Origin of the sequence: Cellulomonas sp., from assembly GCF_017744555.1 — a bacterium.
GTDB lineage: Bacteria > Actinomycetota > Actinomycetes > Actinomycetales > Cellulomonadaceae > Cellulomonas.
This window is the reverse complement of sequence record NZ_JAGIBD010000018.1, coordinates 1-55,543: the sequence shown is the minus strand read 5'-3', so window position 1 is coordinate 55,543 and position 55,543 is coordinate 1. Positions and strand designations below refer to the sequence as shown.

58 protein-coding genes are annotated in these 55,543 nt (G+C 74.1%); 43 read left to right on the top strand and 15 right to left on the bottom strand.

All coding sequences use genetic code 11. From position 1 onward, the window contains the following. The first annotated feature begins 31 nt into the window (after positions 1 to 31). From J7523_RS12830 to J7523_RS12815, 4 genes are all read left to right on the top strand, one after another. Positions 32 to 904 (top strand): aminoglycoside phosphotransferase family protein, encoded by an 873-nt coding sequence (locus J7523_RS12830; protein WP_291887075.1) that lies wholly within the window; start codon positions 32 to 34, stop codon positions 902 to 904. Between the two features lie 175 nt (positions 905 to 1,079). Then, positions 1,080 to 2,873 (top strand): ribonucleoside triphosphate reductase, encoded by a 1,794-nt coding sequence (locus tag J7523_RS12825; RefSeq protein ID WP_291887073.1) that lies wholly within the window; start codon positions 1,080 to 1,082, stop codon positions 2,871 to 2,873. Positions 2,874 to 2,908: 35 nt separating this feature from the next. Next, positions 2,909 to 3,607, top strand: coding sequence for an anaerobic ribonucleoside-triphosphate reductase activating protein (locus J7523_RS12820; RefSeq protein ID WP_291887130.1), 699 nt, complete (start codon positions 2,909 to 2,911; stop codon positions 3,605 to 3,607). A gap of 82 nt (positions 3,608 to 3,689) precedes the next feature. Continuing rightward, a complete protein-coding gene (locus J7523_RS12815) occupies positions 3,690 to 4,025 on the top strand; it encodes an anti-sigma factor antagonist (protein WP_291887071.1) in 336 nt (111 codons plus the stop codon). Between the two features lie 77 nt (positions 4,026 to 4,102). On the opposite strand, the gene J7523_RS12810 is transcribed toward J7523_RS12815, so the two are convergent. The 4 genes from J7523_RS12810 to J7523_RS12795 are packed head-to-tail and all read right to left on the bottom strand — an operon-like array spanning position 4,103 to position 7,596. Next, positions 4,103 to 5,233 carry a hypothetical protein gene (locus J7523_RS12810; RefSeq protein WP_291887068.1) on the bottom strand — a complete coding sequence of 377 codons (1,131 nt, stop codon included), beginning with the start codon at positions 5,231 to 5,233 and terminating at the stop codon, positions 4,103 to 4,105. Beyond that, on the bottom strand, positions 5,230 to 5,772 hold the full coding sequence (locus tag J7523_RS12805) for a sigma-70 family RNA polymerase sigma factor (protein ID WP_291887065.1): 543 nt from the start codon (positions 5,770 to 5,772) through the stop codon (positions 5,230 to 5,232). Before J7523_RS12805 ends, J7523_RS12810 begins: the two co-directional genes overlap by 4 nt. A 58-nt stretch (positions 5,773 to 5,830) precedes the next feature. Next, the gene (locus J7523_RS12800) at positions 5,831 to 7,069 is read right to left on the bottom strand and encodes a hypothetical protein (RefSeq protein ID WP_291887063.1); all 1,239 of its coding nucleotides are present in this window, start codon (positions 7,067 to 7,069) and stop codon (positions 5,831 to 5,833) included. Then, positions 7,066 to 7,596, bottom strand: a complete 531-nt coding sequence (locus J7523_RS12795; protein ID WP_291887060.1) for a sigma-70 family RNA polymerase sigma factor — start codon at positions 7,594 to 7,596, stop codon at positions 7,066 to 7,068. The genes J7523_RS12800 and J7523_RS12795 overlap by 4 nt, the downstream gene beginning before the upstream one ends. Positions 7,597 to 7,792: 196 nt before the next feature. On the opposite strand from J7523_RS12795, the gene J7523_RS12790 reads away from it, so the two are divergent. From J7523_RS12790 to J7523_RS12775, 4 genes are all read left to right on the top strand, one after another. After that, a complete protein-coding gene (locus J7523_RS12790; RefSeq protein WP_291887058.1) occupies positions 7,793 to 10,162 on the top strand; it encodes a sodium-translocating pyrophosphatase in 2,370 nt (789 codons plus the stop codon). A 146-nt stretch (positions 10,163 to 10,308) separates the two neighbouring features. Further along, positions 10,309 to 10,971 carry a ThuA domain-containing protein gene (locus J7523_RS12785; RefSeq protein ID WP_291887055.1) on the top strand — a complete coding sequence of 221 codons (663 nt, stop codon included), beginning with the start codon at positions 10,309 to 10,311 and terminating at the stop codon, positions 10,969 to 10,971. A gap of 39 nt (positions 10,972 to 11,010) precedes the next feature. Beyond that, complete coding sequence (locus J7523_RS12780; RefSeq protein WP_291887051.1) at positions 11,011 to 11,724, top strand: endonuclease/exonuclease/phosphatase family protein; 714 nt, start codon at positions 11,011 to 11,013, stop codon at positions 11,722 to 11,724. After that, a complete protein-coding gene (locus J7523_RS12775) occupies positions 11,721 to 13,271 on the top strand; it encodes a class I SAM-dependent methyltransferase (protein ID WP_291887048.1) in 1,551 nt (516 codons plus the stop codon). Before J7523_RS12780 ends, J7523_RS12775 begins: the two co-directional genes overlap by 4 nt. Positions 13,272 to 13,286: 15 nt before the next feature. Here the strand turns inward: J7523_RS12775 and J7523_RS12770 are convergent, their stop codons facing one another. Further along, positions 13,287 to 14,399: a DUF4190 domain-containing protein gene (locus J7523_RS12770; RefSeq protein ID WP_291887045.1), complete on the bottom strand. Its 1,113-nt coding sequence runs from the start codon at positions 14,397 to 14,399 to the stop codon at positions 13,287 to 13,289. Between the two features lie 200 nt (positions 14,400 to 14,599). Here J7523_RS12770 and J7523_RS12765 point away from each other — a divergent pair, with 200 nt between their 5' ends. The 10 genes from J7523_RS12765 (at position 14,600) to araA (ending at position 26,657) form a co-directional block, all read left to right on the top strand. After that, a complete protein-coding gene (locus J7523_RS12765) occupies positions 14,600 to 15,814 on the top strand; it encodes an efflux RND transporter periplasmic adaptor subunit (RefSeq protein ID WP_291887042.1) in 1,215 nt (404 codons plus the stop codon). After that, positions 15,807 to 16,499 (top strand): ABC transporter ATP-binding protein, encoded by a 693-nt coding sequence (locus tag J7523_RS12760; RefSeq protein ID WP_291887040.1) that lies wholly within the window; start codon positions 15,807 to 15,809, stop codon positions 16,497 to 16,499. The genes J7523_RS12765 and J7523_RS12760 overlap by 8 nt, the downstream gene beginning before the upstream one ends. Next, a complete protein-coding gene (locus J7523_RS12755; protein ID WP_291887037.1) occupies positions 16,496 to 17,728 on the top strand; it encodes an ABC transporter permease in 1,233 nt (410 codons plus the stop codon). Before J7523_RS12760 ends, J7523_RS12755 begins: the two co-directional genes overlap by 4 nt. Positions 17,729 to 17,763: 35 nt before the next feature. Continuing rightward, positions 17,764 to 18,732, top strand: coding sequence for a hypothetical protein (locus tag J7523_RS12750; protein WP_291887035.1), 969 nt, complete (start codon positions 17,764 to 17,766; stop codon positions 18,730 to 18,732). Beyond that, positions 18,725 to 20,668 (top strand): biotin/lipoyl-binding protein, encoded by a 1,944-nt coding sequence (locus tag J7523_RS12745; RefSeq protein ID WP_291887032.1) that lies wholly within the window; start codon positions 18,725 to 18,727, stop codon positions 20,666 to 20,668. Before J7523_RS12750 ends, J7523_RS12745 begins: the two co-directional genes overlap by 8 nt. Positions 20,669 to 20,713: 45 nt before the next feature. After that, entirely contained in the window at positions 20,714 to 21,547 is an 834-nt protein-coding gene (gene proC / locus J7523_RS12740; protein WP_291887029.1) for a pyrroline-5-carboxylate reductase, read from the top strand. Between the two features lie 16 nt (positions 21,548 to 21,563). Next, a complete protein-coding gene (locus J7523_RS12735) occupies positions 21,564 to 22,607 on the top strand; it encodes a LacI family DNA-binding transcriptional regulator (RefSeq protein ID WP_291887026.1) in 1,044 nt (347 codons plus the stop codon). A 192-nt stretch (positions 22,608 to 22,799) separates the two neighbouring features. Then, complete coding sequence (locus tag J7523_RS12730; RefSeq protein WP_291887022.1) at positions 22,800 to 24,395, top strand: FGGY-family carbohydrate kinase; 1,596 nt, start codon at positions 22,800 to 22,802, stop codon at positions 24,393 to 24,395. A 46-nt stretch (positions 24,396 to 24,441) separates the two neighbouring features. After that, complete coding sequence (locus J7523_RS12725) at positions 24,442 to 25,152, top strand: L-ribulose-5-phosphate 4-epimerase (RefSeq protein ID WP_291887020.1); 711 nt, start codon at positions 24,442 to 24,444, stop codon at positions 25,150 to 25,152. Beyond that, on the top strand, positions 25,149 to 26,657 hold the full coding sequence (araA, locus tag J7523_RS12720) for an L-arabinose isomerase (protein ID WP_291887018.1): 1,509 nt from the start codon (positions 25,149 to 25,151) through the stop codon (positions 26,655 to 26,657). Before J7523_RS12725 ends, araA begins: the two co-directional genes overlap by 4 nt. Positions 26,658 to 26,726: 69 nt before the next feature. On the opposite strand, the gene J7523_RS12715 is transcribed toward araA, so the two are convergent. Next, on the bottom strand, positions 26,727 to 26,972 hold the full coding sequence (locus J7523_RS12715) for a hypothetical protein (RefSeq protein WP_291887015.1): 246 nt from the start codon (positions 26,970 to 26,972) through the stop codon (positions 26,727 to 26,729). A 7-nt stretch (positions 26,973 to 26,979) separates the two neighbouring features. Between J7523_RS12715 and J7523_RS12710 the strand changes: the two genes are divergently transcribed. From J7523_RS12710 to yjfF, 5 genes are all read left to right on the top strand, one after another. Next, a complete protein-coding gene (locus tag J7523_RS12710) occupies positions 26,980 to 27,777 on the top strand; it encodes a putative protein N(5)-glutamine methyltransferase (RefSeq protein WP_291887012.1) in 798 nt (265 codons plus the stop codon). A gap of 229 nt (positions 27,778 to 28,006) precedes the next feature. Beyond that, positions 28,007 to 29,017: an ABC transporter substrate-binding protein gene (locus J7523_RS12705; protein ID WP_291887009.1), complete on the top strand. Its 1,011-nt coding sequence runs from the start codon at positions 28,007 to 28,009 to the stop codon at positions 29,015 to 29,017. An 83-nt stretch (positions 29,018 to 29,100) separates the two neighbouring features. Next, positions 29,101 to 30,681 (top strand): sugar ABC transporter ATP-binding protein, encoded by a 1,581-nt coding sequence (locus J7523_RS12700; protein ID WP_291887006.1) that lies wholly within the window; start codon positions 29,101 to 29,103, stop codon positions 30,679 to 30,681. Continuing rightward, positions 30,678 to 31,712: an ABC transporter permease gene (locus J7523_RS12695; protein ID WP_291887003.1), complete on the top strand. Its 1,035-nt coding sequence runs from the start codon at positions 30,678 to 30,680 to the stop codon at positions 31,710 to 31,712. Before J7523_RS12700 ends, J7523_RS12695 begins: the two co-directional genes overlap by 4 nt. Then, entirely contained in the window at positions 31,712 to 32,731 is a 1,020-nt protein-coding gene (yjfF, locus tag J7523_RS12690) for a galactofuranose ABC transporter, permease protein YjfF (protein ID WP_291887000.1), read from the top strand. The genes J7523_RS12695 and yjfF overlap by 1 nt, the downstream gene beginning before the upstream one ends. Positions 32,732 to 32,795: 64 nt before the next feature. Here the strand turns inward: yjfF and J7523_RS12685 are convergent, their stop codons facing one another. Together J7523_RS12685 and J7523_RS12680 are read right to left on the bottom strand one after the other, a co-directional pair. After that, on the bottom strand, positions 32,796 to 33,500 hold the full coding sequence (locus tag J7523_RS12685; protein ID WP_291886998.1) for a TrkA family potassium uptake protein: 705 nt from the start codon (positions 33,498 to 33,500) through the stop codon (positions 32,796 to 32,798). Further along, a complete protein-coding gene (locus tag J7523_RS12680) occupies positions 33,493 to 34,869 on the bottom strand; it encodes a potassium transporter TrkG (protein WP_291886995.1) in 1,377 nt (458 codons plus the stop codon). The genes J7523_RS12685 and J7523_RS12680 overlap by 8 nt, the downstream gene beginning before the upstream one ends. A gap of 126 nt (positions 34,870 to 34,995) precedes the next feature. Here J7523_RS12680 and J7523_RS12675 point away from each other — a divergent pair, with 126 nt between their 5' ends. From J7523_RS12675 to J7523_RS12660, 4 genes are all read left to right on the top strand, one after another. Next, positions 34,996 to 36,201, top strand: a complete 1,206-nt coding sequence (locus tag J7523_RS12675) for an acetoin utilization protein AcuC (protein ID WP_291886992.1) — start codon at positions 34,996 to 34,998, stop codon at positions 36,199 to 36,201. A 34-nt stretch (positions 36,202 to 36,235) separates the two neighbouring features. After that, complete coding sequence (locus J7523_RS12670) at positions 36,236 to 36,781, top strand: NUDIX hydrolase (RefSeq protein WP_291886990.1); 546 nt, start codon at positions 36,236 to 36,238, stop codon at positions 36,779 to 36,781. 157 nt (positions 36,782 to 36,938) lie between these two features. After that, entirely contained in the window at positions 36,939 to 37,163 is a 225-nt protein-coding gene (locus tag J7523_RS12665; protein ID WP_291886988.1) for a helix-turn-helix domain-containing protein, read from the top strand. 186 nt (positions 37,164 to 37,349) lie between these two features. Continuing rightward, positions 37,350 to 37,448, top strand: coding sequence for an AURKAIP1/COX24 domain-containing protein (locus tag J7523_RS12660; protein ID WP_003792170.1), 99 nt, complete (start codon positions 37,350 to 37,352; stop codon positions 37,446 to 37,448). A gap of 63 nt (positions 37,449 to 37,511) precedes the next feature. Here J7523_RS12660 and J7523_RS12655 read toward each other — a convergent pair whose 3' ends face one another. Together J7523_RS12655 and J7523_RS12650 are read right to left on the bottom strand one after the other, a co-directional pair. Continuing rightward, positions 37,512 to 38,057, bottom strand: a complete 546-nt coding sequence (locus J7523_RS12655; RefSeq protein ID WP_291886986.1) for a GNAT family N-acetyltransferase — start codon at positions 38,055 to 38,057, stop codon at positions 37,512 to 37,514. A gap of 47 nt (positions 38,058 to 38,104) precedes the next feature. Beyond that, positions 38,105 to 38,932 (bottom strand): HAD-IB family hydrolase, encoded by an 828-nt coding sequence (locus tag J7523_RS12650; protein WP_291887128.1) that lies wholly within the window; start codon positions 38,930 to 38,932, stop codon positions 38,105 to 38,107. Between the two features lie 105 nt (positions 38,933 to 39,037). Between J7523_RS12650 and J7523_RS12645 the strand changes: the two genes are divergently transcribed. Then, positions 39,038 to 39,328, top strand: a complete 291-nt coding sequence (locus J7523_RS12645) for a glutaredoxin family protein (RefSeq protein ID WP_291886984.1) — start codon at positions 39,038 to 39,040, stop codon at positions 39,326 to 39,328. A 165-nt stretch (positions 39,329 to 39,493) separates the two neighbouring features. Next, positions 39,494 to 40,120 (top strand): redox-sensing transcriptional repressor Rex, encoded by a 627-nt coding sequence (locus J7523_RS12640; protein WP_291886981.1) that lies wholly within the window; start codon positions 39,494 to 39,496, stop codon positions 40,118 to 40,120. A 161-nt stretch (positions 40,121 to 40,281) separates the two neighbouring features. Here the strand turns inward: J7523_RS12640 and J7523_RS12635 are convergent, their stop codons facing one another. Beyond that, a complete protein-coding gene (locus J7523_RS12635; RefSeq protein WP_291886979.1) occupies positions 40,282 to 40,842 on the bottom strand; it encodes a YceI family protein in 561 nt (186 codons plus the stop codon). Between the two features lie 93 nt (positions 40,843 to 40,935). On the opposite strand from J7523_RS12635, the gene J7523_RS12630 reads away from it, so the two are divergent. From J7523_RS12630 to ccsB, 6 genes are all read left to right on the top strand, one after another. Further along, positions 40,936 to 41,454 (top strand): MarR family transcriptional regulator, encoded by a 519-nt coding sequence (locus tag J7523_RS12630; protein WP_291886977.1) that lies wholly within the window; start codon positions 40,936 to 40,938, stop codon positions 41,452 to 41,454. Positions 41,455 to 41,503: 49 nt separating this feature from the next. Next, positions 41,504 to 42,172 (top strand): histidine phosphatase family protein, encoded by a 669-nt coding sequence (locus J7523_RS12625; RefSeq protein ID WP_291886975.1) that lies wholly within the window; start codon positions 41,504 to 41,506, stop codon positions 42,170 to 42,172. A 46-nt stretch (positions 42,173 to 42,218) separates the two neighbouring features. Further along, complete coding sequence (locus tag J7523_RS12620) at positions 42,219 to 42,767, top strand: TlpA disulfide reductase family protein (protein ID WP_291887125.1); 549 nt, start codon at positions 42,219 to 42,221, stop codon at positions 42,765 to 42,767. 68 nt (positions 42,768 to 42,835) lie between these two features. Then, positions 42,836 to 43,603, top strand: a complete 768-nt coding sequence (locus J7523_RS12615) for a cytochrome c biogenesis protein CcdA (RefSeq protein ID WP_291887122.1) — start codon at positions 42,836 to 42,838, stop codon at positions 43,601 to 43,603. Position 43,604: 1 nt separating this feature from the next. Continuing rightward, positions 43,605 to 45,326 (top strand): cytochrome c biogenesis protein ResB, encoded by a 1,722-nt coding sequence (locus J7523_RS12610; RefSeq protein ID WP_291886972.1) that lies wholly within the window; start codon positions 43,605 to 43,607, stop codon positions 45,324 to 45,326. Continuing rightward, entirely contained in the window at positions 45,323 to 46,339 is a 1,017-nt protein-coding gene (ccsB, locus tag J7523_RS12605; RefSeq protein WP_291886971.1) for a c-type cytochrome biogenesis protein CcsB, read from the top strand. The genes J7523_RS12610 and ccsB overlap by 4 nt, the downstream gene beginning before the upstream one ends. A 43-nt stretch (positions 46,340 to 46,382) precedes the next feature. On the opposite strand, the gene J7523_RS12600 is transcribed toward ccsB, so the two are convergent. Continuing rightward, on the bottom strand, positions 46,383 to 46,727 hold the full coding sequence (locus J7523_RS12600; protein WP_291886969.1) for a PLDc N-terminal domain-containing protein: 345 nt from the start codon (positions 46,725 to 46,727) through the stop codon (positions 46,383 to 46,385). Positions 46,728 to 46,780: 53 nt separating this feature from the next. On the opposite strand from J7523_RS12600, the gene J7523_RS12595 reads away from it, so the two are divergent. Beyond that, positions 46,781 to 47,080, top strand: a complete 300-nt coding sequence (locus J7523_RS12595) for a DUF4229 domain-containing protein (protein WP_291886966.1) — start codon at positions 46,781 to 46,783, stop codon at positions 47,078 to 47,080. A 52-nt stretch (positions 47,081 to 47,132) separates the two neighbouring features. Here the strand turns inward: J7523_RS12595 and J7523_RS12590 are convergent, their stop codons facing one another. Together J7523_RS12590 and menE are read right to left on the bottom strand one after the other, a co-directional pair. Continuing rightward, a complete protein-coding gene (locus tag J7523_RS12590) occupies positions 47,133 to 48,002 on the bottom strand; it encodes a 1,4-dihydroxy-2-naphthoate polyprenyltransferase (RefSeq protein WP_291886963.1) in 870 nt (289 codons plus the stop codon). Next, on the bottom strand, positions 47,999 to 49,189 hold the full coding sequence (menE, locus tag J7523_RS12585; RefSeq protein ID WP_291886960.1) for an o-succinylbenzoate--CoA ligase: 1,191 nt from the start codon (positions 49,187 to 49,189) through the stop codon (positions 47,999 to 48,001). The genes J7523_RS12590 and menE overlap by 4 nt, the downstream gene beginning before the upstream one ends. Before the next feature lie 130 nt (positions 49,190 to 49,319). On the opposite strand from menE, the gene J7523_RS12580 reads away from it, so the two are divergent. From J7523_RS12580 to J7523_RS12570, 3 genes are all read left to right on the top strand, one after another. Beyond that, the gene (locus J7523_RS12580) at positions 49,320 to 50,411 is read left to right on the top strand and encodes a DUF3048 domain-containing protein (RefSeq protein WP_291886957.1); all 1,092 of its coding nucleotides are present in this window, start codon (positions 49,320 to 49,322) and stop codon (positions 50,409 to 50,411) included. 82 nt (positions 50,412 to 50,493) lie between these two features. Then, on the top strand, positions 50,494 to 51,606 hold the full coding sequence (locus J7523_RS12575; RefSeq protein ID WP_291886953.1) for a DUF3048 domain-containing protein: 1,113 nt from the start codon (positions 50,494 to 50,496) through the stop codon (positions 51,604 to 51,606). Between the two features lie 129 nt (positions 51,607 to 51,735). Continuing rightward, the gene (locus J7523_RS12570; RefSeq protein ID WP_291886950.1) at positions 51,736 to 51,897 is read left to right on the top strand and encodes a hypothetical protein; all 162 of its coding nucleotides are present in this window, start codon (positions 51,736 to 51,738) and stop codon (positions 51,895 to 51,897) included. An 18-nt stretch (positions 51,898 to 51,915) separates the two neighbouring features. Here J7523_RS12570 and J7523_RS12565 read toward each other — a convergent pair whose 3' ends face one another. Then, entirely contained in the window at positions 51,916 to 52,860 is a 945-nt protein-coding gene (locus tag J7523_RS12565; RefSeq protein ID WP_291886947.1) for a 1,4-dihydroxy-2-naphthoyl-CoA synthase, read from the bottom strand. Between the two features lie 160 nt (positions 52,861 to 53,020). Here J7523_RS12565 and J7523_RS12560 point away from each other — a divergent pair, with 160 nt between their 5' ends. The 4 genes from J7523_RS12560 to J7523_RS12545 form a co-directional block, all read left to right on the top strand. Continuing rightward, complete coding sequence (locus J7523_RS12560) at positions 53,021 to 53,344, top strand: multidrug efflux SMR transporter (protein ID WP_291886944.1); 324 nt, start codon at positions 53,021 to 53,023, stop codon at positions 53,342 to 53,344. Continuing rightward, positions 53,344 to 53,925: a hypothetical protein gene (locus J7523_RS12555; protein WP_291886941.1), complete on the top strand. Its 582-nt coding sequence runs from the start codon at positions 53,344 to 53,346 to the stop codon at positions 53,923 to 53,925. The genes J7523_RS12560 and J7523_RS12555 overlap by 1 nt, the downstream gene beginning before the upstream one ends. Before the next feature lie 9 nt (positions 53,926 to 53,934). Then, entirely contained in the window at positions 53,935 to 54,915 is a 981-nt protein-coding gene (locus tag J7523_RS12550; RefSeq protein ID WP_291886938.1) for an o-succinylbenzoate synthase, read from the top strand. Next, positions 54,912 to 55,543, top strand: a 632-nt coding sequence (locus J7523_RS12545) for a thiamine pyrophosphate-binding protein (protein WP_291886935.1), incomplete at its 3' end; no start/stop codon positions are given. The genes J7523_RS12550 and J7523_RS12545, both read left to right, overlap by 4 nt.

The window sequence follows — 55,543 nt, the reverse complement described above, 5'->3', positions numbered from 1 at the left end:
GTCGCGCGCACGGCCGCCTACCGTCGGGGCGGTGCACGACGACGAGCTGACCGTCACCGCGGACCAGGTCCGGGCCCTCGTCGCGGACCAGCACCCTCGCTGGCGCGACCTGCCCGTGCGGCCGCTGCCGCACCGCGGGACCGACCACGCGCTGTTCAGGCTGGGCGACGACCTCGCTGTCCGGATGCCCCGGATCGCGTGGGCGCGTGACGCCGCCGACCGCGAGCGGGACTCGACCGGTCGGCTCTCGGCACTCGTCGGCGTGGAGGCGCCGGTGCCGGTCGCGGCCGGCCGGCCGGGTCACGGCTACCCGTGGCGCTGGTCGGTGGTGCGCTGGGTCGCGGGCTCGACGCCGTCGCGGCCCACGGTCGAGCTCGCGCTCGACCTCGCGGACGTGGTCGGACGCCTGCGTGCGGTCGACCTGCCGGGCCGGCGCAACGACCGGCGAGCCCACCCTCTGGGCGACCTCACGGAGCAGGTCGCGGCCGATGCCGACGCGGTGCGCGACGAGGTGCCCGTCGACCTCGTCCTGCGCGCCTGGGCGCAGTCGTGCGCCGCTGACCCGTGGGACGGGCGTGGCGTCTGGCTCCATGGGGACCTCGCGCCGGGCAACCTCGTGGTGCGCGACGGGCGGCTCGTCGGGCTGCTCGACTGGGGCGGCGCCGGGCTCGCGGACCCGGCGGGCGACCTCGGGCCGGCGTGGAACTTCCTCGACGCGCCCTCGCGTGCGACGTTCCGGGACGCCCTCGGCGACGACCACGCCACGTGGCTTCGTGGTCGCGGCTGGGCGCTGCGGCAGGCGCTGCTGCAGCTGCCCTACTACCGCACGCGGTACGTGCCGCTCGCCGACCACGCGCGTGCGACGATCCGGGCGGTCCTGCAGGACGCGGGCCTCACGGACTGATCGGAGACGGTGGTCGGGCCCGCTGGCAGCGACACGCCGCGACATTCGTGGGGCGGTCCGCTCCACGATGCCGCCGGCGGGACGTTGGTCCCGGCTCCCCTCGCCATGCGGGCATAGAAATTCCTACATCTTGTGGTGCGCACCGATGACCACCACACCATGTGGAAGGGGAGCCATGTCAGAGCAGGTCGTCGTGGAGGTCGGCTCGTCGATCGACGAGTACCTGGACCGCCGCGACTGGCGGGTCAACGCCAACGCCAACCAGGGGTACTCGCTGGGCGGCCTCATCCTCAACACCGCCGGCAAGGTCGTCGCGAACTACTGGCTCAGCCACGTCTACCCGGAGGCGATCGGCCGCGCGCACCGTGAGGGCGACCTGCACATCCACGACCTCGACATGCTGTCCGGCTACTGCGCCGGGTGGTCGCTGCGCACGCTCCTGCAGGAAGGGCTCAACGGTGTGCCCGGCAAGGTCGACGCGCGCCCGCCGAAGCACTTCGGCTCGGCCATCGGCCAGATCGTCAACTTCCTCGGCACGATGCAGAACGAGTGGGCCGGCGCGCAGGCGTTCAGCTCGTTCGACACGTACATGGCGCCGTACGTGCGGCTCGACGGCCTGACGTACGAGCAGGTGCTGCAGGGGATCCAGGAGCTCGTCTACAACCTCAACGTGCCGAGCCGGTGGGGCACGCAGACGCCGTTCACCAACCTCACGTTCGACTGGGTGTGCCCGGACGACCTGCGCGAGGAGGTGCCGTTCGTCGCGGGCGAGCCGCAGGACTTCACGTACGGCGAGCTGCAGACCGAGATGGACATGATCAACCGCGCGTACATCGAGGTCATGACGGAGGGCGACGCGTCGGGCCGGGTGTTCACGTTCCCGATCCCGACGTACAACATCACCAAGGACTTCGACTGGCACAGCGAGAACGCCGACCGGCTGTTCGCGATGACCGCCAAGTACGGGCTGCCGTACTTCCAGAACTTCATCAACTCCGAGATGAACCCGGGCGACGTCCGCTCGATGTGCTGCCGCCTGCAGCTCGACCTGCGTGAGCTCCTCAAGCGCGGCAACGGCCTGTTCGGCTCCGCGGAGCAGACGGGGTCGGTCGGCGTCGTGACCATCAACTGCGCGCGCCTCGGCTTCCTCAACCACGGCGACGAGCACGCCCTGTTCGACGAGCTCGGCACGCTGCTCGACCTCGCGCGCACGTCGCTCGAGCTCAAGCGCACGGTCATTCAGAAGTACATCGACGAAGGCCTGTTCCCGTACACGAAGCGGTACCTCGGCACTCTCGACAACCACTTCTCGACGATCGGCGTCAACGGCCTGAACGAGATGGTCCGCAACTTCACGGGCGACGCGTACGACCTGACCGACCCGCGCGGGCACGCGTTCGTGGTGCGGGTCCTCGACTTCGTGCGCGCCCGGATGGTGCAGTACCAGGAGGAGACCGGGCACCTCTACAACCTCGAGGCGACGCCCGCCGAGGGCACGACGTACCGGTTCGCGAAGGAGGACCGCCGGCGCTGGGCGACGATCCTGCAGGCCGGCACGGACGAGAACCCGTACTACACGAACTCGTCGCAGCTCCCGGTCGGGTTCACGGACGACCCGTTCGAGGCGCTCGAGCGGCAGGACGACCTGCAGACGAAGTACACGGGCGGCACGGTCCTGCACCTGTACATGGCCGAGCGGCTCTCGACGCCCGACGCGGCCCGTGAGCTCGTCCGGCGGTCGCTGTCCCGGTTCCGTCTGCCGTACCTCACGGTCACGCCGACGTTCTCGATCTGCCCGTCGCACGGCTACCTCGCCGGTGAGCACCCGACGTGCCCGCAGTGCGAGGCGACGTGCGAGGTGTGGACGCGGGTCATGGGGTACCACCGGCCGGTGAGCTCGTTCAACATCGGCAAGAAGGGCGAGCACATGGAGCGCACCCCGTTCCTGGAGAAGGCGCTCGTCCGATGACCGGGCGCACGACGACAGGGCACGTGGGCCTCGGCATGCTGGCGCTCGGCGGGCAGGCTGGCGCGGCGACCGCGGTCGCCCACCCGGCGGACGGCCTGGCTATCGCCGGGCTGACGGCCCTGTCGTCGTGCGACTGGCCCGGAAGGCTCGTCGCGACGGTCTTCCTGCAGGGCTGCCCGTGGCGCTGCACGTACTGCCACAACTCCGCGATCCTCGATCCGCGCACACCCGGCACGGTGCCGTGGTCCGACGTGCGCGACCTGCTCGACCGGCGGCGCGGCCTGCTCGACGGCGTCGTGCTGTCAGGCGGCGAGCCGCTGCGGCAGCCGGGCGTCGTCGACGCGGCCCGGGAGGTCCGCGAGGCGGGCTTCGGCGTGGGCCTGCACACGTCCGGCGCGTACCCCGGCCGCCTCGCGGCGATGCTGCCGCTCCTCGACTGGGTGGGCTTCGACGTCAAGGCGCCGGCCCGCCTGTACCGGGCCGTGACGCAGGTCGGCGGCCCGACGACGACGGCCGACGCGGCGTTCGCGTCGCTGCGGCTCGTGCTCGGGTCCGGCGTCGACGTGCAGGTCAGGACGACCGTCGACCCGACCGTGATGGGTCCGGCGGACGTCGCCGAGCTCACCACGGTGCTCGCCGGGCTCGGCGTCCGCGACCACGTGCTGCAGGAGGTCCGCACCGACGGCACGACCGCCGAGTACCGCGCCGCGCTCGCCGCCGCGTCCGCCGCCTGAGGGTCGTTCACGGGCTCGTCGCGTAGCCTCGTGCGCTCGTCGGGCGGAGCCCCGTCTGTTTCAATCGGTCGGGGAGGAAGCCGTGGACGTCAAGGTGACCAGCAGGGACGTGGGCGAGCAGACGGTCGTCGACGTCGTCGGCGAGATCGACGTGTCGACCGCCGACGTGCTGCGCGAGCGGCTCCTCGACCTGCTCGAGCACGACCGCACCGACCTCGTCGTCGACCTGCGCCGGGTCGCGTTCATGGACTCGACCGGTCTCGGCGTGCTCGTCGGCACCCTCAAGAAGGTCCGCCTGCTCGGCGGCCGCCTGCAGCTCGTCATCGACTCCGAGCGGCTCCTCAAGGTCCTGCGGATCACCGCGCTGCTGCAGGTGTTCACCGTGCGCACGACGGTCGAGGAGGCCCTCGCGGGCTGACCGCCCCACCGACCGGGGGGTCGGCCGGCGGGCGGCGGGTCCCTCCACCGCGCCGCCCACCAGCCGAGATCAGGGCGTCACGACGCCGGCGTGAGCAGGTAGACGACGGACAGCCCACCGTCGGGAGCCGTCGTCCGCGTGATCCTGACGTGCCACCCGGAGGTCTCGACCTCGGCGCTCGGCGCAGGCGAGAACCCCACGTCGATGGGTCCGGTGGCTCGGCCGGCGCCGCTGTCGACGATCAGGTGCGCGGCCGCGTTCACGCTGTCCACAGCGTCGACGGCGACCTCGACCGCCCAGCCGTCGGCGTTCCGGTGCGCGGTGAGGAGCTGGCCGTCGAGCACCGGGACGTCGGCGGGGAAGCCGACGGGCAACCCTGACATCCGCGTCGGCGCGGGCAGCAGGTCCACCGGCCACGAGCCCGCCGCCGTGAGGTCGCCCGTCGCCGGGTCGACGTAGGTCGCGTAGGCCTCGTACCGGCCCGCGGGGAGGGGTTCCGCGGCCCGCGTGCACGTCACGAGCTCGCCGCTCAGCATGACGGAGGTGCTGCCCTCGTCCGGCACGACCCACGTGTACGGGACGTCCTGCGGCGCCGGCGTCGACACGACGGTGCCGTCGTGCGTCACCACGAGACGCAGACCCAACGACCCGAGCGAGTCCCCGGCCGCGACGCCGGCGGCGTTGATCTCGGACCGCAGCTCCCCGATCCGGCCGTCGATCGCCGCCAGCGCCGCGTGGTCGAGCACGTTCCCGTCGCTGTCGGTGCCCCGGCGGCGCGCCTCCTCGAGGGCGTCGCGCTGCGCGACCAGGTCACCCGTGCCGGTCCCGGCGACCGCGCCGCTCGACGGGGTCACGCGGGCGACGGCCGTGAACCTCCGGCCGAGCAGGGGGCTGAAGGTGTCGTCGAGATCGCTCTCGACGTGGACAGGCGCGTCGGAGCCCGCGGCCGGCAGGGCACCGACGTCCGACCCGCACGTCCCCGGCGCCGCGTCGGGGTCGGAGGCGGGCAGCCGCACGCCGCCGTCCCACGTGCCACGCGTCAGGCCGAGCGCGACGACCCCGACGGCACCCGCCGCGACGGCCCCGCGCGTGCCGGCGCGCAGCGCCCGGCGCCGGCGGATCCGGGTCGTGAGCGCACCGACCCCGAACGGGGCGTCGCCGTCGCCGTCGACCAGGTCGTGCAGCGTGTGGCTGAGCTGGGGTGTCATGACCGTTCCTTCCCGTTCGTCACGAGCTCGATGTCGACCGTCTCCGTGTCCGGCAGCGGGCCCAGCAGGGCCTCGAGTTGCGCGGTCGCGTCGGCCAGGTACCGCTTGACCGTGCCCTCGGCGACGTCGAGCCGCCGGCCGATCTCCGGCACCGTGAGGTCGTCGTAGTACCGGAGCACCACGCACGCCCGCAGCCGCGGCCGCAGGGTCAGCAGCGCCGCCCGCACGTCGACGCGTGCGCCGCTGGTCGCCTCGTGACCGGGCACGTCGTCGTCCCGCGCGAACAGGTGCCGCACGGCCGACCACCGCGCACGCCGCCGGTGCCCGTCGAGGAACGTCGAGAGCACCGCCTTGCGGACGTACGCCTCCGCGGCGACCGTGTCGCGCAGCGGCCGTCCGGCGCTGAAGCACCGCACGAGAGCGTCCTGCACGAGGTCCTCCCCGGCGCGCTCGTCACCGGTCAGCAGCGTGGCGTACCGCACGAGCGCCCGTCCGCGGACGCGGACCAGCTCGTCGAGCACCTGTTCCCAGGCCGCCATCGGACCTCCCTGTCGTGGCCGTCATGATCCAGGACGACCGGAAGGTGGGAATCGTTGGTCAGGGGACCGTCACGACGGCCGGGACGAACGTGTAGACGACGGACTCCTTGCCCGCGGTCGTGCGCGACGCGGTGACGTCGACGTCCCAGCGACCGCGCCGGCCCTCGGCGTGCTCCCGGAACGACGAGACGGCGACGGAGTACTCGGGCGTCGTCTGCGGGATGCCGACCGGGATGGCCAGCCGCCGCGCCGCGGCCTCGACCGCGTCGTCGCCGTCGGCCTCGACCTCGGCCGTCCAGCCCCCTGCGCCCGTCGGCTGCGCTGCTACGAGGCGGTCGCCGACCAGGGCGACGTCCTGGGGGAACCCGGACGGCAGGTCCGTGAGGGGGTGCTGCTGCGGGAGGAGCTGGACCGACCACGGTGCGCTGACCGTGCGCTCGTGCGTCGTGGGGTCGAGAAAGAGCACGCGGACGTCGTAGTCGCCGGCGGCGAGCTCCTCGGCCGGGGCGGAGCAGCTGACCAGGTGGGCGCTCAGGGTGCGCAGGCCGACGACCCGGGACGGCCCGGTCACCCACGACTGGACGCCCGGGTCGACGATGTCGGGCGTCGCGACGACCATGCCGTCGCGCACGACGACCAGCCACAGGTCGAGGCCCGGCGAGGCGGGCGCGGTCGTGCCCGGGCCGTCGAGCACGGCAGTCTGCGCCCGCAGTTCCTCGACCAGCGGTTCGACGAGCGCGCGCGCGTCGTCCGGGAGGTCATCGGCGGCCAGCTGCGACTCGTAGCCCGCGAGCAGGTGCTGCAGGCCCGACCGGTCCTGCTCCGAGCCCGCGACGAGGTCGGCCGGGGAGAGCTCGGTGGTGACGTGCGCGGTGATGGTTCGGTCGGCCACCCGGCCCAGCGTCGCGTCGGGTGACGTCGTCCCCCCGGCGGGCCCGCCGGACACGACCAGCCCGTCCGAGGTGCCCTCGGACCACGTGAGCCCGACCGGCGCGCCCTCGTCGGACACCGGCAGGGCGTCGAGGCGTGAGCCGCACGTGCCGGGTGCTGCGCCCGATGTGGTGGGTGGGTCGGCGGGGGCGGGTGTCCGGGTGTGCGGACCCGCGGCATACGCTGCGCCGACGGCGAGCAGCACGACGGCGGCCGCCGAGCCGGCCGAGAGGACCGCGGTCCGTACCCGGCGTCGGTGGCGCGTGCGCGCGGCCACCGCGGGCAGGTCGAGGCCACCGGCCGCCCGGTGGACGGCCTCGGTGCGGGCCGCCAGGTCCTGCAGGGCCTCGCTGAGGTCGGGGTTCATCGACGGCCTCCCTTCAGGGTCGGCAGGTCCTGGTCGGCCAGCGAGGGCTGCGGGCCGAGGAGCGGCTCGAGCTTGCGGCGTGCGTCGGACAGGTAGCGCTTGACTGCGCCGTCGGAGACGCCGAGGCGGTGGGCGATCTCGGGGAGCGTGAGGTCGTCGTAGAACCGCAGCACGACGCAGGCGCGCTCGCGGGGCGAGAGCGTGGTCAGGGCGGCGGCGACGTCGGCACGGTCGGCTGCCTCGGTGTGGCGGTCGTGTCCGTCGGCGGGCACCTCGAGCAGGTGCGCGACGGCGTCGAGGCGGCGACGGCGACGCCAGACGTCGAGGTAGGCGTTGAGGATGACGCGGCGCACGTAGGCCTCGGTGGAGTCGACGGTGTGCGGGCGTCGTCGCGAGAAGGCGTTGACGAGCGCGTCCTGGACGAGGTCCTGGGCGCTGTGGAGATCACCCGTGAGCAGGTGCGCGTACGCCACCAGCGCGGACCCGCGGTCCGTGACGAGGCGACCCAGGTCGTCCTCCCAGGTCACCGCCCACCTCCGCCGTGCGTGCTTGTCATACCCGTGTTGACGCCCCTGGCATCGGAATGGTTGGGGGTGATCTTGATGGACACCTCGATGTGCGATCTACGTCACATCGCCTGGTTAGACTGCCCGGGTCCGGCGGCAACGGGGCCGGCGGACAGACGCGGTCAGGGGGGCCGTGTCGATCGTCCGAGGAGGATGCATGGTCGAGCTCGGATCCACGAGCCTCATGATCGTCGGTGTCATCGCGGCCCTGGCAGTGATGGCCTTGCTGGTGGCGGTCGTGCTCCGCCGGCAGGTGCTCGCCGCCGACGAAGGCACCGCGTCCATGCGCGAGATCGCGCGCGCCGTCCAGGAGGGTGCGTCCGCGTACCTGAGCCGGCAGTTCCGGACCCTGGCGATCTTCGCGGTCGTCGTGTGCGGCCTGCTCTTCCTGCTCCCTGGTGACAACGGCATCAAGCTGGGCCGCTCGCTGTTCTTCCTGGTCGGCGCGGCGTTCTCCGCGTCGATCGGCTTCCTGGGCATGTGGCTCGCGACGCGGGCGAACGTCCGGGTCGCTGCTGCCGCCTCGCGGGAGGGCGGACGCGCGGAGGGTGCGCGGATCGCGTTCCGGACCGGTGGCGTCGTCGGCATGTCGGTCGTGGGCCTCGGCCTCGTCGGTGCCGCGAGCGTCGTCCTCATCTACCGCGGCGACGCGCCGTCGGTGCTCGAGGGCTTCGGGTTCGGGGCGGCGCTGCTCGCGATGTTCATGCGGGTCGGCGGGGGCATCTTCACCAAGGCGGCCGACGTGGGCGCCGACCTCGTCGGCAAGGTCGAGAAGCACATCCCCGAGGACGACCCGCGCAACGCGGCGACCATCGCGGACAACGTGGGTGACAACGTCGGCGACTGTGCGGGCATGGCGGCCGACCTGTTCGAGTCGTACGCGGTGACGCTGGTCGCCGCGCTCATCCTCGGCAAGGCGGCCTTCGGCGAGCAGGGCCTCGTGTTCCCCCTCATCGTCACCGCGGTCGGCGCGCTCGTCGCCGTGCTGGGCGTCGCGATCACGCGGGTGCGCGGCTCGGAGAGCGGGCTCACCGCGATCAACCGCGGCTTCTACGTCGCGGCCCTCGTCGGCGTGGTGCTCGCTGCGGTCGCCGCGTTCGCGTACCTGCCGTCGACGTTCGCGGACCTGACCGGCGGCACGGTCGGCCTCGAGACGCACGCGGGCGACCCGCGGCTCATCGCGTCCGCGGCGGTCGCGATCGGCGTCGTGCTCGCCGGCGTGATCCTGTGGGTCACGGGCTACTTCACGGGGACGACGAGCAAGCCGACGCTGCACGTCGCCAAGACGACCCTCACGGGTGCCGCCACGGTCGTGCTGTCCGGCATCGGCGTCGGCTTCGAGTCGGCCGTGTACACCGCTGGCATCATCGCTGCGGCGATCTGCGGCGTGTTCCTCATCGCGGGCGGCAACGTGGCCCTCGCGCTCTTCCTCATCGCGCTCGCGGGCTGCGGCCTGCTCACCACCGTCGGCGTCATCGTCGCGATGGACACGTTCGGCCCGGTCAGCGACAACGCGCAGGGCATCGCGGAGATGTCCGGCGACGTCACGCCCGAGGGGGCGCAGATCCTCACGGACCTCGACGCCGTGGGCAACACGACCAAGGCCGTGACCAAGGGCATCGCGATCGCGACCGCCGTGCTCGCGGCGACCGCCCTGTTCGGGTCGTACGCGGACGCGGTCCAGAACTCGCTGGCAAGCATCACGGGCGGCCCGGCGAACGACCTCGTCGAGTCGATGCTGGCGTACGACATCATCAGCCCGGTCACGCTCGTCGGCGTGATCCTCGGCGGCGCCACGGTGTTCCTGTTCTCCGGTCTGGCGATCGACGCGGTGACCCGCGCGGCGGGTGCCATCGTGTTCGAGGTGCGGCGCCAGTTCCGCGACTTCCCGGGCATCATGACGGGCGAGGTCCGGCCCGAGTACGGCAAGGTCGTCGACATCTGCACGCGCGACTCGCTGCGCGAGCTCGCCACGCCCGGCCTGCTGGCCGCGTTCGCCCCCATCGCCGTCGGCTTCGGCCTGGGCGTCGGGCCGCTCGCGGGCTTCCTCGCCGGGGCCATCGGCGCGGGCGTCCTCATGGCCGTGTTCCTCGCGAACGCGGGCGGCACGTGGGACAACGCGAAGAAGATCGTCGAGGACGGCCACTACGGCGGCAAGGGCTCCCCGGCGCACGACGCGGCCGTCATCGGCGACACCGTCGGCGACCCGTTCAAGGACACCGCCGGCCCGGCGATCAACCCGCTCATCAAGGTCATGAACCTCGTCGCGGTGCTCATCGCCCCGGCGGTCGTCACGATCTCCGTCGGCGACGGCGCGAGCCAGGCCGGTCGCCTGGCGATCGCCACGGCCGCGGCGCTCATCGCGTTCGGCGCGGTCATCGCGTCCCGCCTGCGGGCGGCGCGCGTGGACCGCGAGGGCGGGCTCGAGGCGGAGGCCGCGAAGGCGCTCGGCGCGGGCTCGGCCGCGCCGACGACCGTCGCGAACGAGGTCGACGAGCCTGACGAGTCGGAGGCGCTCACGCGCTGACGCACCGACGTGGCGCCCTTCGTCCGGACCTCCGGGCGAGGGGCGCTCGTCTGCGCGGCCCGCACCCCGGGTGGGTCCGGGCACACTGCTGCCAGGCGGGTCGCGCAGGACAGGTCGAGCAGGACGGGTCGAGCAGAGGAGGCATCGTGCCGCACGCGCTGGTGCTGGTGGGCAGGGGACGGTACGAGGACCCGTGGCACGACCACGCGGCCACGTCGCACGCGCTCGTGTCCCTGCTCGAGGACGCCGGGTGGACGGCGCAGCTGCGCAGCACGTTCCCGCACGCGCTCGACGACGCCTCGCCCGACCTGCTCGTCGTCAACGCGGGCAGCGGCCGGGTGGACCCGGCGTTCGACGGCGACGACGAGGCGTGGCAGCCGTTCCACGACCGCCGGGCGGCGCTGACGGACGGCGGCGTCCCCGTGCTGGCGGTCCACCAGGCGGCCATGACGTTCGAGGACGACCCCCGCTGGGCGGCGACGCTCGGCGGCCGGTGGGTCGAGGGCGCGTCGTGGCACCCGCCGCTCGGCGACGCCCGGTTCCGGGTGGTCGACGACGCCCACCCGGTGACGGCGGGGCTCCCGGACGCGATCGGCGCGGTCGACGAGCGGTACCTCGACCTGCAGGTGTCGGGGCCGGTGCACGTGCTGGCCGTCGCCGACCACGAGGGCACCCCGCACCCGGTCGTGTGGGCCGTCGAGGGGCGCACCCGGGTCGTCTACTCGGCGCTCGGCCACGACCTGCGCTCGTACGCGTCGCCCTCGCACCGGGCTCTGCTGCGGTCCGCCGCGGGGTGGCTGGGGGGCTGACGCCGCGCGGCGCCTCCGCACACGGGCGAAGATGACCGAGTGACGGACGGACGGCTGCGGCTCATGACCTACAACGTCAAGGGCCTCAAGCTCGACCGGTTCGCCGCCGCCGAGGTCGTGCGGGCGCAGCGCCCGGACGTGCTCGCGCTGCAGGAGCCGCCGCGTGGCCTCGCGGGACGGTGGCGGCTGCGCCGGTTCGCCGCCGCGACAGACCTCGTCGCCGTGGTGAACGGTCGCGGTGCGCGCACGACCGCGCTGCTCGTGGCCCCCGGGCACACGGTCGCCGAGGCTCGGCCGATGCGCCTGCCGTGGCGCACGGGCACGACCCGCCGCGGGGTGAGCGTCGCCTCCGTCGACGGGGTCCGGGTGGTGGTCGTGCACCTGAGCCTGCACCGCGTCGAACGGGCGGAGCACCTGGAACGCGTCGTCGTCGCGACGGTGCCGGAGCCGGCGGCGTCCGGACCGCCGACCGTGCTGCTCGGCGACCTCAACGAGCTGCCCGGTGGCCCGGCGTGGCTGCGGCTCGGGCAGGTGCTCACGGACGTCGCGCCCGACGGCGACCCGACCTTCCCGGCGGCGACGCCGCGCAAGCGGATCGACGCGGTGCTCGTGTCCGCCGACCTCGCCGTGGAGAACGTGCTGGTCCCCGACGGCGACGCGGTCCGCCGCGGCAGCGACCACCGCCCGGTCGTCGTCGACCTGCTGCTCAGCGGCGGGTCGGCTGCGCGCGGGTCCGGGACAATGGCCGGGTGACGCCCACCCCCGACGTGCCCGTGACCGACCCCGGCCGCCTCGACGACCTGCGCGCCGACCTCACTGAGGCCGGCTACTCGGTGGTCGGCGTCGAGGACGTGCTCGGCCCGGTCGCCGCCGACGCGCTGCACCGCGAGGAGCCTGTCCCCGCCCGTCGGGCGACAGCCGGCCGCACCGAGCCGGTGCCGGTCCTCTCCCGGCTGTTCCTGCTCGGCGAGCCCGTGCCGCGTCGGCTGCTCGGGACCGCGCTGCCGCGGCTCGGTGTCGCCGGGGCCGAGGCGCTCGGCCTCGTGGCGGCGGCCGGCACGGGTCCCCACGACGAGGTGCGCGCCCGTGTCGACCTGCGCCCGTACGTCGCGGTCGACGGGCACGGCGAGGTCGACTGGTGGATCGCGTCCGACCTCGGCGAGCTCGCGACCGGCCGTGCGCTGCGGACCGACCACGTGCTCGGCGTCGGCGGCGCGTCGACGACCCTCGCGCAGGTCACGGTCCGCGACGAGCGCCGCTGGGCACTCGACCTCGGCACCGGCTGCGGCATCCAGGCGCTGCACGCGTCCCGGCACGTCGCCCACGTGGTCGGCACCGACATCTCGGCGCGCGCGCTCGCGTTCGCCCGGTTCAACGCGGCGCTCGCGGGCCTGCGTGAGGATCGCCTCGCGCTGCGGGACGGGTCGATGCTCGAGCCCGTCGCGGGGCAGCGGTTCGACCTCGTCGTGAGCAACCCGCCGTTCGTCATCACCCCGCGCGTCCCCGGTGTCCCCGAGTACGAGTACCGCGACGGCGGCCGGGCGGGGGACGCGATCGTGCGCGAGCTCGTCGAGGGCGTGGGCGCGGTGCTCGAACCCGGCGGCGTGGCGCAGCTCCTCGGCAACTGGGAGGTCCGGCGCGGCGAGGACTGGCACGAGCGCGTCGGCGCCTGGGTCGACGCCAGCGGGCTCGACGGGTGGGTGGTGCAGCGCGAGCTGCAGGACCCGGCGCAGTACGCCGAGACGTGGATCCGCGACGGCGGCACGACGCCCGAACGGGACCGCGACGCGTGGGCGGCCCGGTACGGCGCGTGGCTCGACGACTTCGCGTCGCGCGACGTCGAGGCGATCGGGTTCGGCATCGTCACGCTGCGCCGGCCCGTGGCCGGGGCCCCGACGCTGCGCCGGCTGGAGGAGGTCACCGGCACCGTCCGGCAGCCGCTCGGGCCCGCCGTCGCGGACAGCCTCGCGGCGCACGACTGGGCGCAGTCGCGCGACGACGACGCGCTCCTGGCCGCCCGGCTGCTCGTCGCGGGCGACGTCACCGAGGAGCGGTACCTGTCGCCCGGTGCGGTCGACCCGCAGGTCGTGCTCCTGCGGCAGGGCGGCGGGTTCGGCCGGGCCGTGCAGGCCGGGACGGCGCTCGCGGGCCTCGTGGGGGCGTGCGACGGCGACCTCACCGTCGGGCAGATCGTCTCCGCGCTCGGCGCGCTGCTCGACGTCGGCGCCGACGCGGTCGCGGCGGACGTGCTGCCGTCGCTGCGCGGGCTCGTGCGCGACGGCCTCCTCGTCCCGGCCTGACCGCGGCGCGACGCGTCAGGTGCGGGCCGCGATGGCCGCGGTGACCTGCGCCTCCTCCTCGTCCTGCTGCGCCTCGGTCAGCGCGATCGCGGCGGCGTCGCCCGCCTTGACCCCGGCCGCGCGGGCGGCCTCGGCGTCGCGCATCGCCTGTGTGAGCGGTGTGGTCCACAGCGTCGGCAGGACGGGTGACGGACCGGCGGGCCCGACGTAGCCGCCGCGCCAGCAGTCGGCGTCGAGAGCCAGCAGCCGCCGGGCGAAGGGGTCCCACGTCGGGTCGTGCAGCTCGAAGTCCTGGAAGTCGTCGGTGTACGTGGTCATCCGCACGTCGGCGTCGACCTGCTGCAGCAGCCGGTAGAGGGCCTCGCGCGCGTCGACGTCGTCGAGGCGGTCCCACGTCACCGTGACGGCGGAGCAGACCTCGAGATCGGCCCGCTCGGCGTGCCCGAGGCCCAGGTCAGGCTTCCCGTCGAGCGAGGAGCTCGCGGCCACGACGGCGGCCCGGGCGCGCAGCTCGTCGACGAGCGCCGCCTGGCGGGCCTGCTCGCGGACCGCGTCGTCCTGCTGTCGTGCGGCGCGGAACGTCAGCGAGAACCCCCGGTCGACGCAGCCCGTACCGGTCCGGAGCTCGCCGGCCACGAGCGAGACCTCGTAGCCGCCGCGCGTGGCGTCGACGCAGAGCTCGTCGCCCGTGCGGTAGGCCTCGGCGCGCACGTCGTCGATCTCGCGGCGCCCGGGGTCGTCGGGCCACTCGCCGGCCGTGTCGTGGCGCGCGGTCAGGTCGTCGGCGAGGTCCTGCGCGACGCGGTCCGCGGCGGCGGCGTCGGCCGTGGCGTCACCGCTCGCGACCCACTGCGCGGGCAGGTCGGTGCGCACGACGAGGACGGCCCCGGCCAGGGCCGTCGCGATCCCGGCGAGCGTGCACAGGCTGGCGCCCGCGACGGCGAGGCCCCACCCTCCGTGGCCGGTGCGCCGGACGCGTCGCAGCGCGACCAGGCAGAGCAGGAGGCCCACGGGCCAGAGCACGAACGTGAGCACGAAGCCCCAGATCGCGACGGGGTCGGTGTCGCGGTACGCGTGCGCAGCTCGGGGGATCGGCGGTGTCGACGGCGACACGGACGAATCGGGCATGCCGGAGAGGGTAGGGGACCGCCGTCGACCCGATGGGGCGAACGGGGACACCCGATCGGGGCACGCACGTGACGGTGGACCGGGCGGAGGTCGGCGGCACCGGGTCTCACAGGTGGGGCACAGTCCCCGGCTACGACCGCTCCAGGGCGGCTCCCTACCGTCGACCGCGAATCCACCAGGGACGTCGTCGAGGGAGAAGCATGCTGCGGCTGTGGAGGCGGACAGGTCCGCTGCTGAGGATCGTGGCGGGCGTCGCCGTGGTCGGGCTGGTCGCGGCCGGGGTGTGGTGGTTCGGCATCCGCGACGCCTCCGCGTCCGACGCGACGGCCCCGACCACCCGTACCGTCGCCGCGAGCCTCACCACGATGCAGAAGGTCGTGAGCGGCACCGGCACGATCGCGCCCGCGGTCCAGGAGGACGTCTCGTTCGAGGTCAGCGGGACCGTCACCGCCGTCCTCGTCGCGACGGGCCAGACCGTCACCGCGGGCCAGACGCTCGCGACCGTCGACACCCTCCAGCTCAACGCCGACCTCCTGCAGGCGCAGGCGACGCTCGCGAGCGCGAAGGCGAAGCTGTCCGACGCGACCGACCAGTCCGACGGGTCGTCGAGCGCGAAGGCGCAGATCGCGTCCGCGCAGGCGCAGGTCGACGTCGCGCAGTCGCAGGTCGACGCCGCGCAGGAGGCGATGGCCGGCGCGACCCTCACTGCCCCCGTCGCGGGCCTGCTCACCGCGGTGGACCTGGAGGTCGGCGACGCCGTCACCGGCTCGTCGAGCGGCGGCGACGGCCAGAACCCGACGGGCTCGGACACGTCGACCGCCCAGTTCACGATCGTCGGCACCGACGCGTGGCAGGTCGAGGTCAGCGTCTCCGACGCGGACGTCGCGAACCTCGAGGTCGGCGACCAGGCGGAGGTCACGCCCGACGGCGCGACCGACCCGGTGTTCGGCACGATCGCCTCCATCGGCCTGCTGTCCACGAGCAGCCAGGGGGTCGCCGCCTACCCGGTGACGGTCGACCTCACGCCCGGCCAGGAAGGCCTGCACGACGGCGTGTCCGCCGACGTCGACCTCGTCTACGAGCGCCGCACCGACGTGCTCACCGTGCCGAGCCTCGCCGTGACCACCACGGACGGGAAGTCCACCGTCACGACGGTCGACGCCGACGGCAAGCAGACCACGGTCGAGGTGACCACCGGCGAGACGTCCGGCAACCTCACCGAGATCACGTCCGGGCTCGCGGAGGGCGACGAGGTGGTGCTCGCCGTGTTCACGCCGGGCGGCAACCGGGACGGCCAGCAGGGCGAGGAGGGCGGCCCCCAGTTCCAGGGCAACTTCCCGGAGGGCTTCCAGGGCGGTCCGCCGCCCGAGGGCTTCACCGGCCAGAGCTTCCCGGGCGGTCCGACCAATGGCTGAGCCCGTCATCGACCTCGCGGGCGTCCGCAAGACGTACCGCACCGGCAGCATCGAGTTCGAGGCCCTGCGCGGCGTCGACCTGCGTATCGACGCGGGCGAGTACGTGGCCGTCATGGGCCCGTCGGGCTCGGGCAAGTCGACCCTCATGAACATCCTCGGGTGCCTCGACACCCTCACGGCCGGCTCGTACCGGCTCGCCGGCGAGGACGTGGGCGAGCTCGACGAGATCGACCTCGCGGACATCCGCAACCGGCGCATCGGGTTCGTGTTCCAGCAGTTCCACCTGCTGCCGTCCCTGTCGTCGCTGCGCAACGTCGAGCTGCCCCTCATGTACGGGCGCGTGCACGGCGCGGAGCGCCGGGCCCGGGCGATCGCGGCCCTGGAGCGCGTCGGGCTGGGGGACCGGCTCGACAACCGGCCCGGCGAGCTGTCGGGCGGCCAGCAGCAGCGCGCGGCCGTGGCCCGGGCACTGGTCGGGGAGCCGGCGCTGCTGCTCGCGGACGAGCCGACCGGCAACCTCGACACCGCGTCGTCCGACGACGTCCTGCGGCTCTTCGACGAGCTGCACGCGCAGGGCCGCACGATCGTGCTCATCACGCACGAGCGCGAGGTCGCCGAGCGGGCGCAGCGCGTGGTCCGCGTCCGCGACGGCCTGGTCGTCGAGGATCGGGCGGTGGCGGCATGACCTGGACGGAGACCCTGCGGACCGGCTGGGCGGCGGTGCGCACGCACGGCCTGCGCTCGACGCTCACGGTGCTCGGCATCCTCATCGGCATCGCGGCCGTGATCCTCACGGTCGGCCTCGGCCTCGGCACGCAGAAGGACGTGTCCGCGCAGATCAGCTCGCTCGGCAGCAACCTGCTCATCGTCAAGCCCGGCAGCAGCACCGACTCGAGCGGCGTGCGCGGCGGCTTCGGCACCCGCACGACGCTGACCAGGGCCGACGCCGAGGCGCTGGCCTCCAAGGTCAACACCCCGGACGTCGCCGCGGTCGCGCCCGAGAAGACGACGTCGGTCTCCCTGGAGGCGGGTGACACGAACTGGACGACGCAGGTCGTCGGCACCACGCCGGAGTGGCTCGACGTCCGCGCCCGGACCGTCGCGAACGGCACGTTCTTCACGGCCGAGCAGGACGAGCAGCGGGCCAACGTCGTCGTCCTCGGGCCCGAGACCGCGAAGGAGCTCTTCGGGACGACCCGGGTCGTCGGGCAGACGGTGACCATCAGCGGGCACGACTTCCAGGTGATCGGCGTGCTCGAGTCGCAGGGTGCGAGCGGGGACAGCGACCTCGACGACGTCGCGGTCGTGCCGCTGAGCACCGCCGCGGACACGCTCGTCGGCGGCCAGTCCCGCGAGGCCGTCTCGACCGTCTACCTGCAGGCCGAGTCCGGCGACCAGCTCAGCGCCGCGTACCAGGAGGCCACGCAGACGCTGCTCAACCTGCACGGCATCACCGACGCGTCCGCGGCCGACTTCACCGTGAACAGCCAGGACGCCCTGGTCTCGACGGCGACCGCCGTCTACAAGACGCTCACCGTGCTGCTCACGGGCATCGCCGCGCTGTCGCTGCTGGTCGGCGGCATCGGGGTCATGAACATCATGCTCGTGTCCGTCACCGAGCGGACCCGTGAGATCGGTCTGCGCAAGGCGCTCGGCGCCCCGCCGTGGGCGATCCGGCGGCAGTTCCTCGTCGAGGCGGGCGTGCTCGGTCTCGGCGGCGGGGTCCTCGGCGCCGCCCTCGGCATCGTCGCGGCCCAGGTGCTGCCCGGCCTGCTCGGCACGTCCGTCGTGGTGTCCGGCGCGGCCGTCGCCGGCTCCGTCGTCGTCGCCCTCGCGATCGGCCTCGTGTTCGGCGTGTACCCCGCGACCCGGGCCGCCCGGCTCGCCCCCATCGACGCGCTGCGGGCGGAGTGACCGTGACCGCGCGCGCCCCGCAGAAGGAGAACACCATGCCCCCCGCCCGTCCCCGCCGCACCGCCACCGCGCTGGCGCTGCCCGCGCTCGCCACCGTCGGTGTGCTCCTGCTCGCCGCGTGCTCCTCGGGCGGCGGCTCCGGCACGACCGCGCAGCAGGACGACGGCGAGTCCGCCCAGCAGGCGCCGCAGATGACTGGCCGGCAGGGCGGCGGCACGTCCGGCGAGATCGTCGCGATCGACGGGACCGTGCTGCAGCTGCGCAGCTCGGACTCGCAGACGGCGGTGACCTGGACGGACACCACCACGGTCACGCGCACGGTGGCCGCGGCGCTCGCGGACGTCACCGTCGGGTCGTGCGTCTCGACGACGACCGCGCCCACCGGCGACGACGCGCAGGCGGACGACAGCGGGCCCGCGAGCACGGTCCGCATCACGGCCGCAGCCGACGACGGCACGTGCGGGTTCGGCGGCCTCGGCGGCGGGCCGGGCGGCGACCGTCCGGACTTCTCCGGCGGCGAGGGCAGCCCAGGCGGCCCGCAGGGCACCCGCCCGACCGACCTGCCCGACGGCGCGCCTACCGACTTCCCGTCCGGCGCCCCCGCCTTCATGGGCGGCTCCGGCGGGTTCTCGTCCGGCAAGGTCACCGCGGTCGACGGCAGCACGATCACGATCGAGCAGACCCGGCCGCAGCCGCCGTCCCAGGACGGCAGCACGTCGTCCCCGTCCTCCGACGACACGACCACCAGCACCGTCACGGTGACGGTCGACGCGTCCACGACGTACACCAAGGACGCCGTCGCCGACACGTCCGCGATCGCCGTCGGCCTGTGCGCCGTGGCGCGCGGCGAGGCCGACGACAGCGGCAAGGTCACGGCGACCGCGCTCATGCTGTCCGACAAGGGCGCCGACGGCTGCACGAGCGGCTTCATGATGCGCGGCACCCGGCCGGGCGGCACCGGCGGCTCGGGCACCGACCAGACGCAGGGCGGCACCGATGCCTGACGCAGCCACGCCCCTGTCGTCCCGGCCGTCGCTGTCTGCCCGGCGCCGGGCACGCCGCCGCCGTGTCGTCGTGCTCACCGCGGCCGGTGCGGTCGTCCTCGTGGCGGCGGGCGGTGGCGTCGCGCTCGCCCTCGGCGGCTCGGGCCAGGACCGGTACCGCACGGCCGAGGTCACGCGCGACACCGTGACGCAGACGATCCACGCGACCGGCACGGTGTCGTCCGCGACCCGCCGCGACCTCGCGTTCTCCGTGGCGGGTACCGTCGCGACCGTGCCCGTGGCCGTCGGGGACGTCGTCACCGCCGGCCAGACGCTCGCGACGCTCGACACCGCGTCGCTGCAGGACGGGGTCGACACCGCGGCGTCGGCGCTGGCCGACGCGCAGCAGCAGCTCGAGGACGACCTCGACTCGCAGACGTCGTCGAGCTCGTCGTCCTCCTCGTCCTCGTCGTCGTCGTCGAGCTCGAGCTCCTCCACCACGAGTCCCTCGACCGGGTCGACGCCCTCGACGGGCACCGACGGCACGCACCCGTCGGGCGACACCGGGTCCGCCGACCCCGCAGTCGCCGCCGCGGTCGCCGCGGTGCAGAAGGCCCAGCGCGACCTCCTCGCCCAGTACCAGGCGGCGTCCGCGGCGCTCGCGACGAGCAGCACCAGCGTGACGGCCGCGCAGGCCACGTGCGCGGCGTTCCTCGCGGTCGTGAGCGACGACGTCGACCCGCAGCCGACGCCGTCAGCGACTCCGACGCCGAGCACGAGCCCGAGCGCGTCGGCCGACGACGGCACGACGACCGACGACACCACGAGCGACGGCACGAGCGACGGCACGACGACCGCCGACGACGCGTCGGCGGCCGTGCAGGAGGCCCTCGCCGACTGCCAGGCCGCGGTGAACGGCACGCTCGACGCGCAGCAGGCGACCGACGCCCAGCAGCAGGCGCTCCTCGCGCTGACCACGTCGCTGGACGACGCGGTGCAGGCCCTCCAGCGGGCGCTGGTCCAGTCGAACGGCTCGACGCCGAGCGGGTCGGACGACCCGACCCCGAACGACCAGCCGTCGAGCAGCCCGTCGAGCCCGTCGAGCACGTCGAGCCCCAGCGCCAGCCCCACCGACTCGTCGTCCGGCGACCGGGACGGCAGCTCGTCCACCCCGGCCTCGGCCGCCACGATCCTCGCGGACCAGGCGGCGATCGACCTCGCCGAGGCCGACCTCGCGGTCGCGCAGCACCGGCTCGCGTTCGTCACGCTGACGAGCCCGGTCGCCGGCACTGTCGCGCAGGTCTCGATCACGCCGGGTGCGTCGGTCGGCGCGTCCTCGACGACCGCCGTCATCACCGTGCTCGGCACGGACGGCCACACGGTCGCGACCACGGTGCCGCTGACCAGCATCGACATCGTCGAGGTCGGGCAGACGGCCACGGTGACGACGCCGACGACCGACGAGACGCTCACCGCGACGGTCACGAGCATCGGCGTCCTCGACCAGTCGGAGACCTCGGAGCCGTCGTACGCGGTGGAGCTCGCGCTCGACGCGACGGACCAGCCGCTGTACGACGGCGCGTCCGCGCAGGTCACGATCACGGTCGCGGGCGGCGACGAGGTGCTCACGGTGCCGACGTCGGCGGTGCACGTCGACGGCACGACGGCGACGGTGCGGGTGCTGGAGGACGGCATCCCGACCGACGTGACGGTCGAGCGCGGCGCGGTCGGTGCCGAGCGTACCGAGATCGTCTCAGGCCTGTCCCTGGGCGACGAGGTGGTCCTCGCCGACACGCAGCAGGCCATCGACACGGGTTCGTCGAGCTCGAGCCGCGGCCTGTCGGGCCTGGGGGACGACGGCGGCGACGTGCAGATCCAGGGCGGCTTCGGCCCGCCGCCAGGTTTCGATACGAGTCAGCTCGGCGGCAGCCAGCTCAGCGGCGGGGGCGGTCGGTAGGCTCGCGGCGTCGCCGTCGAGAGGCGGCACGACGGGAGGAGCACGATGACCGACCAGACACCCGGCACCCCGCACGTCGCGGTGCTCGGTGGGGGTGTGATGGGCGAGACGCTGCTCTCCGCGCTGCTCACCGCAGGCTGGACGCCCGAGCAGGTGGAAGTCACCGAGCACGCGGCGGCGCGCGCGGACGAGCTCGCCGGGAGGTACGGGGTCCGCACGGGCGCGTCGAACCGGGACGCGGCCGTCCGGGCGGACGTGGTGCTCCTCGCGGTCAAGCCGAACGTCGTGAGCACGGTGCTCGACGAGATCGCGCCGGTGCTCAAGGGCGGCGAGGTCGTCGTGTCCGTGGCCGCCGGGGTGCCGATCGCAGCGTACGAGGGCCGCCTGCCGGCGGGCACGCCCGTGGTCCGCGTCATGCCGAACACCCCGGCGGTGGTCGGCAAGGGTGCGAGCGCGATCGCGGGCGGCGCGCACGCGACCGACGGGCACCTGGTGCTCGTCGAGAAGATGCTCGCGGCGACCGGCCTGGTGGTCCGCGTCGCGGAGAAGGACCTCGACGCGGTCACCGCCATCTCGGGGTCCGGCCCCGCGTACGCGTTCTACCTGATCGACGCGATGGCGGAGGCCGGTGTCCTGCTCGGCCTGACGCGCGACCTCGCGACCAGGCTCGCCGTCGCGACCGTCGAGGGCTCGGCGGCGCTCGCCGCGCAGTCGGGGGACCATCCCGTCGTCCTCCGCGAACGCGTGTCGTCGCCGGACGGCACCACGGTCGCGGCGGTCCGCGAGCTCGACGCGCACGGCGTCCGGGCCGGTGTCGTGGCGGCGGCGGAGGCCGCGCGGGACCGCTCGCGCGAGCTCGGCGCGCAGTACGCCGGCTGACGACGAGGACCCGACGATGAACACCCCCGTGCGCCCGCCCGCGATGAGCGACGTCGCCCAGCTCGCCGGCGTCTCCCACCAGACGGTCTCGCGCGTGCTCAACGACCACCCGAGCGTCCGCCCGGAGACCCGCGAGCGGGTCAACGACGCGATCGCCCGGCTGGGCTACCGCCGCAACAGCGCCGCCCGCGCGCTGGTGACCCGCCGGTCGGGCACGCTCGGCGTCGTCACGCCCGCGACCGCGCTGTACGGTCCGACCAGCACGCTCGTGGGGCTCGAGGAGGCCGCGCGCGTCGTCGGCTGGTACGTGTCGGTCGCGACGATCCGGCAGTTCGACGGCGACACCATGCACGACGCCGTCGAGCACTTCCTGGGTCAGGGCGTCGACGGCATCGCGATCATCGCGCCCACCACCGAGGTCGCGCGGGCCATCGCGGCGATCGCGTCGCCCGTGCCGGTCGTGCTGATCTCGTCGGCGTCCGACGTGCCGCCCGTCCCGCACCTGCACGCCGTGGGCGTCGACCAGCGGCACGGCGCCCGTCTCGCGACGCAGCACCTGCTCGACCAGGGGTACTCGTCGGTCGTGCACGTGGCGGGCCCGCAGGACTGGTTCGACGCGCAGGACCGGCTCGCCGGGTGGCGTGAGGTGTCCGGCCCGGACGCGCCCGAGCACCTCGAGGCCGGGTGGGACGCCGCCGACGGCTACGAGCTCGGGCGGCGGATGGTCCGCGAGGGTGTGCCGTCCGCGATCTTCGCCGCGAACGACCAGCTCGCGCTGGGCCTGCTGCACGCGTTCTGGGAGAGCGGTGTGCGCGTGCCCGACGACGTCGCGGTGGTGGGGTTCGACGACGAGGTCGGGGCGGCGCACTACACACCGCCGCTGACCACCGTGCGGCAGGACTTCGGGGCGCTGGGGCGGCTCGCGGTCCGGTCGCTCGAGGCTGCGTTCGCCGGGGCGGACGTGGCCCGGCAGCAGATCCCGGCGGAGCTGGTGGTCCGGCGGAGCTCGGTGCGGCCGGCGGGCCGTGGGGACGCCGACCCAACCCGAGGACGGACCTGACCGTGGCCCGACCTCGCGTGCGGCGCCGGGCCGGACGGGGGGCGAAACCGTGTCCGGTGGTTTACGAATCCACGGATGTGAGCGCTAACATTGGGCCCGGCCGCCGGTGTCTGCAGGCGGCCCATGACCGTCCGCCCAGCCCGTCGCCCGCTCGTCGCGCCGGCCGGACGCCAGCGACGAAGGAGCCGTGACATGGCCGACGACCTCGCCCGCATCCGCGCCGCGATCACCGCGGGCGACGCGTCCCTGGGCATCGAGCTCGGCTCGACGCGCATCAAGGCGTGCCTCGTCGGCCCCGACGGCGTCCCGGTCGCGGGCGGCAGCCACCACTGGGAGAACCAGTTCGTCGACCGCACGTGGACCTACTCGCTCGACGCGGTGTGGACGGGCCTGCAGGAGTGCGTCGCATCGCTGCTCGCCGACGTCCAGGACCGCTACGGCGTCCCGCTCACCACGCTCCGCGCGCTCGGCGTGTCCGCGATGATGCACGGCTACCTCGCGTTCGACGGGGACGGCGAGCTGCTCGTCCCGTTCCGCACCTGGCGCAACACCTCCACCGGGCCCGCCGCCGCCGAGCTCACCGAGCTGCTCGGGCACAACATCCCGCTGCGCTGGTCGATCGCGCACCTCTACCAGGCCGTGCTCGACGACGAGCCGCACGTGCCGCAGGTCCGGTCCATCACGACGCTCGCGGGCTACGTGCACTGGCGGCTCACGGGCCGCCTCGCGCTCGGCGTCGGCGACGCGTCGGGCGTGTTCCCCGTCGACCCCGCGACCCGCACCTACGACCGTGGCATGGTCTCGACGTTCGACGCGCTGGTCGCAGACCGTCACCCGCACCTGCGCCTCGACGACGTGCTCCCCGAGGTCCTCGTCGCGGGCCAGGAGGCCGGACGCCTCACCGCCGAGGGGGCCGCGCTGCTCGACCCGACCGGCACGCTCCAGGCCGGCGCACCGCTGTGCCCGCCCGAGGGCGACGCCGGCACGGGCATGGTCGCGACCGGCTCCGTCTCGCCGCGCACCGGCAACATCAGCGTCGGGACCAGCATCTTCGCGATGGTCGTGCTCGAGAAGCCGCTGCAGCGCGTGCACACCGAGATCGACCTCGTCACGACCCCCGCGGGCGACCTCGTCGCGATGGTGCACTGCAACAATGGCGCGAGCGAGCTCGGCGCGTGGGCGGACGTGTTCCGCCAGTTCGCGACGGCGCTCGGCAGCGACGCCGACAGCGACACCGTGTTCGCGACGCTGCTCGGCCAGGCGCTCGAGGGCGACGCCGACGGCGGCGGCCTGCTCGCCTACAACTACCTGTCGGGCGAGCCGATCACCGGGCTGTCCGAGGGTCGCCCGCTGTTCGTCCGGACGCCCGACAGCCGCCTCACGCTCGCGAACTTCATCCGGACCCAGGTGTACGGCGCGTTCGGGACGCTCAGCCTCGGCATGCGGATCCTCGCCGCCGAGGGCGTCGAGGTCGACTCGCTGTTCGCGCACGGCGGGCTGTTCCGCACCGCGGGCGTCGCGCAGCGGCTGCTCGCTGCGGCCGTCGGCGCCCCCGTGGCCGTCGGGCGGACCGCCGGCGAGGGGGGTGCGTGGGGCATCGCGCTGCTCGCCGCGTACCTCGGGGCCGACGGCACCGACCTCGGCGAGCACCTCGCCACCCAGGTGTTCGGCGGCGCGACGCTCGACGTCGAGGAGCCCGACGCCGCCGACGTGGCCGGGTACACCGCCTGGCTCGAGCGGTACACCGCGGGGCTCGCGGTCGAGCAGGCCGCGACCGACGCACTCTGAGCCCGACGCACCGAGCAGCGGGACCGAACGAGGAGACGAGAGCCGAATGACGCTGGACGACTACCCGAGCGCGGTGCGGGACGCCGTCGCGACCACCCGCGAGGTCGTCGCCCGCCTGCACGCCGAGCTGCCCCGCTGGGGCCTGGTCGTGTGGACCGCGGGCAACGTGTCGCAGCGCGTGCCCGTCGACGGGGGAGACGACCTGTTCGTCATCAAGCCGTCCGGCGTCACGTACGACGAGCTCACGCCCGAGTCGATGGTCGTCTGCGACCTCGACGGCACGCTCGTCGACGGCACCCGCTCGCCCTCGTCGGACACCGCCGCGCACGCGTACGTCTACCGCCACATGCCCGAGGTCGGTGGCGTCGTGCACACGCACTCGACGTACGCGACGGCGTGGGCCGCCCGCGCCGAGCCCGTCCCGTGCGTGCTGACGATGATGGCCGACGAGTTCGGCGGCGACATCCCGATCGGCCCGTTCGCCCTCATCGGCGACGACTCGATCGGCCGCGGCATCGTCGAGACCCTCCGCGAGTCACGCAGCCCGGCGGTGCTCATGCGCAACCACGGGCCGTTCACCATCGGCCGCGACGCGAAGGCCGCCGTCAAGGCCGCCGTCATGGTCGAGGAGGTCGCCCGCACGGTGCACATCTCGCGCCAGCTCGGCGATCCGCTGCCCATCGACCCGGCGCACATCGACTCGTTGTACGCCCGCTACCAGAACGTCTACGGCCAGAACCAGGAGCCCACCCGATGACCAAGCCCTACGCCGACCGCGAGATCTGGTTCCTCACCGGCAGCCAGGGGCTGTACGGCGAGGACACCCTGCGCCAGGTCGCCGAGCAGTCCCAGGAGGTCGCCCGACTGCTCGACGAGTCGTCGGACATCCCCGCGAAGGTCGTCTGGAAGCCGGTCCTCAAGGACTCCGCCGCGATCCGCCGCGCCGCGCTCGACGCGAACTCGGACGACTCCGTGATCGGTGTCATCGTGTGGATGCACACGTTCTCGCCCGCGAAGATGTGGATCGCCGGCCTGGACGCGCTGCGGACCCCGCTGCTGCACCTGCACACGCAGGCCGACGTCGAGCTGCCCTGGGACAGCATCGACATGGACTTCATGAACCTCAACCAGGCCGCGCACGGCGACCGCGAGTTCGGCTACGTCGCGACGCGCCTCGGCACGTCCCGCAAGACGGTCGTCGGGCACGTGTCGAACCCCGCGGTGACCGCGTCCATCGGCACCTGGGTGCGCGCGTGCGCCGGCTGGGCCGCGACGCACGAGCTCGTGCTCGCCCGGTTCGGCGACAACATGCGCAACGTCGCCGTCACCGAGGGCGACAAGACCGAGGCCGAGCTGCGGTTCGGCGTCTCCGTGAACACGTGGGGCGTCAACGACCTGGTCGCCGCCGTCGAGGCCGTGTCCGATGCGGACGTCGACGCGCTCGTCGCCGAGTACGAGGACCTGTACGACGTGGTCCCGGCGCTGCGCAAGGGCGGCGACCGCCACGAGTCGCTGCGCTACGGAGCGCGGCAGGAGATCGCGCTGCGGACGTTCCTCGAGTCGGTCGGCGCCAAGGCGTTCACGACCAACTTCGAGGACCTCGGCGGGCTGCGCCAGCTCCCCGGCCTCGCGGTGCAGCGGCTCATGGCGGAGGGCTACGGCTTCGGCGCCGAGGGCGACTGGAAGACGGCCGTCCTCGTGCGGGCCGCGAAGGTCATGGGCGAGGGCCTGCCCGGCGGCGCGTCCCTCATGGAGGACTACACGTACGACCTGACGCCCGGCGACGAGCGGATCCTCGGCGCGCACATGCTCGAGATCTGCCCGACGCTCACCACGTCGAAGCCGGCGCTCGAGATCCACCCGCTCGGCATCGGCGACCGCGAGGACCCCGTCCGCCTCGTGTTCGACACGGACCCGGGTGTGGGCGTCGTCGTCTCGCTCGCCGACATGCGCGACCGGTTCCGGCTCACCGCGAACGTCGTCGACATCGTGCCGCCGACCGCCGCCCTGCCGAACCTCCCGGTCGCCCGGGCCGTCTGGCAGCCGCGCCCCGACTTCCGCACGTCCGCCGAGGCGTGGCTGACCGCCGGGGGAGCGCACCACACGGTGCTCACCACGGCCGTCGGCGTCGAGGCGTTCGAGGACTTCGCCGAGATCGCCCGCACCGAGCTGCTGGTCATCGACGAGTCGACCACCCGCCGCGCGTTCCGCGAGCAGGTCCGCTGGAACCAGGCCTACTGGCGCCTGGCCCAGGGGCTCTGACTCGGCCGTCACCGGGACGCCCTCCGACGACAGGGCCCGACGGCGCAGGCCGTCGGGCCCTGTCGTGCGTCACGACGTCGGACGCGCGGGCGGAGGCCACGGCGTGGGCAGCCGCACGCGGGAAGCGTCGGCCGGCACCCCGGAGAGCTCTGACGCGCGGTCGGCGTCGACCCTCTGCACCATCGGGGACGCGTGGCGGTCCACGGTGACCTCGACGCAGAGCGCGGCGACGACCGACTGCGCCAGCCACCCGCCCGCACGGACGCCCGTCGAGCGCAGCCGGTGCGCCCGGCGACCGAGGTCGACGTGGTCCACTGGTCGCGTGACCGCAGGGACCGCCGAGGATCCGACCGCGCCCGTGGTCCGTGCGCTGCGTGCCGCCGGGTGCGTGTTCGCGGAGGACGAGGCCGCGCTGCTCGTCGCGGCCGCGACGTCGGGCGACGCCCCGGACCGCCTGGACGCCCTGGTCGCCCGCCGGGTGGCCGGCGAGCCGCTCGAGCAGATCCTCGGCTGGGCGCAGTTCGCGGGCCTGCGGGTCCGCGTCGCGCCGACGGTGTTCGTCCCGCGCCGGCGCACCGAGCTCGTGGTCCGGGAGGCGGCGAGCCGCCTGAGCCCCGGTCGTGTGCTCGTCGACCTGTGCTGCGGCACCGGGGCGGTCGGTGTCGCCGTCGTCGCGCGCGTGCCGGGGGTCGAGCTGCACGCCGCCGACGTCGACCCGGCCGCGGTGGCCTGCGCGCGCCGCAACGTGGAGCCGGTCGGCGGGCACGTCCACGAGGGCGACCTCGACGCGCCCCTGCCGGCCGACCTGCGCGGCCGGGTCGACGTCATCACGGCCAACGCGCCGTACGTCCCGACCGACGAGGTCGCGTTCATGCCGTCGGAGGCGCGCGACCACGAGGCGCTCGTCGCGCTCGACGGTGGCGCCGACGGGCTCGACCTGCACCGTCGCATCGCCGCGCTGGCCTCGGGCTGGTTGCGACCCGGCGGCCACGTGGTCGTCGAGACGAGCGAGCGGCAGGCGCCGGGGACGGCGGCGGCGTTCGTCGCCCACGGGCTCACGGCGAGCGTGGTGACGGACGACGACCTCGACGCGACGGTCGTCGTCGGCACCCTGCTCTGACTGCCGCGAGGGCGCCCTGGGCGGGCTGAGCGGGGGCGCCGGTGACCGTGACCGGAATGCAACACGCAAATCCGTGCGAAGCGGAAGATGTGAACGCTAACATCGGGCCGTTCGACCTAGACCCCGCACAGGTCTCCGCAGCTAGGTCCCGGTCCCCCGGGAAGCTTGACGCCTGTCGTCCGGTGTGGGACGGCGAAGGCGGCACGGTGCGCTCTCAAGGAGGAGAAGCATGGTCAGCAGGACATTCAGGACCCGGGCGATGGCCGCGACGGTCGCGGTGCTCGCCCTCGGTCTCGCCGCGTGCGGCAGCAGCGGCAGCGGTGACAGCAGCACGGACGCGGCCACCGGTGGCGGTGACAGCGGCGACCTCATCAACGTCGGCTTCTCGCAGGTCGGCGCGGAGAGCGGCTGGCGCGCCGCGAACACGAAGTCGATCCAGGACACCCTGACCAAGGACAACGGGTTCGACCTCAAGTTCTCCGACGCGCAGCAGAAGCAGGAGAACCAGATCCAGGCGATCCGCTCGTACATCGCGCAGGGCGTCGACTACATCGCGTTCTCGCCGGTCGTCGAGTCCGGCTGGGACGCGGTGCTCGAGGAGGCCAAGCAGGCCAACATCCCCGTGATCCTCACCGACCGCGCGGTCGACTCCGAGGACAAGTCGCTCTACGTGACGTTCATCGGCTCGGACTTCGTCGAGGAGGGCAAGCGGATCGGCGAGTGGGTCAACGACAACGTCGCGACCGAGCCGATCAACGTCGTCGAGCTGCAGGGCACCACGGGCTCCGCGCCCGCGATCGACCGCAAGCAGGGCTTCGAGGACGCCACGAAGGGCAACCCGAACGTCAAGATCATCGCCTCGCAGACCGGCAACTTCACGCGGGCCGAGGGCAAGACGGTCATGGAGGGCTTCCTGCAGGCGAACCCCGACATCGACCTCGTGTACGCCCACAACGACGACATGGCCCTCGGCGCGATCGAGGCCATCGAGGCGGCCGGCAAGAAGCCCGGCACGGACATCAAGATCGTGTCGATCGACGGCGTCAAGGACGGCATGCAGGCGCTCGCCGACGGCAAGATCAACTACATCGTCGAGTGCAACCCGCTCCTGGGCCCCGACCTCGCCGACATCATCAAGACGCTCCACTCGGGCGGGACGGTCGAGCCGCGTATCGTCACCCACGACGACGCGTTCGACCAGGCCGCGGCGAAGGAAGCACTGCCCACCCGGCAGTACTGACATCAGCCCACCCCCGGGGTGCCGACCGTGGCGAGCGGTCGGCACCCCGGGGGTGTCCCTCCGGTCCGGACGAGAGGTCGACGATGACCACCAGCCCCTCCGCCATCCCCGCGGACCAGCCCGCCCAGCCCGCCGCGAGCGACCGCCCCCCGGTCGTCGCCATGACCGGCATCACCGTGACGTTCCCGGGCGTCAAGGCGCTCGACGGCGTCGACCTGCGCCTGTTCCCCGGCGAGGTGCACGCCCTCATGGGCGAGAACGGCGCCGGCAAGTCCACCCTCATCAAGGCGCTCACGGGCGTGTACTCGATCGACGCCGGCACGATCGTCGTCGACGGCACCGAGCGCACGTTCACCGGCCCCGCGCAGGCCCAGCTCGCGGGCATCAGCACCGTGTACCAAGAGGTCAACCTGTGCGACAACCTGTCGGTCGCGGAGAACGTCATGCTCGGCCACGAGGTGCGCCGGGCGGGCCTCGTCGACTTCCGGGCCACCCGGCGAGCCGCGCGGGAGCACCTCAAGGCGCTCAACCTCGACATCGACCCGGCCTCGACCCTGTCGTCGCACTCGCTGGCCGTGCAGCAGCTCGTCGCGATCTGCCGCGCGATGGTCGTCGACGCGCGCGTGGTCATCCTCGACGAGCCGACGTCCAGCCTCGACGTCGACGAGGTGGAGCGGCTGTTCGCGGTGGTCCGCGACCTGCGCAGCCGCGGCGTCGCGATCCTGTTCGTGTCGCACTTCCTCGAGCAGGTGTACGCGATCAGCGACCGCATGACGGTGCTGCGCAACGGCACGCTCGTGGGTGAGTACCGCACGGCGGACCTGCCGCGCGTCGAGCTCGTCCAGAAGATGATCGGCCGCTCGCTGGAGGTCCTGGAGCAGCTCGAGGAGGCCCCGAAGCGGGTCGTCGCCGAGCGCGGGGACGTGCAGCCGTACGTGCAGGCGATCGGGCTCGGGCGCAAGGGGTCGATCGAGCCGTTCGACCTCGACGTGTACCCCGGTGAGGTCGTCGGGCTCGCGGGCCTGCTGGGCTCCGGGCGCACCGAGCTCGCGCGCCTGCTCTACGGCGCCGACCGCTCGGACGTCGGCGAGCTCCGGGTCGACGGGCAGCCGACGAAGCTGCGCACCCCGCGCTCGGCGCTCGCTCGACGCATCGTCTACTCCTCCGAGAGCCGCAAGACCGAGGGCATCATCGGCGACCTCACGGTGCGCGAGAACATCGTGCTCGGGCTCCAGGCCGAGCGCGGCTGGCTGCGCCGCATCCCGCAGCGCAAGGCCGACGAGGTCGTGGCGCAGTACGTCGAGCAGCTCGGCATCCGCCCGGCCAACCCGGACGCGATCGCGGGCAACCTGTCCGGCGGCAACCAGCAGAAGGTGCTGCTCGCCCGCTGGCTCGCGACCCAGCCGAAGCTGCTGCTGCTCGACGAGCCGACGCGCGGCATCGACGTCGGCGCGAAGGCCGAGATCCAGCGGCTCGTGGCCGAGCTCGCGGAGCAGGGCATGGCCGTCGTGTTCATCTCGGCCGAGCTCGAGGAGGTGCTCCGGCTGTCGCACCGCATCGCGGTGCTGCGGGACCGGCGCAAGATCGGCGAGCTCACCAACGGCGACGACGTCACGACCGACGACGTGGTCGACCTCATCGCGAGCGGAGGGCAGGACGCATGAACCTCGGTGCGATCGCACGTCACCGGCTGTTCTGGCCGCTCGTGGCACTCGTGGTGCTGCTCGTCGCGAGCGCGCTCAAGTCGCCCGCGTTCCTCGAGGTCACGGTCCGCGACGGCCACCTGTTCGGCGGACCCGTCGACATCCTGCGCCGCTCGTCGGTGCTGCTGCTCGTCGCGCTCGGCATGACGCTCGTCATCGCGACGCGCGGCATCGACCTGTCCGTCGGGGCGGTCATGGCCATCGCGGGGGCCGTGGCGCTCTCGCAGATCGCGGCGTCACCGGACCCGGGTGCGCTCAGCACGGTCCTGCTCGCCATGCTGACCGCGCTCGCCGTCGCCCTCGGGATCGGCGTGTTCAACGGGTTCCTCGTGGCGGTGGTCGGCATCCAACCGATCGTCGCGACGCTGATCTTCATGACGGCGGGCCGCGGCATCGCGATGCTCATCACCGGTGGTCAGATCACGACCGTGACGAGCGCGCCGTACAAGACGATCGCGTCCGGCTACTGGCTGGGCCTACCCGTCGCGGCGCTCATCGCGGCACTCATCTTCGGTGCCACGGCCCTGCTGACCCGCCGCACCGCGCTCGGCGTGCTCATCGAGTCGGTCGGCATCAACCCGTCGGCCTCCCGCCTCGCGGGCGTCCGGGCGCGGACGATCATCTGGACCGTCTACGTCATCTGCGCGGCGTTCGCGTGCATCGCCGGGTTCATCAAGAGCTCGGACATCATGGCGGCCGACTCCAACAACGCGGGCCTGTTCATCGAGCTGGACGCGATCCTCGCGGTCGTCATCGGGGGCACGTCGCTCGCGGGCGGCAAGTTCTCGCTGACCGGCACGCTCGTCGGCAGCCTCGTCATCACGACGCTCACGCTGTCCATCACGATCCTCGGCATCCCCGTGAACGCCGTGTCCCTGTTCAAGGCGCTCGTCGTGATCGCCGTGTGCCTCCTGCAGTCGCCCGTGGTGCAGCACAGGATGCGCAGCCGGCGACGTCGGGCGGCGCCCGTCCCCGTGGAGGTGCCGGCCTGATGGCGACCGACCAGCTCACGCCCACCCGGCCCGCCGGGACGGCGACGGCCCAGAAGACGCCCCGGTGGCGGCTCGACGCCCGCTACCAGCCCGTGCTCGGCACCGTGGTGGTGCTCGCCGTGATGCTCGCCGTGGGCGGCTCCCGGTACGAGAACTTCCTCACCGGCCGGGTGATGGCGAACATCCTCATCAACAACTCGTTCCTCGTGGTCCTCGCGGTCGGCATGACGTTCGTGATCCTCACGGGCGGCATCGACCTGTCCGTCGGCGCAGTCGTCGCGCTGTCGGGCTGCATCTCGGCGTGGATGTTCACGCACGGGTGGTCGGCCGGGATCACCATCCCGGTGTGCGTGCTCGTCGGGACGCTGATCGGGCTGATCGTCGGCGTGATGGTGCACGTGTTCGAGATACAGCCGTTCATCGCGACGCTCGCCGCGATGTTCCTCGCACGCGGCCTGTGCTATCTCGTCGCGCCGGAGTCCATCCCGATCACGGACCCGACGATCGTCAAGCTGTCGCAGACGCGGTGGGGCACGGACGACGGCCTCGTCATCACCCCGAGCGGCGTCATCGCGCTGGCCGTCGTGGCGGTCGCGTTCGTCGTGCTGCACTACACGCGCTTCGGGCGGACCGTGTACGCGATCGGCGGCAGCGAGCAGTCGGCGCGGCTCATGGGGCTGCCCGTGGCCCGCACCAAGGTCCTCGTGTACGTCATCAGCGGCACGTGCGCGGGTCTCGGCGGCCTGCTGTTCGCGATCTTCTCCCGGTCCGGCTACTCCCTCACGGGCGTCGGCATGGAGCTCGACGCGATCGCCGCGGTCGTCATCGGCGGCACGCTGCTCACAGGGGGCTCGGGCTTCGTGCTCGGGTCGGTCCTCGGCGTCGTGGTGCTCGGCCTGATCCAGACGATCATCACGTTCCAGGGCACCCTCAGCTCGTGGTGGACCAAGATCGTGATCGGCGCCCTGCTGCTGGTGTTCGTCGTCCTGCAGCGGCTGCTGGTGCTGCGACGTCGATGAGGTGACGACGACGTGACGACGAGGTGACCCGGCGCGGCCCTGGGCGGACGGCTCAGGGCCGCGCTCACGGTCGCGCCGCGAACCGCTCCAGCAGCTCGGCGTGCCCGGACACGATGATGAGGTCGCTCGCCGAGATGCGCGTCGCGGGCGTCGCGTAGACGAAGTCGACCCCAGGGCTCTTCACGCCGATGACGGTCACTCCGTAGCGCTGCCGGATGTTCGACTGCGCGAGCGTGAACCCCTGGATCTCCTTCGGCGGCCGCATCTTCACGACCGTGAAGCCGTCCTCGACCTCGATGTAGTCGAGCAGCTTGCCTGAGACGAGGTGCGCGACGCGCGACCCGGCGTCGGCCTCGGGCAGCACCACGTGGTGCGCGCCGATCCGCTGCAGGATGCGGGCGTGCTCGGAGCTGATGGCCTTGGCCCAGATCTGCGGCACCCCGATGTCCACGAGGTTGCCGGTGATCAGCACCGACGCCTCGAGGTACGAGCCGACGCCGACCACGGCGACGGGGAACTCGCGCGCGCCGAGCTGCTCGAGCGCCTCCGGGTTCGTGGCGTCCGCCTCGACGAGCGCGACCCGCCCGGCCCACTGGGCGACGAGCTCGGGGCTGCGCTCGACGGCGAGCACGTCCTGCCCCAGCCGGTCGAGCGTCGCGGCGATGGACGACCCGAACCGGCCGAGGCCGATCACGAGCACGCCGTTGTCCTTCTTGGGCGTGCGCGGCGCGTTGTGCGTGCCGCTCGCGTCCCGCAGGGTGTCAGCCAATGATCGGCCTCTCTTCCGGGTACCGGATGACGCGACGACGGTTGCGCAGCGCCAGGGCGGCCGCAAGCGTCATCGTGCCGGTCCGCCCGACGAACATCAGGACGGACAGGACGTACTTCGCCGCGGTCGGCAGCTCCGGGGTCAGCCCGGTGGACAGGCCGCACGTGCCGAACGCGGAGATGACCTCGAACAGGATGCGGTCGAGCGTGTCGCCGGTCATGGCGAGCAGCAGCAGCGACGCGACGAGCACGAGCGTCGCGGAGATGAGCGAGACGGCGATCGCGACCTGCAGCGCCTCGCGTGGCACGCGCCGCCCGTAGGCCTCGACGTCGCGGTCGCCGCGCGACTCGGCGACGATCGCGAGCAGCATCACCGCGAGCGTCGTGACCTTGATGCCGCCCGCGGTCGACGCGGACCCGCCGCCGACGAACATCAGCGCGTCCATGAGCAGCCACGTGCTCTCGTGCATGGCGCCGATGTCGACCGTCGAGAACCCGCCGGACCGCGGCATCACGCCGGCGAACAGCGACGCGAGGGCCGTCGCGCTCGGCCCGAGCGGCTGGAACGTGCGCGGGTTGGTCCACTCGAACGCGGCGACGAGGATCGAGCCCGCGACCACGAGCGCGATGCTGGTCGTGATCGTGAGCTTGGAGTGCAGGTTCCACCGCCGGGCGTCCCGCAGGCGCGCGCCGACGTTGAGGATCACGGGAAACCCGAGCGACCCGACGAACACGCCCACGATGATCGGCAGCAGCACCCACCAGTCCGACGCGAACGGCGCGAGGCCCTCGACGGTCGGCACGAACCCGGCGTTGTTGAAGGCGGAGATGGCGTAGAACGCCGCGTGCCACGCCGACGTCCCCCAGCCCTCGCCCTCGAGCCGGAACCGCGGGAACAGCACGAGCGCGATCGACACCTCGAGCACGACCGACGTGACGATGACGGTCCGCACGAGCGAGCCGACCTCGCCGAGCCGCGTCGTCTTCGTCTCGGACGACACGAGCAGACGCTGCGTGAGCCCGATGCGCCGCGACACGGCCATGCCGAGCAGCGATGCCAGCGTCATGACGCCGAGACCGCCGATCTGGATGGCGACGAGGATGACGACGAGCCCCCAGATCGACCAGTAGGAGCCGGTCGGGACCACGACGAGGCCGGTCACGGTCGTGGCGGACGTCGCGGTGAACAGCGCGTCGACGAACGGCGCCGGGGTGCCTGCGGCGGTCGCCCACGGGGCGAGCAGCAGGACGGTGATGATCGCGATGACGCCGCCGAAGACGCCGACGGCGAGCCGTGCGGGCGACTGCCGTGCGAGCCGGTCGACCAGCTCGCGGGCATGCCAGCCGACGCCTGGGCCTCCCCGCGCCATCACACCTCCATCGACCGGCCGGCCCCCGCCGGACGGGTCAACTCTGACACGACCTGCCGCGGTGGACGACACAGCCGTCCAGGTGCCGGATCGACAGCCCGGCGGGTCGGGTGCCACGGTGGGCGCATGACGTCGCAGGGGGAGGCCGGATCGAGGCCCCCCGTGCGTGTCGTGTGGTCGCCCGAGATGCTCGGCTACGACTTCGGCCACGGCCACCCGATGACGTCCGAACGGGTGGAGCTGACCATGCGGCTCGCGGGCGAGCTCGGGCTGCTCGACCACCCGGACGTCGAGCTCGTCGGGTCGCAGCCCGCGCCGGACGCGCTCATCGAGACGGTCCACGAGCCCGCCTACGTCGCCGCGGTGCACCGGGCCGCCGACCACGGCACCACCGACCTGTCGCGCGGCCTCGGCACGAGCGACGACCCGGTGTTCCCCGACATGCACGAGGCTGCCGCCCGGGTGGTGCAGGGCTCGGTCGACTCGGCGCTGGCCGTCTGGGAGGGCCGGGCCGAGCACGCGGTGAACATCGCCGGCGGTCTGCACCACGCGATGCCGGGCGCGGCGTCGGGGTTCTGCGTCTACAACGACGCCGGTGTGGCGATCCGTGCGCTGCTCGCCGCGGGCGTCGAGCGCGTCGCGTACGTCGACGTGGACGCGCACCACGGCGACGGCGTGCAGGCGGTGTTCTGGGACGACCCGCGCGTGCTCACGGTGTCGGTGCACGAGACCGGGCAGGCGCTGTTCCCGGGCACCGGCCACGCGCGCGAGACCGGTGGCGCGGGGGCAGAGGGCACGGCGGTGAACGTCCCGCTGCCGTCGGGCACGGGCGACGCCGGCTGGCTGCGGGCGCTCGACGCGGTGGTCCCGGCCGTCGTCCGGGCGTTCCACGCGCAGGTGCTCGTGACCCAGCACGGCTGCGACGCGCACACGATGGACCCGCTCACGCACCTGCGGGTGTCGGTCGACGGGCAGCGGGCCGCGGCGGCGATGCTGCACGACCTCGCGCACGAGGTCGCGGGAGGCCGGTGGATCGCGCTCGGCGGCGGCGGGTACGCGGTGCTCGACGTCGTGCCCCGGTCGTGGAGCCACCTCATCGGCATCGCCACGCACCGGCCGGTGCCGCCCGAGACCGACGTCCCGGAGGCCTACCGCGAGCTGCTCCGCGACCGCTACGGGCGGCAGGGGCCGGCGCGCATGACGGACGGCCGCGAGCCCGCGTTCAGCCCGTGGTCGTCGGGCTACGACCCGTCGAGCGACGTCGACCGGGCCATCCGGGCCACCCGCCTCGCCGTCTTCCCCGCGCTCGGCCTCGACGCCGACCACGACTGAGCGCCCTCGTCCGCCTGCGTGACAGGATCGCGGCATGCCCTGGCCGGTCACCGCGTCCCGCACGGTCTACGAGAACCCCTGGATCGAGGTGGTCGAGGACACCGTGGTCCGCCCCGACGGTGGGTCCGGTGTCTACGGCGTCGTCACCGTCCGGCACCCGGCGGTGTTCGTGGTCGCGCTGACCGACGACGACGAGGTGCTGCTCGTGACGGTCCGCCGGCACACGGTCGGGGAGTCCGTCGAGGTGCCGGCGGGTGGCACGGACGGTGAGGACGCGCAGGTCGCCGCGCGCCGCGAGCTGCTCGAGGAGACCGGGTACGAGGCGTCGTCGTGGCGGGTCGTCGGGACGATGGACGCGCTCAACGGCATCTGCCGCGCGCCCGAGACGGTGTTCCTCGCCCAGGGGCTCACACGCGTCGGGGACGACGACGGCGTGACGCAGGCGGAGGAGGGCATCTCGGCGGTCCGCGCCGTGCCGGTCGCCGAGGTCCTGGAGCTCGTGCGGTCCGGCGCCATCAGGGACGGTGAGACGGTCGCGGCACTCATGTACGCGCTGCTCGCACTGGGCCGCGTGGGCTGACGCCGGAGCAGGATCGCTGCGGGCGTTGCGCTGGACGGAGGACGTCCCACCCGTCTCCTCTTTCACACCAGTCCCACGCGCCACTAGTGTGGTCCGGCACCCGCTGCCGGGTGCGCGAGTCCGACGCGCCAGCCGGACAGGACGGAAGAGCCGAGCGATGAGCGACCAGCCGGGCCGCACGCGATACCTCACGGTCGTGGAGGTCGCCGACGTCATGCGGGTGTCCAAGATGACCGTGTACCGGCTCGTCCACTCCGGGGAGCTGCCCGCGGTCCGCGTCGGTCGCTCGTTCCGCGTCCCGCAGGACGCGCTCGACCACTACCTCGCCACGTCGATGACCGTCGAGCCGCCCGCCACCGGGGAGCACCGCCGGTCGTCCTGAGCACCGCCGGCCAGCAGCGCGTCGCGGTCACACCCCGCCATCGCGTAAGGTGGGGCCTCGGACTTTCTCCGTGCGTGGGCGAACCCGTCGAGCAGCCGGCCTCCTGGCCCTCGGCGCCCCCGCGTCGATCGACCACCAGAAGGCAGGGCCCGTGACCGGGCCTCCACCGGAAGCGAGTGAGGACCCATGGGCTCCGTCATCAAGAAGCGCCGCAAGCGGATGGCCAAGAAGAAGCACCGCAAGCTGCTTCGCAAGACGCGCCACCAGCGTCGCAACAAGAAGTGACCCGATCGGGCCCGGCAGCTGCCGGGCCCGACGTGTTTCCCGCCCCCACCGGGACGGCCGCGGTCAGAGCGGACGCTCGAGGACGAAGTCGTCCTCGACCCGGCTGCCCACGGTGAAGTGCTTCGTGCCGACCACGGCGAACCCCGACCGCGTGTAGAACGCCTGCGCCCGCGCGTTCTGCTGGTTCACGCCCAGCCACATCCCGTGGGCACCCCGGTCGCGCGCCTCGTCCAGCGACGCCGCCATGAGCCGGTGGGCGACGCCGGCGCCGTGGTGGTCCGGGTGCACGTAGCACTTCGACAGCTCGATGGTCGGGTGGATCGTCAGGGCGACGCGGACGTCGTCGTCGGTCGGCTCGCCGTCGACGAGCATCGTGTAGCCGAGCAGCGCCGACGGGTCGGCACCGTCGTCGTCGACCGCGACGAGCACCGCGCGGGTCGGGTCGGCGAGGTACTCGGTGAACCGGCCCGCCGACAGGACGGCGCTGACGAACTGCTGCTGGTCCTCGGCGGTCGAGCCCGGCGGGCAGGCCAGGGGGAAGGTGATCGCGGCGAGCTCGGCGAGCGGCTCGACGTCGGCGGTGGTCGCTGGGCGGGTGCGGAGCGGCATCCGGGCAGCATACGTTCGGCCGTCGCGGGACCGGACCGCCGCCCGCGTCAGCGCAGCCGGTTGCGCACGGAGCGCCGCACCATGCGGATGACGACCCCGAGCGCCCACGCGAGCCCCGCGAGACCGGCGGCGTTCACGGCGTGCCGGTTCGCGGTCGCGCGCCGGTGGCCGCCGCGGAACTCCCGCACGGGCCAGCCCACCTCCGCGGCGTGGTGCCGCAGCCGGCGGTCGGGGTTGATCGCGCACGGGTGGCCGACCTCCGACAGGATCGCCACGTCGTTCGTGGAGTCGCCGTACGCGTACGACTGCGCGAGGTCGATGCCGTGCCGCTCGGCGAGCGTCCGGACCGCGGCCGCCTTCGCGGTGCCGTGCAGCATGTCGCCCACGAGCCGACCCGTGTAGTAGCCGTCCTCGTGCTCCGCGACGGTGCCGAGCGCACCCGTGACGCCGAGCCGGCGGGCGAGCAGGTCGCCGATCTCCACGGGCGTGGCGGTGACGAGCCACACCTCGTGGCCCGCGGCGACGTGCGCGTCGAGGAGCGCCTGCGTGCCGGGGTAGATGCGCAGGCAGAGCACCTCGTCGTAGACGTCCTCGGCGACGGCGGTGACCTCGGCGACCGAGTGGCCGGTCATGATCGCGAGCGCCCGGCTGCGCAGCTCGTCGATCTGGTGCTTGTTCTCGCCGAACGCCCGGTACCGCAGCTGGTGCACGGCGAACTCGAGGATGTCGCGCTTGCGGAAGAACCCGCGCCGGTACAGCCCGACGGCCAGGTGGAACGCGCTCGCGCCGCGGATGATCGTGTTGTCGACGTCGAAGAACGCGCCGATCCGTGGGCCGCCCGGCTCGGCGGCGACGAGCTGGTGCTCGACGGCCACCGCCGTCGCCGCCCGGGACGGGGGACGGACGGGGCCGGTCGTGTGACGCACGCCGCCACTGTAACGAGGGTCACGGGCTGCCAGCGCGTCGCCTACCGTGGTGACGTGCCCGGACCCGCCCCTGTCGCTTCGTCCCGCGTCGTCCTGTTCCGCCGCGCGGGGTGCCACCTGTGCGACGACGCGCGTGCGCTGGTGCAGCGCGTGTGCGGCGAGACGGGCGACGTGTGGGCCGAGGTCGACGTCGACGACCCCGCGGCACCGCTGACGCCGTCGCGGCGCGAGGACCTGGGGGAGCTCGTGCCGGTCGTCGAGGTGGACGGCGTGATGCGCGGCTACTTCCGCATCGACGAGAACCGTCTGCGTCGGGCTCTGGCTGCGGCCCCGCGCACCCCCTAACCTGACCTGCACGGTCCCGTGCGGGACCGGCGGCGGCGTGCGGGGGTCGATGTGGACAACCAGCCTGGGCGATCGGCTGAGCGCAGCGGGGGGCACAGCGGAGGGCACGGCGGTGCGCACGGTGGTGCGCACGGTGGTGCGCACGGCGGCGGCCACGGCCGGCCGGTGCCGCCGTCGACGGTGGCGCGCCTGCCGGGGTACCTGCGGGCGCTCGACGCGCTCGCGGCCGAGGGCGTCGTGCTGACGTCGTCGGAGGAGCTCGCGGGCCGCGCCGGCGTGAACCCGGCACAGCTGCGCAAGGACCTGTCGTTCCTCGGCTCGTACGGGCGGCGGGGGATCGGGTACGACGTCGCGCACCTGTCCGAGCAGGTCGGCACGGTTCTCGGCCTCACGACGCAGCGCCGCGTCGTCATCGTGGGCATCGGCAACCTGGGGCATGCGCTCGCGAACTACTCGGGGTTCGCCGACCGGGGCTTCGCGGTGGTGGGCCTGGTCGACACGGACCCGGCGGTGGTCGGCACCACGGTCGCCGGCCTGGTGGTGCAGCCGTTCGAGGGCCTGCGGGCGCTCGTGTCGTCGACGGGCGCGAGCATCGGTGTCATCGCGACGCCCGCGGCGGGTGCGCAGGTGGTGTGCGACGCGCTGGTCGATGCGGGCGTCGGCGGCATCCTCACGTTCGCCCCGCGCGCGCTGCGGGTGCCGGCGGGCGTCGACCTGCGGGCCGTGGACGTCGCCTCGGAGCTCGCGATCCTCGCGTTCCACGACCAGTGGCGCTCGGCGACCCTGGCGTGACGCTCGGGCTGCGGTGCGCGCGCCCTGGCGGGACGTCCCGCAGGTCGACCCGCAGGCCGACTCTTCGGCCGCCGCGCCCCCGGACGCACGCGAGGCCGGCGCCTCCCGGTCGGGGAGGTGCCGGCCTCGCGGCTGCGGCTGGACCCGCGGGTGCGGGGGTGTCAGCCCTGCCGGATCGCCGAGACGTCGAGGGCGATCACGACCTTGTCGGAGACGAGGACGCCGCCGGCCTCGAGGGCCGCGTTCCAGGTCAGGCCGAAGTCCTTGCGGGAGATCGTCACGCTGGCCTCGAAGCCGGCGCGGGTGTTGCCGAACGGGTCGACCGCGGTGCCGTTGAACTCGGTCGCGAGCTCGACGGGCTGCGTGACGCCGTGGATGGTGAGGTCACCGGCGATGACGTACTCGCTGCCGGCCTCGCGGATCTCGGTGGAGACGAACGTCCACTGGCCGAACTTCTCGACGTCGAAGAAGTCGCCGCTCTTGAGGTGGCCGTCGCGGTTGGCGTCGCCGGTGGAGACGGTGGCCGGGTCGAGCGTGACGGAGACCGAGGTGCTCGCGAGGTCCTCGCCGACGGTGATGGTGCCCTCGGTGACCGCGACCGTGCCCCGGACCTTCGAGATGCCCGCGTGGCGGACGGTGAAGGCGGCCTCGGTGTGCGAGCCGTCGACGGCCCAGGTGCCGGTGGTGAGGCCGGTGGGGAGTGCGGTCGTGGTGGTGCTCATGGGGATCCTCCTGCTTGTTGAATCATCAACCATCTGGATAGTTAAAAGTTGTACTAGACTTCGGGCAGGAGCGCAACCCCTGGAGGACCGGACGTGAGCACGACCACACCCGCCGTCGACGACCACGCCGTCGCGACGGCCGACACCGTGCAGTGGCTGACCGCCGAGCAGCAGGTGCTGTGGCGGGACTTCCTCGTCGGCACGCAGCGGCTCGCCGACGTGCTCGCGCACGAGCTCGAGGCGCAGTCCGGCCTGTCCAGCCACGAGTACGAGGTGCTCGTCCGGCTCTCCGAGAGCCCCGGCCGCACGCTGCGGATGGCACAGCTCGCCGACCACCTCGCGCACTCCCGCAGCCGGCTCACGCACACGATCCGGCGCATGGAGCAGTCGGGCCTCGTCGTCCGGACGGCGTGCTCGGAGGACGCCCGCGGCGTGAACTGCACGATGACCGACCGCGGGTGGGAGGTCCTCGTCGCCGCGGCTCCCGGGCACGTGCAGTCGGTGCGCGACCACCTCGTCGACGTGCTCACCGACGAGCAGTTCCGGGCGCTCGGCGAGGCCATGGGCGTCGTGCGCGAGCACCTCACGGGTGGTCCGTGTCACGTCGAATGACCGCCCGATCCGTCGGGAGCACCCAGGTCGGGCTGCGAGACTGACCCCCATGGTCGCCACCACCATCCACCTGCTGCGCCACGGCGAGGTGCACAACCCCGAGGGCGTGCTCTACGGACGGCTGCCGGGCTACCACCTCTCCGAGCGCGGGCACGCGATGGCGCGCATGGTCGCCGACCACCTCGCGGGCACGGCGGACGGCGCCGACGCGACGTCGCGCCGCGACGTCGTCGCCGTGATCGCCTCGCCGCTGCAGCGTGCGCAGGAGACGGCCGCGCCCATCGCGGAGGCGTTCGGGCTGCCCGTCGGCACCGACCAGCGGCTCATCGAGGCGGGCAACCACTTCCAGGGCATGACGTTCGGCGTCGGCGACGGCTCCCTGCGCCACCCGGGTCACTGGCCGTACCTGCGCAACCCGTTCCGCCCGTCGTGGGGCGAGCCGTACCGCGACCAGGTGGACCGCATGCTCGCGGCGGTCGACACCGCGCGCGACGCGGCCCGCGGTCACGAGGCCGTGCTCGTCAGCCACCAGCTCCCGGTCTGGGTCACGCGCCTCGCGCTCGAGGGACGGCGGCTGTGGCACGACCCCCGCCGCCGGCAGTGCTCGGTCGCGTCGCTCACGAGCCTCGTGTTCGAGGACGACCGGCTCGTGCGCATCTCGTACACCCAGCCTGCGGCCTCGCTGCTGCCCGGCGCGTCGACCGTCGCGGGGGCCTGACGTGCGGATCCGCCACGCGCTCGTCGCCTCCGCCGCGGTCCTCGGCCTGCTCGCGGCCTGCTCCGGTGGCGGGGACGACGGCGCCCGCACGCCCGACGACGTCACGGACCAGGGCTACCAGTCCGGCGACGGCAGTGCGACGACGTGGAAGGCCGGTGACCGCAAGGGACCCGTCGAGCTGTCGGGCACCGACTTCGACGGTGCCGCGGTCGACACCGCGGACTGGAAGGGCGACGTCGTCGTCCTCAACACCTGGTACGCGAACTGCCCGCCGTGCCGCGCGGAGGCGCCCGACCTCGTCGCGCTCGCCACGGACTACGCCGACCAGGGCGTGCACGTGCTCGGCATCAACGGCACGGACGCCGCGGGCGCGGCGCAGGCGTTCCAGCGCCAGTTCGAGGTGCCGTACCCGAGCCTCGCCGACAGCGACGGGTCGGCCGTGGCCCACCTGCAGGGCACCGTGCCGATCAACGCCGTGCCCACCACGGTCGTGCTCGACCGCGACGGCAAGGTCGCCGCGCGGATCCTCGGCCTGGCCGAGGGCTCGACGCTCTCGGCGATCGTCGACGACCTGCTCGCGGAGCAGCCGTCGTGAACCTCGCGGCGACGGCGCTGGTCGCCGGTGCGGGCGACGCGTTCGGGCGGACCGTGACGTCCGGCTCGATGCTGCTCGCCGTCCCGGTCGCGCTGCTCGCCGGGCTCGTGTCGTTCGCGTCGCCCTGCGTCCTGCCGCTCGTGCCCGGATACCTCGGGTACCTCGGCGGCATGGCCGGCTCGGCGGCGTCGGGCCCGTCGCGCGCGTCGGGGACCGGCGGCACCGCGACGGTCGTCCGCACCGCTCCGGCGCGCAGCCGCGTGCTCGCGGGTGTCGCGCTGTTCGTCGCCGGGTTCACCGCGGTGTTCGTCGTCTACGGCGTGCTCGCCGGGTCGCTCGGCAGCGCGCTGCACCGCTGGCAGGACCCCGTCACGCGGGTCCTCGGCGTCGTCGTGATCCTCATGGGCCTGTCGTTCCTCGGGCTCGTGCCGTTCCTGCAGAACGAGCGCCGCCTCCACCTCGCGCCTCGCGCCGGGCTGTGGGGCGCGCCGCTGCTGGGCGTGACGTTCGGGCTCGGCTGGACGCCGTGCATCGGCCCGACGCTCGCGGCGATCCTCACGCTGTCGCTCGGCGACGGGTCCGCGCTGCGCGGGGGGCTGCTCGCGGTCGCGTTCTGCGTCGGCCTCGGGCTGCCGTTCCTGCTCGTCGCGCTCGGCGTCGAGAGCAGCACGCGCATGCTCGGGTTCCTGCGGCGGCACCGGCTCGCGATGATGCGGTTCGGCGGCGCGATGCTCGTGGTGCTCGGCGTCGCGCTCGTCACGGGCGTGTGGAACGACTGGGCGTCGTGGCTGCAGGGGCAGCTGACGGGCAACGACGGATTCGTGCCGGTGGTGTGACGTGAGCGGATACCGCCCCGACGGGCTCGACGACGTCTTCACCGCCACGGTCACCGACGACAACCCCGCGCCCGCACCCGTGCAGGTGCCGTCGATCGGGTTCACCGGCTGGCTGCGCTGGGCGTGGCGCCAGCTCACGAGCATGCGCGTCGCGCTGCTGCTGCTCATGCTGCTGGCCGTCGCCGCGGTCCCCGGCACGGTGTGGCCGCAGCGCGCGCAGAGCCCCGAGAAGGTCGCGACCTACCTCGTCGACCACCCGACGCTGGGTCCCTGGCTCGACCGCCTCGGCTTCTTCGGCGTGTACTCCTCGATCTGGTTCTCGGCCGTCTACCTGCTGCTGTTCGTCTCGCTCGTCGGCTGCATCCTGCCGCGCACCGCGGTGCACCTGCGGGGTGTCCGCGGGCGTCCGCCGCGTACGCCGCGACGGTTCGGCCGGTTCCCGGCGCAGGGCCAGGGCACCGCGGACGACGAGCCGCACGTGGTCGTCGAGCGCGCCGCGGCGGTCCTGCGGCGCGGGCGGCTCCCGTTCTGGCCGACCTACCGCGTCGACACCCACGACGAGGGACGCGGCACCTGGTCGGTGTCCGCCGAGCGCGGGTACCTGCGCGAGACCGGCAACCTCGTGTTCCACCTCGCGCTCGTCGGGCTGCTCGTGTCCGTCGCGACCGGGCAGATGCTGCACTACCGGGGCCAGGCGATCGTCGTGCAGGGCCGCGGTTTCGCGAACGCGCAGGTCGACTACGACACGTTCGAGCAGGGCACCGCGTTCCGCCCGTCGTCGCTCGTGCCGTTCACGCTGCGGCTCGACGACTTCGAGGCCCGGTTCGACCCGGACTCGCTGCAGTCGCGCGACTTCACCGCGCACGTCACGCTCACCGAGCCGGGGTCCGACCCCGAGGCGCGCACGATCAAGGTCAACCACCCGCTCGACGCGGGCGGCGCGAAGGTCTACCTGCAGGGCAACGGGTACGCGCCCGACATCACCGTGCGCGACAAGGCCGGCGAGGTCGCCTACGCGGGGCCGGTGCCGTTCCTGCCGCAGGACGAGGTGTACACGTCGCGCGGCGTGGTCAAGGTGCCCGACGTGTCGGGCGACCAGCCGCAGGTCGGCCTCATCGGCTTCCTGCTGCCGACCGCGCAGGAGGTCGGCGAGAACCTCTACCGGTCCGTCAACCCGCAGCCCGACGACCCGCTGCTCGTGCTGTCGGTGTGGTCCGGCAACCTCGGCCTCGACACCGGTGTGCCGCAGAACGTGTACCAGCTCGACGAGTCCCGGCTCACGCAGTCCGTCGACGCCCAGGGCAAGCCCGTCACGCTGTACGTGCGGCCCGGCCAGACCGTGGACCTGCCCGACGACCTCGGCACGCTCACGTTCGAGGGCCTGCCCCGGTACGTCGCGCTCGACCTGCGGCACGACCCCGCGCTGCCGTTCGTGCTCGTGTTCGCGCTCGCCGCGTTCGCCGGGCTCGCGGCCTCGCTGTTCGCACCCCGGCGGCGGCTGTGGCTGCGCGCGGCGCCGGGCGACGACGACGGTCCTACAGTGGTGACCGCCGCGGGCCTGGCCCGGGGCGACGACGTCGGCCTGCAGCCCGAGCTCGACCGGGTGCTGCGTGCGACGCTCGGCCCGACCGCCGCGGACGACATCCCTGACCGCACTTCTGACCGCACTCCTGACAGCACTCCTGACAGCACTCCCGACAGCACCCGAGAGAGCACGCCATGAACACCGGTGACCTCAGCACCCTGCTCGTGTGGGGCGCGATGACCGCCCTCACGATCGCGCTCGTCGCGTACGCGGTCGACCTCGCGGCCATCGCCGAGCGCGCGCAGCGCAAGGTGCCCGCGAAGGCGACGGCATCGGCAGGAGCCGCGGGCCGGACGGCGACGGCAGTCGCGACCCCGCCCGGCGGGACGGCCGCGGTCGGCGACGGTCGGTCGCTGCGCGCCGAGGGCATCGCGCGGACCACGACGTACGTCGGCATCGTGCTGCTGCTCGGCGCGGTCGTCACGCGCGGTCTGGCCGCCGGGCGCTGGCCCACCGCCAACATGTACGAGTTCACCGTGGTCGGCGTGCTCGTCGCGACGATGGTCCTCGCGATCGTGCAGCGCCGCCGCGTCATCGCGTTCGTCGGCGTCCTGGTGCTCGGCATCGCGGTCCTCGCGCTCGCGCTGGGGCTGCTCGTCTTCTTCGTCCAGGCCGACGCCGTGCAGCCTGCGCTGCAGAGCTACTGGCTCGTGCTGCACGTCGGCGTCGCGATCACCGCGACCGGCGTCTTCACGGTCGCGTTCGCCGCGTCGGTGCTCCAGGTGCTCCAGGACGTCCGCGAGGTCGGTCCCCGGCCCGTCGGCGAGGCCGCGCGCCGCACCGACGGCCTGCGCCGCTGGGTCACCGGCCCCCGGTTCGGGTGGCTGCAGCAGGTGCCGTCCGCGCGCGAGCTCGAGGCGCAGGCGTTCCGGCTCAACGCGATCGGGTTCGTGCTGTGGACGTTCACGCTCATCGGCGGCGCCATCTGGGCCGAGCACGCGTGGGGCCGGTACTGGGGCTGGGACCCCAAGGAGGTCGGGACGTTCGTCGCGTGGGTCGTGTACGCGGCCTACCTGCACGCGCGCACGACCCGCGGGTGGAGCGGGCGCAAGGCCGCGTACTTCGTGTTCGTCGGGTATGCCGTGGTGCTCGCGAACTTCTCGGTCGTCAACCTGTTCGTCACGGGGAAGCACTCGTACTCCGGCCTGTGACGGGCGGCCTCTCCACGGGCCTGACGGCGCGGCGTCCGAGTCGTCAGACCTGCGGGGACTCCTCGTCCGAGGACCCGTTCTCGCGGCGCCGCCGCTCCTGGTCGAGCTTGCGCAGGAAGTCGGGGTCGTCGTCGGGCGCCACCGGTCCCTGCCGCCGGCGCACCACCGGACGCCCGCCTGGAGCCCGGGACGTGCCGCCGTCGGTCGCGGGCCGGCGCAGCCTGCTGATCGCCAGCCAGGCGATCGACCCGAACAGCGGCACGAGCAGCACCAGCAGCGCCCAGAGCACGCGGGGGGCGCCCAGACGCTCGTCGTCGCTGCTGCGCGCGATGTCGATCAGGCAGTAGATGAGGAGCCCGACGACGATCAGCACACCCACGTTCCGCATCCGTCCAGCCTAGGCGTGCTCGGGCCGGTGCGCGCCGGACCTACCCTGGTGGGGTGCCGCTCGTGATCTACTCCGTCCTTCGTCTCGCGCTGTTCGGGGCCTGCCTGGGCCTGCTGTGGCTCGCAGGGATGCGGTCGTGGCTCGTCGTGGTCGTCGCCGCGCTGGTCGCGTGGGGGCTGTCGTACGTGCTGCTGCGCGGGCCGCGCGACGCCGCCGCGAAGCAGCTCGCGGCCCGCGCGGAGCGCCGGCAGGCGCTGGGGGACCGGGAGCGGTTCGGGGTCCGGGCGCAGGAGGACGCCGACCTCGAGGACGCCGCGGACGAGGCGGCCCGCCGGGAGCCCGGCACCGCCTGAGCTCGCCGGCTGCGTGCAGGGCGCGTGTCGGCCGCGTGCCGGCCGCGTCCCGTCAGAGCGCGAGGCCCAGCCCGAGCAGCACGCCGAAACCGAGCTCGAGCATCCCGGTGCCGGCGAGCACCGGCACGAGCGCGGCACCACGCGCGCCCAGCTGCACCACGACGACGAGGATCACCGCCGGCGCCAGCAGGACGGTGACGAGCAGGCACCACGGAGCAGCGACCGCGCACACCATGCCGAGCAGGATCGGCACGAGCACGAACGCGCCGTACAGGCGGCGCGCCCGGTGCTCGCCCACCCGGACGGCGAGCGTCCGCTTGCCGACGAGCGCGTCGGTGGGCACGTCCCGCAGGTTGTTGACCATGAGCAGCGCGCACGCGAGCAGCCCCACCGCGACGGCCCCCACCCACGCGGGCCACGACAGGCGCCCGGCCTGCGTGTACGTCGTGCCGAGCACCGCGACGAGCCCGAAGAACACGAACACGCCGACCTCGCCGAGCCCCCGGTACCCGTACGGGCTGCGCCCGCCCGTGTACGTCCACGCCGCGACGATCGCGGCGGCGCCCACGAGCAGCAGCCACCACTGGGCCGACAGCACGACGAGCCACAGCCCGAGCAGCGCGGCGAGGCCGAACATCGCGAACGCGGCCGCCTTGACCGCCCCCGGGCGTGCCGTGCCCGACGCGGTGAGCCGCAGGGGACCGACCCGCTCGGTGTCCGTGCCGCGGATGCCGTCGGAGTAGTCGTTGGCGTAGTTGACGCCGATCTGCAGCGCGAACGCGACACCGAGGGCGAGCGCCGCCCGTCCGAGCATCGCGGAGTCGAGCTGGGCGGCCGCGCCCGTGCCGACGAGCACCGGGGCTGCGGCCGCGGGCAGGGTGCGGGGTCGCGCACCGGCCACCCACTCGCTGGCTGTCGTCACGCCTGGCTCCTCTCGGGTGCGGGCGACGCAGGCGCCCGGTGGTTCGTGGTCGAGCCGGGGTCGGCCGCGGCGGCGATCCGCGCGACGGCGGCGCGGTCGGTCTTGCCGGGGCCGCGCAGCGGCAGGGCGGGGACGACGAGGACCGTGCGCGGGGCGCTCGCCGGGCCGACCCGGTCGGCGACGAGCCCGCGCACGTCGTCGAGGGCGGGGGGTTCGGCGCCGGGACGCAGCACGAGGACGGCGACGACGCGCTGCCCCCACTCGGCGTCCGGCACGCCGACGACGCACGCCTCGGCGACCGGGGGCAGCTCGGCGAGCACCGCCTCGACGGGCGCCGGCGCGACGTTGGTGCCACCGGTGAGGATCACGTCGTCGGCCCGGCCGAGCACGGTGAGGATGCCGTCGTCGAGCCGGCCCAGGTCGTTCGTGCGCAGCACGCGCGGGTCGCCGGTGAACGTCGCCGCGTCGAGGTCCGGGCGTCCGAGGTAGCCGTCGGCGAGCACGTCGCCGCTGAGGAGCACGCGGCCCTCCTCGTCGAGCGCAACCCGCACGCCGTCGAGCGGCCGGCCGTCGTACACGCAGCCCCCGCACGTCTCCGTCATGCCGTACGTCGTGACGACCCGGACGTCGAGCGCCCGGGCGCTCGCGAGCAGCGCGGGGGCGGACGCGGCGCCGCCGACGAGCACGGCGTCGTAGCGGCGGAGGGCGTCCGTGCCGGCCCGGTCGTCGAGCAGGCGGACCAGCTGCGTCGGCACGAGCGAGGTGTACCGCGGCAGGTCGCCGGGCGTCGCCTCGGTCGCGGCGACGAACGCGGGCGGCCGGAACGGTCCGTCGGCGAGCACCGTGGGGTCGGTCCCGGCGAGCGCCGACCGGGCGAGCACCTGCAGGCCCGCGACGTGGTGCGCGGGCAGGGCGAGGACCCACCGGCCCGGTCCGGACAGCCGTCGCTCGGTCGCGACGCCCGACGCCCGCAGCGCGTCGGCCGACAGCATCACGTCGCGCGGCTCGCCCGTGGAGCCGGACGTGCGGACCACGACCGCGACACCGTCCGGCACCGTGGTGCCGGTGGCCGACGAACCTCGGCCCTCGACCGGTCGCAGGGCTGCGCCGGTGCCGTCGAGCGCGCCGCGCAGCGCCGCCAGCAGGGCGTCCGGCCGGGCCGGGACGTCGAGCAGGGGGCGGTTCACCCGCCCAGCGTAGGTGCAGCCCAGGCCTGCACCCGGCACGTCTCACCCGCGCGCGAGGGCGTCGTCCTGCCGGTGGAGGGCCCTGCGCCCCGTAGAGTGACGCGCGGTCAAACCCCCGAAGGAGTCCGCTGTGCCCTCTGCCCGACCCGGTGCGCCCCGGCGCCTGTCCCGCGTCGCCGCACTGACGTCCGTCGCCGTCCTGGCGCTCGCCGCGTGCGGTGCCGAGGCGAGCGACGACCCGACGGCACCGGCTCCCGTGACCCAGGCCCCGCAGATCGACCCGGCGAAGGCCGCGCCGCCCACGCCCGTGGTGCTGCCGCGCTGGCCGCTGACCGGCGTCTCCGCGCAGGACGTCCCGGTCCGGCCGGCGCTCGCGGTGAAGATCGAGAACTCGGGCGACGCACGCCCGCAGACCGGGCTCGAGCAGGCGGACGTCGTGTGGGAGGAGGTCGTCGAGGGCGGCATCACCCGGTTCGTCGCCGTCTTCCACTCGCAGGTGCCGGCCGAGATCGGGCCCATCCGCTCGGTCCGTCCGATGGACCCGGCGATCGCCTCGCCGCTGCACGGCCTCATCGCGTTCTCGGGCGGGCAGCCCAAGTTCGTCCAGGCGCTCTCGGCGTCGGGCCTGCAGATCCTCAGCCAGGACAAGGGCGCCCCGGGGTTCTACCGCAAGAAGGGCGTCGCCCCGGCGCCGCACAACGTGTACGGCACGCCCGAGACGTTCTGGGGGCAGGCCGACGGCGCGCACAGCGCCGCGCCGCCCGCGCAGTTCTCCCTCGCGCGCCGGGCCGACCAGGCGACCGCGACGGTCTCCGGCACGCCCGCGACCGGGCTCGACGTGCGGATGTCCGGGTACTCGCACCCGCAGTGGGCGTGGGACGCCGGCTCGTCCACGTGGCTGCGGTCCGAGGGCTCGACGCCCGCGACGGCGCGCTCCGGCACGCGGCTCGCGGCCACCAACGTCGTGACGCTCACCGTCCGGCTCGTCAGCTCGGGCACGTTCGACCCCGCCGGCAACCCGGTCCCGGAGACCGTGCTCGACGGCTCGGGCGCGGGCCTCGTCGCGACCGGCGGCAAGACGCTGCCCGTCACGTGGTCGAAGGCGGGTCAGGACGCGCCCGTCGTGCTGACCACGACCGACGGCGCACCGGTGCAGCTCGCGCCCGGCGTCACGTGGGTCGAGCTCGTGCCGGGCACGAGCGGCAGCGTCACCACGCGCTGACGCGCGACGGCGGCGTGACGGCGTACGGCGCACCCCGCGTGGCACCCTGGTCGCGTCGGGACGACGAGCACGGGGGGACCGCATGACGCCACGGGGTGGGATCGCAGACGTCCGGGGAGTGCGACGGCGCACGCCGCGGGCCGCGCGGCGCGCGACGGTGGGGCTCGTCGCCGTCGCGCTGCTCGGGCTGGCCGCCTGCTCGTCGGGGGGCGAGGCGCAGCCCACACCCACGGACGTGACCCAGAAGGCCAGTCCGGACGTCACCAAGTCCGGCGTGCCCGCACCCGTCGTCCCGCCCACCTGGCCGCTCACGGGGATCCCCGGCGAGCCCGCGGCCCGGGCCGCGCTCGCGGTCAAGGTCGAGAACACCGCCGTGGCCCGGCCGCAGACGGGGCTGGAGCAGGCGGACGTGGTGTGGGAGACGATCGTCGAGTTCGACGTCTCGCGGTTCATCGCCGTGTTCCACTCGCAGGTACCCGCGGAGGTCGGCCCGATCCGGTCCGTCCGCCCGATGGACCCGGTGATCCTCGCGCCCATGCATGGCCTCCTCGCGTTCTCGGGCGGTCAGCCGGGCATCCTCGCGCTCGTCGAGGCGAGCGGGGTGCAGATGATCAGTCACGACGCCGGAGCCCCCGGCATGTACCGGACCAAGGACCGGCCGGCCCCGCACAACGTGTACGGCTCGCCGCAGACGTTCTGGGACCAGGCCGACGCCGGCCATCAGGCGGCGCCGGGCGAGCAGTTCGTGTTCGCCCGCTCTGCCGAACGGGCCACCGCTGTCGGGGCGGGCACACCCGTGGGGACGCTGTCCTTCCACCTGTCGGCGGCGTCGAACCCGTCCTGGACGTGGGACGGCGCGAGCGGCACCTGGCTGCGCTCGGAGGGCTCGGTCCCGGCGACCGCCCGCAGCGGCTCCCGGCTCGCTGCCGTCAACGTCGTGTCGGTCGTCGCGGAGCACCCCAACACGCAGTTCGGGGCGCAGGGCGGGGCACCGGTGCCGACGTACACCCTGATCGGATCGGGCGACGCCACGATCGCGACGGGTGGCAAGGTCCTCGCGGTCCGCTGGCAGAAGGAGTCGCAGGACGCCCCCATGCGGCTGTTCCTGCCCGACGGGCGGCCTGCGGAGCTCGCTCCCGGCAACACGTGGGTCGAGCTGGTGCCGGCTGGGAGCGGGTCTCTCACGCTCGGCTGACGCCCCCGCCGGGTCCGCCCGAGGGTGGACCTAGCCGCCCTGCGGGGCCACCGCGGGGATGACCGGCGGGCCGCCGCTCGCGACGCAGGGCCGACGCGGACCGGCGGGCGCGCGGGCGAGCCTGGTCGCATGCACACCACGGAGCACCACGGCACCCCGGTCGAGCACGACGTGCGGTCGCTCGGCGCGGTCGTCGCGGCGACCGTCGTCCTCGTCGGCCTGCTGGTCGGCGTCGCGTGGGTCGCCGGCACGTTCGTCGACCTCGCCACCTGGGCGCTGGCGACCACCTGACGGTGGCGAGGCCCGGCGTCAGTACGCGTACGGGAACCCGGACCAGTCCGGGTCGCGGCGTTCGAGGAACGCGTCGCGCCCCTCGACGGCCTCGTCGGTCATGTACGCCAGACGCGTCGCCTCGCCGGCGAACACCTGCTGGCCGGCGAGCCCGTCGTCCGCGAGGTTGAACGCGAACTTGAGCATGCGCACGGCCTGCGGCGACTTCGACGCGATGATCCGCGCGTACTCGAGCCCGGCCTCCTCGATCTCGGCGTGCGCGACGACGTCGTTGACGGCGCCCCACGCGTAGGCCTCGTCGGCGGAGTACTCGCGGGCGAGGAAGAAGATCTCGCGGGCCCGCTTCTGACCGACCTGCCGGGCCAGCAGCGCGGACCCGTAGCCGCCGTCGAACGAGCCGACGTTCGCGTCCGTCTGCATGAACCGGGCGTGCTCGCGGCTCGCGATCGTGAGGTCGGCGACGACGTGCAACGAGTGCCCACCACCCGCGGCCCAGCCGTTGACCAGCGCGACGACGACCTTGGGCATCGTCCGCATGAGGCGCTGCACCTCGAGGATGTGCAGCCGTCCGGCGCGGGCCGGGTCGACGTGCGCGGCCGTGTCGCCGTCGGCGTAGCGGTAGCCGTCGCGTCCGCGGATGCGCTGGTCGCCGCCCGAGCAGAACGCCCAGACGCCGTCCTTGGGGGAGGGGCCGTTGCCGGTGAGGAGCACGGTCCCGACGTCGGAGCTCGTGCGCGCGTGGTCGAGCACGCGGTAGAGCTCGTCGACGGTGTGCGGCCGGAACGCGTTGCGGACCTCGGGCCGGTCGAACGCGACGCGCACGGCGGGCAGGTCGCGCTCGGTGTCGCCGGTGCGGTCGACGGCGCGGTGGTAGGTGAGGTCCGTGAGGTCCTCGAAGCCGTCGACGGTGCGCCAGCGGTGCGGGTCGAAGGTGTCGGACACGGTCGCGGGGAGTGCGCTCACGGCCGTCACCCTACGCGGCGATGTCCTCGCCGCCGAGTTTGTGGTACGGTCGTACCAGAAAGTGACGCGTGCGACGGCGGGACGGCCACCCGGTGCGCGTCCGCGACGGGCTCCCGTGACCACGCCGGGGCTCGTCGGTCGAGCACGGAGGTGCTTCTCCATGGCATGGCTCGTCCTCGTCGTCTCCGGCCTGCTCGAGGCCGGCTGGGCGCTCGCCCTCAAGTCGTCGGACGGCTTCACCAAGCTCGTCCCGACCGTCACGTTCGTCGTCCTGCTCGTGCTGAGCATGGGCGGGCTCGCGTACGCGCTGCGCACGCTGCCCGTCGGCACCGGGTACGCGGTCTGGGTCGGCATCGGCGCCGTCACCACGGCCGTGCTCGCGATGATCTGGCTCGACGAGCCCGTCACGCTGCTGCGCATCGGCTCGATCGTGCTGATCATCGCCGGGGTGGTCGGTCTCAACCTGTCCGGGTCGGGTCACTGATGCCGGCCCGCCGCGCGCGCGGCGACGCCCGGTCCGCCGCCGTGGTCCGGGCCGCCGCGGACCTGCTGCTCCTGGGCGGCCCCGGCGCGGTCAGCCACCGTGCCGTGGCCGCCCGCGCGGGCGTGCCGCTCGCGGCCACCACGTACTACTTCGACCGGCTCGACGACCTGGTGCGTCAGGCCGCCGAGCTGCTCGCGCGCGAGCAGGCCGAGCACGCCGAGCGGGTCGCCGAGCTCACCGGGCCGGACGACGACGTCGTCGCGGCGGTCGTCGACGCGGTGCTGCCGAACGGCGGCGAGATCGCCGTGCGCGCCGTGTACGAGCACCTCGTGTCCGCCGGGCGCGCCCCGGCCGTCGCGGGCGCCTACGCCGAGAGCCGCGCCCGCCTCGACGCCGCGGTGGGGCAGGTCCTGCGGGCGGCCGGGAGCCCGGTCCCGCCGGCGCTCGCGGTCGCCGTCGTCGACGGCGCGGTCGTCGCCGCGCTGTCCGAGGGGCACCCGGTGCGCGACCACGCGTGCGCGCTGCTCGCCGGCGTCCTCGGACCGGCCCCGGTGGTCCGGGCGCCCGCACCGGCCGCCTAGCCTGAGCGGGTGCGACCCGACCTGCTCACGTACGCCGTCCCGCTGCGCACCCGCTTCCGCGGGCTGACCGTCCGGGACGGCGCGCTGGTCCGGGGCGACGCGGGCTGGGGCGAGTTCAGCCCGTTCTGGGACTACGACGCCGCCGAGTCGGCCGCATGGTGGGAGGCCGCGCGTGAGGCCGCCGACGAGGGCTGGCCGGCCCCGGTGCGCGACCGGGTCCCCGTCAACGTCACGGTCCCCGCGGTGGACGCCGCGACCGCGCACCGGATCGTCACGGCCTCCGGCGGCTGCCGCACCGCGAAGGTCAAGGTCGCCGAGCCCGGGCAGAGCGTCGACGACGAGATCGCCCGCCTGGAGGCCGTCCGCGACGCGCTCGGCCCCGGCGGTGCGATCCGTGTCGACGCCAACGCGGCGTGGGACGTCGACACCGCGGCGGCCCGGCTCGTGCTGCTCGACCGGGCCGCGGGCGGGCTCGAGTACGCCGAGCAGCCCGTGCCGACGGTCGAGGACCTCGCGGCGTTGCGCCGCCGCACGCACGTGCCCATCGCCGCCGACGAGTCGGTGCGCCGGGCGCAGGACCCGCTCGCGGTGGTCCGGGCGCACGCGGCGGACGTGGTCGTGCTCAAGGTGCAGCCCCTCGGCGGCGTCCGCGCGTGCCTCGAGCTCGCGGAGCAGGTCGGCGTCCCCGTCGTCGTGTCGTCGGCACTCGAGTCGTCCGTGGGCCTGGCCGCGGGCGTCGCGCTCGCCGCCGCCCTGCCCGAGCTGCCGTACGCGTGCGGGCTCGCGACCGCGCAGCTGTTCACGGCCGACCTCGTGGCCGACCCCTTGCTGCCCGTCGACGGCGCGCTCGAGGTCCGCCGCACCGAGCCGGACCCGGCCCTGCTCGCCGCGAGCGCCGCGCCGTCCGAGCTCGCGCGGCGGTGGAAGCGACGGCGTGACGAGGTCCTCGCGGTGCTCGCGGCACGGCGCACCGGCGCGCCTCGGGCATGATGGCGCACGTGACGACGACGCCCGACCCCGCCCGACCGCGGGAGCAGGCGCCGTCCGTGACCGCCGCCCGCGTCCTCGTGCAGGCGCTCGCGACGCTCGGCGTCCAGGACGTCGTGCTCGCGCCCGGGTCGCGCAGCGCACCGCTCGCGTACGCGCTCGCCGAGGCGTCCCGGCCCGACGGCGCCCGCGCCGAGGGTGCACCGTCGCTGCGCCTGCACGTGCGCGTCGACGAGCGGTCCGCGGGGTTCCTGGCCCTCGGGCTCGCGCGGGCGAGCGCGTACGCCGGTGACGTGCCGGGCGCCGCTCGTCCGGTCGCGGTCGTCACGACGTCGGGCACGGCCGTCGCGAACCTGCACCCGGCCGTGCTCGAGGCCCACCACAGCGGTGTCCCGCTGCTCCTGCTGACCGCGGACCGCCCGCACGAGCTGCGGGGGACCGGTGCCAACCAGACCACCGAGCAGCCGGGCCTGTTCGGCACCGCGGCGCGGCTCGCGGTCGACGTGCCCGCACCGGCCGGCCTGCCCGACGAGGCGCGCGACGTGCGCCGGCTCGCCGCGCGCGCGGTGGCGGCCGCGACGGGTGCCCGCACCGGCGACCCCGGGCCGGTGCACCTCAACCTCGCCTACCG

Coding starts and splice junctions, on each gene's coding strand:
- J7523_RS12825 (WP_291887073.1), top strand. CDS start 1,080: ATGTCAGAGCAGGTCGTCGTGGAGGTCGGCTCGTCGATCGACGAGTAC.
- J7523_RS12820 (WP_291887130.1), top strand. CDS start 2,909: ATGCTGGCGCTCGGCGGGCAGGCTGGCGCGGCGACCGCGGTCGCCCAC.
- J7523_RS12810 (WP_291887068.1), bottom strand. CDS start 5,233: ATGACACCCCAGCTCAGCCACACGCTGCACGACCTGGTCGACGGCGAC.
- J7523_RS12805 (WP_291887065.1), bottom strand. CDS start 5,772: ATGGCGGCCTGGGAACAGGTGCTCGACGAGCTGGTCCGCGTCCGCGGA.
- J7523_RS12800 (WP_291887063.1), bottom strand. CDS start 7,069: ATGAACCCCGACCTCAGCGAGGCCCTGCAGGACCTGGCGGCCCGCACC.
- J7523_RS12790 (WP_291887058.1), top strand. CDS start 7,793: ATGGTCGAGCTCGGATCCACGAGCCTCATGATCGTCGGTGTCATCGCG.
- J7523_RS12770 (WP_291887045.1), bottom strand. CDS start 14,399: ATGCCCGATTCGTCCGTGTCGCCGTCGACACCGCCGATCCCCCGAGCT.
- J7523_RS12765 (WP_291887042.1), top strand. CDS start 14,600: ATGCTGCGGCTGTGGAGGCGGACAGGTCCGCTGCTGAGGATCGTGGCG.
- J7523_RS12760 (WP_291887040.1), top strand. CDS start 15,807: ATGGCTGAGCCCGTCATCGACCTCGCGGGCGTCCGCAAGACGTACCGC.
- J7523_RS12755 (WP_291887037.1), top strand. CDS start 16,496: ATGACCTGGACGGAGACCCTGCGGACCGGCTGGGCGGCGGTGCGCACG.
- J7523_RS12750 (WP_291887035.1), top strand. CDS start 17,764: ATGCCCCCCGCCCGTCCCCGCCGCACCGCCACCGCGCTGGCGCTGCCC.
- J7523_RS12745 (WP_291887032.1), top strand. CDS start 18,725: ATGCCTGACGCAGCCACGCCCCTGTCGTCCCGGCCGTCGCTGTCTGCC.
- proC (WP_291887029.1), top strand. CDS start 20,714: ATGACCGACCAGACACCCGGCACCCCGCACGTCGCGGTGCTCGGTGGG.
- J7523_RS12735 (WP_291887026.1), top strand. CDS start 21,564: ATGAACACCCCCGTGCGCCCGCCCGCGATGAGCGACGTCGCCCAGCTC.
- J7523_RS12730 (WP_291887022.1), top strand. CDS start 22,800: ATGGCCGACGACCTCGCCCGCATCCGCGCCGCGATCACCGCGGGCGAC.
- J7523_RS12725 (WP_291887020.1), top strand. CDS start 24,442: ATGACGCTGGACGACTACCCGAGCGCGGTGCGGGACGCCGTCGCGACC.
- araA (WP_291887018.1), top strand. CDS start 25,149: ATGACCAAGCCCTACGCCGACCGCGAGATCTGGTTCCTCACCGGCAGC.
- J7523_RS12705 (WP_291887009.1), top strand. CDS start 28,007: ATGGTCAGCAGGACATTCAGGACCCGGGCGATGGCCGCGACGGTCGCG.
- J7523_RS12700 (WP_291887006.1), top strand. CDS start 29,101: ATGACCACCAGCCCCTCCGCCATCCCCGCGGACCAGCCCGCCCAGCCC.
- J7523_RS12695 (WP_291887003.1), top strand. CDS start 30,678: ATGAACCTCGGTGCGATCGCACGTCACCGGCTGTTCTGGCCGCTCGTG.
- yjfF (WP_291887000.1), top strand. CDS start 31,712: ATGGCGACCGACCAGCTCACGCCCACCCGGCCCGCCGGGACGGCGACG.
- J7523_RS12680 (WP_291886995.1), bottom strand. CDS start 34,869: ATGGCGCGGGGAGGCCCAGGCGTCGGCTGGCATGCCCGCGAGCTGGTC.
- J7523_RS12675 (WP_291886992.1), top strand. CDS start 34,996: ATGACGTCGCAGGGGGAGGCCGGATCGAGGCCCCCCGTGCGTGTCGTG.
- J7523_RS12670 (WP_291886990.1), top strand. CDS start 36,236: ATGCCCTGGCCGGTCACCGCGTCCCGCACGGTCTACGAGAACCCCTGG.
- J7523_RS12665 (WP_291886988.1), top strand. CDS start 36,939: ATGAGCGACCAGCCGGGCCGCACGCGATACCTCACGGTCGTGGAGGTC.
- J7523_RS12660 (WP_003792170.1), top strand. CDS start 37,350: ATGGGCTCCGTCATCAAGAAGCGCCGCAAGCGGATGGCCAAGAAGAAG.
- J7523_RS12655 (WP_291886986.1), bottom strand. CDS start 38,057: ATGCCGCTCCGCACCCGCCCAGCGACCACCGCCGACGTCGAGCCGCTC.
- J7523_RS12635 (WP_291886979.1), bottom strand. CDS start 40,842: ATGAGCACCACCACGACCGCACTCCCCACCGGCCTCACCACCGGCACC.
- J7523_RS12625 (WP_291886975.1), top strand. CDS start 41,504: ATGGTCGCCACCACCATCCACCTGCTGCGCCACGGCGAGGTGCACAAC.
- J7523_RS12615 (WP_291887122.1), top strand. CDS start 42,836: ATGCTGCTCGCCGTCCCGGTCGCGCTGCTCGCCGGGCTCGTGTCGTTC.
- ccsB (WP_291886971.1), top strand. CDS start 45,323: ATGAACACCGGTGACCTCAGCACCCTGCTCGTGTGGGGCGCGATGACC.
- J7523_RS12600 (WP_291886969.1), bottom strand. CDS start 46,727: ATGCGGAACGTGGGTGTGCTGATCGTCGTCGGGCTCCTCATCTACTGC.
- J7523_RS12575 (WP_291886953.1), top strand. CDS start 50,494: ATGACGCCACGGGGTGGGATCGCAGACGTCCGGGGAGTGCGACGGCGC.
- J7523_RS12570 (WP_291886950.1), top strand. CDS start 51,736: ATGCACACCACGGAGCACCACGGCACCCCGGTCGAGCACGACGTGCGG.
- J7523_RS12560 (WP_291886944.1), top strand. CDS start 53,021: ATGGCATGGCTCGTCCTCGTCGTCTCCGGCCTGCTCGAGGCCGGCTGG.
- J7523_RS12555 (WP_291886941.1), top strand. CDS start 53,344: ATGCCGGCCCGCCGCGCGCGCGGCGACGCCCGGTCCGCCGCCGTGGTC.